Here is a 57671-nt window from a genome sequence, read left to right as displayed (position 1 = left end):
GGATATCACGACAACGCTTGCCCCGCATTATGATACCGTGTTTACGCTTGATCGAAATTGTGTAGCGCTTTATCAGGAACGCGGATGTGCCAATGTGCATTATTTGCCGTTCTGCGTCATGCCTGCCCAGTTCAGGCCGATGAACCCGCAGCGCAGCAAACGCAAGGAGATCAGCTTCATCGGCTCGGGCTATTTGAACAGAGTTCAATATTTTAACGAGGCAGCTTCCTATCTGGCTACCAAAGATACTCTCATATCGGGGATATGGTGGGATCGGCTGGAACATTTCGATAGGCTGCGATCTAAAATCAATCTAGGAGAATGGATGACTCCGCAGGATACGGCGCTTGCTTATAATGCGTCCAAAATCGTCATCAATATGCACCGGGCTCATGATGATGCTTTATTTAACAGCAACAGTCTAGGAATAACGGCGGCTTCGCCAAATCCGCGCACATTTGAAATTTCGGCTTGTGCTGTACTCCAGCTAACGGATGTGCGGGAAGATCTCGTTTCTTTCTACACACCGGGTGTGGAAATTGTGACGTATGAATCTCCGCAGGATATGGTGGAAAAGCTGGACTATTATTTGAATCATGAAAATGAGCGCAAGGAAATTGCCATTCGCGGCATGCATCGCACGCTGAGCGAGCATACTTATGCCCATAGGCTGCATGCGATGCTGTCCATTTTATTTTCATAATGAGGCTTGGGGCACGCTGTTCTAGCTGCGGCAGCTTAAATGGACCACCGCATAATAACGCCAGATTGCGTAAGTCCGCCTCCAAAACCATATAACAGCAGCAGATGACCCGGCTTCACTCTGCCGTCTTTGACGGCTGCATCCAGCGCAAGCGGAATGGAAGCGGCAGAGGTGTTGCCATAATGCTCAATGCTGGACAGCGCCTGCTGCTCTTCAAAACCGATACGCTCGCATAAAGCATCTATAATACGCTGATTGGCATTGTGCGGAACGAACCAGTCAATCGTCTGAGCGGTGTGGCCGCTGCCGTCCAGCAGCTCTTGAACGCCTGCTGCTACGCGGCTTAACGCCCAGCGATACACTTCCCGTCCATTTTGGACGAGCATGTTATTTTGTGAAAGCTCGAAGCTGCCGATGTGTGGCGCCAGGCTGCTGCGGTATACGTGATGCCCCTGCTCACCATCGGTGCTCGCATTTGAAGCGAGTATGTCGCCAGCAGGCAGTGTAGAACCAGCGGTAGACGCACTGCTTAAATCGGCTCCCATCTCCAGCGTTTCAACGAGCATGGCACCGGCACCATCGCCGAATAAAATGCAGGTCGTCCGGTCTGTATAGTCGGTAGCGCGCGAAAGGGTTTCGGTGCCAATAATTAAAATTTTGCGGCAAAGCTTGGAGAGCAATAGGCCATTGGCCATTTGCAGGGCGGACGTGAAGCCGGCGCAAGCGGCTTGCAAATCAGCATTTCCGCAGCCCTTCATGCCGAAAGAAGCCTGCACTCGTGAAGCTACACTTGGGACGAAAGCATCCGGTGTGGAAGTTGCAACGATGATGTAGTCGACATCATGAACGGTTTTGTTATATCTGTGGATTAAATCGCGAACGGCTTCAATGGCCAAATCGCTGGCATATTGCTGTTCTTGGGCTATTCGGCGCTCGCGGATGCCTGTACGTTGAAAAATCCATTCATCCGAAGTATCTACAAGCTTTTCTAAATCTGAATTGCTTAAAATGCGATCAGGTACATAAGTGCCGATAGCCGTTACTGCTGCATGGGATTGTACGAGAGTGGAAATGGTCATGAAAAACAACTCCTTCATAATTTAGTACCAGATGCTAATACCTGATAATAAATTACTCCTCTCCATACATTTTGTCAAGTCCAATTGGTGCATAGTCTGAATCCCGATCGCCCATCCTAATAGCGGGTCATGAGGCCTGTAAACAACAACAAGGGAGGAATACGGCACATGCGTAAAACGAATTTTTTTGCTGTCTTGTCCGCAGGCGCCCTGCTTAGCGCCATGTTGACAGGCTGTGCAGCCAATCAAGGGGATTTGGGAAATAAGAACATTCGCACCAAAATGGTAAGGGAAGATGCAAATGGGAACAGAATGTTAAACGATCGTTTCGCTAACGATCATATGAATGAGAAAAATTACGTAAATGGAAAAAGCATCCGAGGCAATAATATTGTAGGTAGTCATAAAAATTATAAAATGGAAATGAGCGAAGAAATTGCGAAACGTATTGCCAATAAGCATAACGTAAAATCCGCAAACGTTTTGCTGACCGATAACAATGCCTATGTGGCGGTATCCTTTGAGGACAATCTCAAAAATGGCGATAAAAAGCTGATGAGCCGCACCAACTCCAGCTATATGGGCCGTGACGGCTCGAATTACCAACGCCGCATGAACACGATGAGCACAGGCGAAAATGCGCTGACTCAGCAAATTAAAGCCGAAATTGCCAAGGAAGTCAAAAAGGTGAAGCCAGGTGTAGACAATGTCTACGTATCGGCTAATCCCGATTTTGTCGGCCGTATGACGAGCTACATGACTGATGTTCGCAACGGTCATCCGATCCAAGGCTTCCTAGTCGAATTTAATGCAATGGCTGAGCGCTTGTTCCCGGCCAACGCTAACAAAATTGAAACGCGTGGTTACGATGGCAACATGAACTATCGCAGCATGACCGACCGTACAGACCGCGATAATTATACAAATGCCCACAGAAGCAGCCCGATGATTTACGACTAACGTTTAGTGAAAAATAAGGCATGACGCATTCAGCGTGACGCACGTAAAAGCATCTATGATAAAGCAGCCGGCGAATCAGAGCCGGCTGCTTTCGTTTGCGTTCAGCTTAATTTGTCTTTTCTGCCTCACTATTATTTGCTATAATAATGTTAATTTTTAGGAGGTGTCTACTTTGGCCCATTTCATGCGTTTACGTTAATTTGAGGTGCATATGTAATAGTCAAAATGAATGAAGGAGACTATAATCATGCAGCTTAAATGGCAAAAAACGTTCGCGATTATTTTCAGTGGACAAATCTTTTCCATACTAACGAGTTCGATGGTGCAGTTTTCGGTGATTTGGCATTTGACGCAAACGTCGGGGTCCGCTTCGGTTTTAATGATAGCGGGTTTGGCAGGATTTTTGCCACAGGCTGTTTTAGGCTCCTTTATTGGGGTGTGGCTGGACCGCTGGAACCGTAAACTGACGATGATTATAGCTGATAGTGCGATCGCCTTTTTTAGTTTGGTTTTAGGTGTTTATTTCTTTTTTGGAGAACCGAGTTTAGCGTTTGTCTATGTTATTTTAATGGTTCGTTCTGCCGCTTCTGCATTCCATGGGCCATCCTTTCAAGCGGCCATTCCATTATTGGCGCCTGTTGATCAGTTGACGCGTGTAGCGGGCTGGCAGCAGATGGTTTATTCTTTTTCGAGTATAATCGGGCCGGCGCTTGGCATTGCTGTTTATTCAGCGACCTCGCTTGGAACGGTGCTATTGCTTGATGTGGCTGGTGCGCTTATTGCAAATGTCATGTTATTGTTTGTTAAAATTCATCAGCCAAAGCCGGAGGCGACACAAGCTCCCTCTTTTATCAAAGAGTTTAAGCTAGGCTGGGATGCTTTCATTAAAGTAAAGCCCGTAATCGTGATTACGTTGGCTACCGCTATTTTCTCCACTGTGTTTATGCCTTTGGCGACCTTGTTTCCTTATATGACGTTGACTCATTTTGGGCGTGGGGGTTACAGTGCAAGCATCGTTGAAGCGATTTTTGGTATTGGCATGATTGCGGGTGGCGTGCTGCTGTCGGTAGTCGCTTCAAAATGGAAGGACATCACATATATGAGCCTGAGCTTGGCTGTGATTGGTCTGACCTGTTTGCTTAGCGGCGTGGTCAGCAAGGAGGCGTTCATACTGTTCGTCATTGTGTCGTTTTTTATGGGAGCGGCAGCGCCCTTCTTCAATGGGCCATATATGGCGATGATCCAAAGGGCATTTGACCCTTCGATGCTGGGACGTGTGATTTCTCTCGTTACAAGCGTGATGATGTTCTCTTCGCCAATCGGGCTGGCATTAGCAGGACCTGTTGTCGATAAGTATGGCGTACAGGCATGGTTTTTCTGGTCGGGGATTGTCATTATTTTGACCAGTGCTGTCCTATTTGCCTTGTTCCAGCGCATGCGGGTGGAGCAGCCTGCGGTTTTGGAGGGGTAGTAAAATGGAGTAGAGGTTGCCTTAAATGTATGGTGATCTCTACTCTATTTTTATTCTTCTTACTGTTGCTTTAACTGATTAACCGATCTAACGTTTAATTTTTGCACCACTAATGTGATACAATTTCAAGCACACAAACAAGAAATGTAAAGCAAAACTTAAACTTGCAGAAAAGGGGCTATTGATGTGAGAGGCGATTCTAGCGGTTACGGGGTCGAAAGATACTTGAAAAGCTCTAGCTTGTCCATATCCACAATAAATCCGTATTCCTTCAAAATATCTAAACCAAGCAAACCTTTATGTGAATGAGGAAGCATTCCTACATCAATCTCAATATGCTCGATTTGAAGAGCATCAATCTGAATATAATCCAGCACTTTAGTATAGAAAGGCATCGTTCCGCCGATTCCATAAGCTTCGTAAACAGTGTCTCCATTTTCATAAGTAACCCCGATTTCTTCCAGTACGTCAGGGCTAAATATAGTATGTGAGGATCCAGTATCAATAATGATATCTGTCAGTTGCAGTGTTTTTCCAAGATAACTAATGGTTAGTGTCGCTGTTAATAGTTGTCCATCATAAGCCATCTTCATGATTAGCGTCTCACTCTTATCAGAGGATCTTTACGCAAATGAATGATGCATTCCTCATTGAAGGTGTGATAAACAAGGTTGCCTGGCTCAACATTGAAAAATTCTCTGTTGGCATCCTTCTCAGGAACCATGCGAATAGGAGCTACTTCTGTAATTATTTTTTTATCTTCCTCTTCTCGATAGTTAAGAATGGTGAGTAATACAAATTGATCGGGAAACAATTCTCTGACTTCTTGCCATTTCATTGCAAATCCCTCCAGTAATAATCTTAAATATGACTCTATTTTATCATAATATAAATTCAATTAAGAGAGAGCAGATTTCTCTTATACCTAGTAAAGCCAATGAAATGGGAAGAAACTGCTGATTCATTTCAGAAATGTTGCTCCATGCTTAGCTCTTGTTCGAGGAAAATTTCATTTAACAACTCAAGGCTGGGGAATAGCAACATACGATTGTTGCTGAAATCACTGTAGCTGTGTGTGACCACAGAGCTCGGGATGATCCCTCCTTTTTTGAGGACTGAGGTTCCGCTATTGTGGCTTTTGTTAAGATTTCAGATAGTAAGCGGATAGGAAATCCGCTATTGCCCTCATTATCCTATCAAAAAGGCTTCTGTCAGCGTATTAGCGGCTCCTTGTACCTCTGTCAATAGAGTGGACACAGTAAATTGGTCAATTCGCAAGATTTGTATGGCTGTAATACAGCGACTCGAAGCGATCTGGCGAAAGATAGCCCAGAGTCCGGTGAATGCGTTTGCGGTTGTAGAAGAACTCAATGTACCGAAATAGATGGCTTTCTGCTTCTTTTTGAGTCTGAAATTTCTTGCGGTAAACGAGTTCTCGCTTGAGGATACTGTGAAACGATTCTATGCAAGCATTATCATAACAGTTTCCTCGGCGGCTCATGCTGCGAATCATATGGTACGCCTTGAGCTTCTTTCGGTACTCTGCGGAGGCGTATTGACTCCCACGATCGGAATGGTGAATAAGCCCTTTATCCGGCTGCTGTGCCTCATAGGCCTTGTCCAGAGCGGCAGAAACCAATTCGACTTTCATTCGGTTTCCGAGCTGCCAGCCCACAATTTTACGCGTAAACAAATCTAATACGCTCGCCAAATAGACCGTGCCTTGGCCTGTTCGGATGTAAGTAATGTCTGTGACCCATACCTGGTTTGGTTTTGTACACACATCGAAATGCTGGTTTAGCCAATTGGGTGCAATCGGGAAATCGTGGTTCGAATCGGTCGTTTGCACCTTGAATTTTCCCATCGCTTGCGAGCGAAGATGATGCTCTCGCATAAGTCGGCCCACGGTTTTCTCACCGATGGTAAACCCTTCTTCGTGCAGTTTTCGGGTGATTTTGGGGCTGCCGTAAATTTCATCGTTGTCATGAAAATGGTAGTCAATACGTTGTAGCAGATGTTCACGGCGTTTCTTACGGTCACTGGGAGGGGTGGTCCGCCATTTGTAATACCCGCTTCGGGACACACCAAGTACGCTGCACATCTTCTCAATCCGGAATACGGAGCGATGCTCCTCAATAAACAGAAACCTTAACTCCGGTCTTTGCTGAAGATGTGCATCGCTTTTTTTAGGATGGCGATCTCCTCTTCCAAATCCTTATTCTTTTGTTCCAGATCCACAATTTGTTGTTCTTGGGTGCGGAGTTTACCACTCCCTACAAACGGCTCATCGGGGAACTGGCGAAACGTCATCATCCAATTCTTCAGCGTCCCCTTTGGAATGTTTAGTTCCATGGCAATCTCGTCCATGGACTTCCGTTGTTCTTGGATGTACTTGACCACTTCTTCTTTAAATGTTTTGTTGTATCGTTTCCGTTCTACCACGGCGACCACCTCTTCTGGCATTTTTTTTATTATCCATGGGTTGGGTTCACCGTGTCCACTTTTTAGTCTAGTTCACCTGAGTCCGCAACATGTGCCATACCCGTGGTTTTGTTGAAATAGCGGCTGCTGTGTCCACCAAGTCTATCTTTGTGCAGGAAGCAAGCACTTGGAACGATGCAAATTGATTATTGCTAAAGTAGGCAACGATGAAGGAGAAAGCGCAAGTATCGACGCTGGAGCGGCCTCGGTATTTGCGCTTTTTTTTGCATTATAAAAATTTCACAAGACCTATCCTAAAGCTTATTGCAGGTAGTTTGCGAATTCAGGGTAATGAACGTATTTCAAGCTTGAGGCGCTGCTTACGGCACCTGCAAACTGGGTTGTGAAGGTTTTTACGTCGTTTCCTGACGCTGTATACGCTTTCAATATTGGATAGCTGTATTTGGTGGCGGGATTGAAGGTCGTCACCGTGCCGGCTGGAGTTGGCAGGGCATAAGGCGTCGCTACCGGCGCATTTTCACCTTTATTGGTATAGGAGCCAACATCTTTGATGGTAGCATTTGAATCAATCGTAATTTCCGTATCCCAATAACCGCTGGATTCTTTCTTGAAATTATGGAAGATGTTGGCATCCGAATATACGTGTGCGCCCGAGCCGCCGATAATGGCTGCATAGCCGGCGTCATCCGTGCTTGGCAGCGTCCGCTGAATCAAATTGTTTAATACATGCAGTCGGCCATTGCCCGATTGCGGCGTTCTGCGAACGGTCGAATTAAAATTGTTGAGCATAACTGTCGCATTATTTTTGTTCAGTGCGGTTACTGTGCCGAAAGCGACTGTCCAATAACGGTTAGAAAGCTTGTTGTAGGATATGGTGACATAATCCGGATCAGTGTTGGAATAAACGCTCGTATTGATCCAAATAAATTTTCCGACCTCGCCAACATCAATGCCCAGAGAGGAGGTAAAGGTGTTATGGTCAATCCATACGTTGCGGGACCCGTAGATGGCGACGGTCACAACATCTCTCCTGTTTTTGATTTCAAAGTTGATGTTTTTAATGATGACATTGTTGCTGACGCCCTCTGCCTTAAAATAGTCATCGGTGCGCAGACGCGCATCTGTCAGCCTGTTTGCCGCAAAGGATCCGATAATCGTCTTATTGGAGGCGATCCGTAAATCGTAAACCTCCGAGTTGGCATTGTCGATATTGCTGGAAATGACGATCGTCAGCGGCTTTATATCGAGCAAGGCGGTTTTCAGCTCGGCAAGCGTATGGACGAAAACCGTTTTTCCCAGCAAGCCGCCGATCGTTCCGGTTTTATTGTACCCGTTCAAATCTTTGGCGAATCCGGCAAAGCCGACAAGTCCGTCTGAGACGAGCTTCCACTTGTGGGTAGTGCTGCCTGCATAGGTGCCTATCATCGTTTTATTTGTCGATAAATTAAGGATAAGTGCCTTCGTGCTGTCAGCTTTGTTTAAGACATGATAGGAAATATAGTCGCCATTAACATCGGTATCGTTGCCAACTATTTTCCACAATTGCTCGTTTCTGTTCGAGTCTGCATAAAGCACGGCCGCTGTTCCATCTGCCAAGGACCAATTAAGCGGAGAGAGCAGCAGGCCTGTTTTTTCATTAATGAGCTTGAAGTACTCTCCATCTGTCGTTTCAAATCGCCATCTTTCGTTGCTTTCTCCATTCGTAGGCCATACGTTCACTTCAGAATTGCTGCTGTAGCCGAGAATGTTCAAGTTCCAGCCTTTGTTGACATTTTCCAGTCTCATCGCTTGATAAGGGTAGGAGCTGGCATCTGCAGCCTCGGCCTTTGGAATAGAAGCAGTGAATGGCCATACACTCAAAATTAGAGCGAAGCAAAGGGTGATGCTGGCGAATCGTAAGGATTTGGACATTTTCAACCGTTACGCCTCCTCGTTCTGGGTTTATGGAAAACGATCTAGTCTGTAAACTAGCTGTTGTCGGTTGCCTCGCTGCAGGCTCTGTTGATTCAGAGCTTGTACCACCTCCTTATAATGAAAAGAGACTCAAAGGGGCTTGGGGAAAAATGGATTTGCTGTGGTATCAGCTTTGCTTCAGAACCAAAAATAAAGACAGCATAGCGCACTATGCTGCCTCGCGAAATACCATAAATGGTAACAACCTATTAGCAAATGGCTTTTGCCAAAGCAATAAAGAAGGGAGAGCCGTGAATTAAATCTGCAGCTCCCCGAGCTTGATTAGCTCGACAACCGCTTGCGAACGACCTTTAACGTTTAATTTTTGCATCACATTAGAGATATGGTTGCGGACGGTCTTCTCGCTAATGAACAGCTGTTGCGCAATATCTCGTGTTGTTTTGTCTTGGACTAGAAGCTCGAATACCTCGCGCTCACGATGTGTCAGTAAAAACTTGCTCTTATGGTCGCTACCTTTCACCTTTTCAGTCACCCCTCCTTGCTTGGGTTTTTATGGTTTAACAAGGTTAAGGGATACAGTCAAAATATAGTATGAATGACGGGTACTAATGGTGCTGTTGGCGGAGAAAATGGGCGCAAGCGGAGAATTTTATGGTATGATAGATGAAAATTTAACCAATCGACGCCGGAGCCCCTGCTGTATATGCTCGCGGTGTTATTCAGGCATGGGAGGAACGAATGAGTAAAATCTTTTTATTTTTCTTCTTGACTTGGCTCACGGGAAATCCGTTTATTGCGATTATCGTGCTGCTGCTTATTTTGTATGCGCTGGATCGCCGATTTGTCGGCTTGACGCCTAGCTTTGTGCGTCCTTTGCGAAGATCGAGCCAGCTCAGAAAGCTGAGACGCCATGTCGATATGGCTCCCAATGATGTGTCCTCCAAACAGGAAATCGCGAGAATTTTAATCGAGAAGAAAAAATATAACGAAGCGTTAGCCTGGCTTTCTCCTATGGAGCATACGCTGGAGGATTCCGCCGAATATTGGGATGACCTTGGCCTTTGCCTGCTGCAAACGGGACAGACGGAGCGCGGCGAAGCGGCCATTAAACGGGCGCTAACTTTAAACGAGCGGGTGAAATACGGCGCGCCGTATTTGCGTTTGGCTGCGTTGTATGCAGGCAAAGATGCATCTCAGGCTATTTCCTATATTGAAGCGTTTCAAAGCATTCAATCGTCCTCCTGCGAGGCTTACGAGCGCCTTGCGGGCATATACAAGACGATGGGCAAGGAGCAGGATGCGAAAAACGCAATTGAGGAAGGCTTGCGCATTTACCGAACGCTGCCCAAATATAAAAAACGCGGCGAGCGAAAATGGGCTCTTCGCTTGTGGTTCAGAAGATGGAGCAAGTAATGGCAAAGATTGCAATGCGGCGTTTAAAAAACGTTTATTGTCGTTTGCCTAAAAATCGTACATAATCTAATTAATAGCGTACACGATAGAGGAGCAATACATGCAGCGAAATATATGGTTTATGGCGATTTCAGTTATTGTGGTCATTATTTTATTGAATAACACAGCTTATTATTTTTTAACGAAAGAATCATTGGAAGATGCGTTAAATCGGGAAGTTGCCGCCGTGGCCAGGCAGATTGAGTTTTCAGTGGAGCAATCGCGGCTAGGGGCGGAGCGTTATCAGGATTTAATCGGCGACGAGCTTCGGGTCGTATCGATTGCTGCCCAATATGCCCTTGATCCCGACGTCGATAAAGTAACGAATGAGCAATTGGTGGAGCTGAGCGCGAAGCTTGGCGTCAACCACATTACGCTGCTTAAACGCGTGAAGGACGATATTTTATTATATAAATCGTCCGATAAAACGCAGCTAGGCAAAAGCACAAAATCTTGGGACCCTTGGTTTATCGTGTTTAACCAGCTGTTTGATCAGCGAAATGTGGAAATCGACTGGCTTGGCAAATCGCTGCCCAACTTTTGGAGCGGTCCATTCGAGGTGGCTTCTACCGATCCAGGCAGCATTTATAAATGGGGCTATTATTTTGACGGGACGACGAATTACATAACCGATCCTTATGTCAGCTACACGAAGCTGGCGGAATACGAGGAGCTGACAGGTGTAGATTCGTTGATTAAGAAGACGATTGCAAGCAATAAAGCGCTTCTGGAAGTTACAGTGCTTAATCCGGAGACGTTTGCGAAAGGCCCTTTTGAGACGGTTCACCCGAATGGCGATGTGCAGGAGCATATTTTGCAGCAGCCGATCTTGTACGGGAGCTATAATTATGTTGCGGACAGCGACGTAGCTAATGTGTCGAAGGCCTTCAACACGAAGCAAAATGTAACCGTCGATGAGGTAGTGGGCGGCAAGCATGTTTTCAAAATGTTCATTCCCGTCTTTACCGAGGACAAAGGACTGAATATTGTGGATGAGAACGGCGTGCCAATGGACAGCTATGTGCTGACGCTGGTGTCCGATTATCAGGTTATTCGTGACCAAATGTCTACGCAGCTGCTGAATATTGCCATCATTATTGTCCTTGTAACGGCGCTTAGCCTAGTGACGGCAGGTGTCGTGATGAACTATTACCGCCGTTCGCGTGATAATGCCGTGCAGGTCACTCAGCAAACGTACGTCGATGAAATCAATCAGATGTTTCAATCGATTCGGGCGCAGCGCCATGATTTTCTCAACCATGTGCAGACGATCCATTCGCTTGCAGAATTGAACAAGCATGAGGAGCTCATTGCGTATACGAAGGAGCTGACGGGCGAAATTCGGCAAATGAACGATATTATTAATATTGGCAATCCGGCGATTGCCGCGCTCATTCGCTCAAAAACTTCGCAGGCGGAAAGCTACCGAATTATGTTTGAGTGTACTTTTACAAGCTTCGACAAGCTGGAAATGGGCGTCAAAACGCTTGATTTGAACCGTATTCTCGGCAATCTCATTGACAATGCCTTCGATGAGACGATGAGATATCCGGAGAGCATGCGAGTGGTTGAGCTGCAAGGCTTGCAGCGAAACGGCTTTCTAGAATTTACGATTACGAATACATGCGAGGATGCTGAGAAGGTGGCGTCCATGCCGCTTTTCCAAGCGGGCTATTCCACGAAGGGTGATCAGGATCACCAAGGGCTGGGCTTGTCCATCGTGAAATCTATTGTAGACAAGTATAAAGGAACAATTGACATTTATGCCGATGGACCTGACCGTCTGACCTTTTTTATAACGATTCCTCATAAAATTTAATCGTTTTGCCCTACAGCAGCTCCTGCTTTTCTCATGAAAGCCAGGAGCTGCTTTTTTTATGGCTAAGCCGTTCTTGTGATTATTTTGAGCATAGCGAGGGAAATACTAGCATTGAAATAATAAGTGCTTGAAAATACATAGACATCTATGTATAATCGCAATATGATAAAACACAACGCATTGTCATTAGTTGCTAAAATTCGAGACAAAGCCAATAAGCTGATTGTAAGCGAGCTGGAAGCGAAGCAAATTACGGGAATAGTACCTTCGCACGGCGATATTCTCATGTTTTTATATCGGGAGAAGCAGCCGCTGTCTGTCAAGGCATTATCGGAGAAAATCCATCGCACACAGCCGACGACGACCGTACTCATCAACAAGCTGGAGCAGCTTGGGTATGTAGAGCGGACAAAGGACGAGAGGGATAGCCGTGTTTCACTGATCATTTTAACCGAGAGAGGCCTAGGGCTGGAGCCGATTTTTCTAGCTATTTCCCAGCAGGTCAATGACGTGATTTACGGCGGCTTAAGTGAGGAGCAGAGCTTGCAGCTGGAGCAGCTGCTGGAGCAAGTACACAGCCGGTTTTAAAAAATTCAACGATTATTTAGGAGGCATTTTTCTATGAAACATCTTATCGTATTTGCCCATCCGAACGAAGATAGCTACAACCGTGCCATTTTGGACACAGCGGTACAAAGCTTGAAAGCTGAAGGTCATGAAGTAACGGTGCGTGACTTGTATGCGCTGAAATTTCAGCCGGTGCTTACCCTGGAAGACACAGCAGCCATGCGTGCTGGCCAGACGCCTGAAGATATTTTGACAGAGCAGAAGTATGTGACTGAAGCAGATGCGATTACCTTTATTTCTCCGATTTGGTGGACGGGTCTTCCTGCTATTTTGAAAGGCTATGTTGATCGCGTATTTGCTTACGGTTACGCTTATGCGTATGGAGAAACCGGCATTGACAAGCTGCTTACCGGCAAAAAAGGCTTTATTATTAATACGCACGGCACGCCAAGTGAAATTTACGATCAAAACGGCATGACTGCCGGCATGAAAATGACTTCCGATACGGGCATTTTTGATTTTGTCGGCATAAAGTCCGTTGGACATCTGTTCTTCGGCAGCATTGGCCAAATCGGCGAAGCGGAGCTGAAAGCGAACTTGCAGCAGGTAGAGCAGACGGTTAAGACGGTATTTCAGGCTTAATGAATGATAGCGAGTATGATCTATTCGCCTCTGGCACGACTGCTAATTAAGCAGCTCGGCTAGAGGCTTTTTTATAAGAAATTTCTTGAAATTCGTTCACAAAATCGAAATAATTATGAAATTATAATTGATGATATATTTTATTTAATATGGTAAAATTTAATTGTTATTAAAGGTAAAATTATGAATACAAAAGGAGATGTTTTTTTGAAAAGTTTGTTTAGAAATATTGCCCTTTCATTGTCATTGGTAATAATGGTTAATTTACTATTGACAGCTGGAGTGTCTGCGCAAAGCGTAGAGGATCGAACTGTTAAACTAAATAATTCTGCTTTACATGATGAGTTCGAACGGGAAATGCTGCGTGCGCTTCAAGCCAATGCTCTGGAAAATCAAATGAATGCTGAAACTTCCTTTTATCAAAAATCTAATGCAGAGCCTATGGTTGTCGGTGTTATTCTTCATCTGCTTAAACTGGTATTTAAAGATGCAATTAAGACAACAGCATCTGTTACGGTCAAAACAACTGCTAAAAATATTACGACCAAATTAACCTATCATTCCATGGTAAGAGCTGTCGAACGCAACGTTACTAGTGTCGCACTGGATAATTTACTAAGTGAAATTTCCTCAGGCATTAAATTAGTACAGAAATATGACGATCTTGATTTTGACTCTCGTGTCATGTACGATCCTAACAACAAACTGGTTGTTATTTTAGAGAAAAATAGTAATACAGTAATTTCGACTTACACTGAAACAGGTAATGCTATCGAAACAAGAATCTCCAACGGTAGATTGAAAAAGGCAACATGGATTTTCAAGTAATGGAGGTAACCCGTTGATGAATGATGTACTTAGGGATGAACAAGAACAAGGGACATGGATTGAGCTTCGATTTTTGAGTCATGATGCCGAGCCTGACGAGGGAAGCTGGCTATTTGTTGCGTTTGGTCGTCATGGCAAAACGGAGCGAGAAAGTCGTTTTGGCTGGACGAATAGAGTCGTACATGCATTTATACATTTGCTAAAGCATTTTCCAGAAGAAAAATATAACAGTTATTTTCTGCATATTGAGGAGGATTTTTTTCTGCGATGGGTGCATGAACGGGCTACAGACCGCTATTTGTTGATTTTTGAATATCAGGGTCAGCTTTTTCCTATTAAAACGTCAAAGAGTGCATTGTTAAATTGGGTGGGAGGGCTAGAGCTGAGCTTACTTCAAGCCTCATCAAAATAGGGTTTGGTAAAAATTAGTTAAATGAAACAGTTGCATAAATAAAAACAAGGCAATTCTCCAGCGTTGAATGCGGGGGATTTCCTTGTTTTTTTGTGTTCACCATATGCCTGATTTCGGCATCCTCAAGTGGTTTCGCTCAATGTCTAGTTAGTTTAAAGTTCTGACAAAAGACATGAGGGCTTTCAGCTTTTCATAAGTGTTGGTTGTCTCTTCATGTCAGGGCTACAGACTTCTCGGAAAGTCGTCTTCTCATGTGTTATAATGGAAAGAATGTTACTTGAGCGGAAGGAAGCGGGTGAACAAAGCTTTGACTAGAAATTACGGTCAGCTATTGAAGCTGTTAGAAGGCAATATCAGGGAGCATATGCAGCAGGTTATTGTCGAGCGCGGCTGGGAATATTTTCGTAAAGGCTATGTTCGAAAAGTGGAGGTGCATGATCAGCATTTGCTGACAGGCGTCGTTGCAGGGTCGGAGCTGTATGCGGTAAGCATTGATGTGATGGATTTTGCATATAGCAGATGTACGTGTCCGTATGGCGGGTTCTGCAAGCATATGTCCGCCGTATTTTTTGCTTTTTGCGATCAAAATCAGGCGCTTCATGGCACTCCGGAGTCTGCGTATCGGCGCCTGACCGGGCTTCAGCCGGAGCCTGCACCGCGGGCGGCTGTCGTTGTGGAGCAGCGGGGGAGAGCAGCCTCTACCCCGGGCATGGATGCGTCTCCTGCAGATTGGCAGGAGTGGATGGAGCAGGAGTATGGCGATTCATGGCGCGTATGCCGCCACTCGCTGCACTCCTTGCAGCCCGTGCTGTCTGCACTCAAAGGCACGTCCAAAGACTGGGATAAAAAAAAGCAGCGCCTGCACTGGATGAATGTCATTTTATTCGTGCTGGATCAGGCGGAGCTGGCGATTAAAGCGGTAGATTCATTCAGCCGCTATTATCACGAAATGTCGTTCGTCCGTATGGCTGAGCCATGGCTGGAGCATTATTATACGCTCGTACTGGAGCTGTCTCCTGCCGAAATGCTGGAGGATGAGCGTGAATGGGCCGATGCGGTTGTTGGATATGCCTATAACCGAGCTCTGCGCAAGGAGCAGCAGCTGTTCGACTGGCCTTATATTTATTTGGCGCTGTGCGGGAAAATGTCGGAAAACCGGGACTGGCAGCAGCGTGAGCTGGCTTCGATGCTCGCATCGGCAGGTGAGCAGACGGAGAACGCTGACGAGCAAGTAAACGACACGTTTATTCATACGGCGATTGCGATGATGTATTTTTTCGATGGGCAGGATGAGGAAGCTTTGGCCCATTTCGGGAAAACGGATTTTAGAGGCTCGCAAAAAATGGTATATACATGCGCAGCTCAGCGGCTGGAAGCAGGCGACTGGGAGCCGTTTGAGGCGTGGATGACCTATCTTTACAAGCAAATTTATGCGATTCGGAGCGGAAGGACAGTGGGACCGTTTCTAACTTTATGCCGCCGCGCGGATACGGATCAACCGGATAATTTGAAATGGACGTCCTACATGACGTCGCTGCTGCCGCATTCTTATTCGGAGCTTACGGAGCATTGGTTTGCGCAGAAAAAATATGAGGAATGGGCTGAGCTGCAAATGCTGATTGGCGCCCAGCCCGATGATTTGCCGATTCAGGATGTGCGCGAGGTGTCGAAGGTGAACCCGCGAGTCATGATGCCGCTCTATCATCAGGCCATCGACAATTGGATCAGCTCGCGCAATCGCCAAGGCTATCGAATGGCGGTGAAGCAGCTCAAAAAGCTGGAGCGTATATATAAAGCCGAGAAGGAAATGGACAGATGGCAGGTTTATATTACGGGCGTCAGCCGTAAATACCAGCGGCTGCGCGCGTTCCAAGAGGAGCTGTGGAAAGGAAAAATTGTGACATGAGAGCATCTATTGGCACTGGAATTTTAACGATGGACGCCTGCTGGATGAAAGCGGAGAGCGGCGAATACCGGATAGCTCTGTTTGCTAGCGACCAGCAGGAGTCGGCGATACGTCTGCGTTCCGTGCTATTCGCTTGGCACAAAGCATCCTGGTACGGCACGGAAGTGGAGGATACCCAGCATGGCGATCGCAAGGCTTTGCTGCTGTCGCCGCTGCTGGCGGTCGATTATTTGTCGCAGCCCAAGCATGCACGGCTGCTGCAGGTAGAGTGGACGGAGCGAGCCCAGCGGCTGAGAGAGCTGGCTTCCCTGATTCGGGAGGCACTGCTGCAAGGCTGGTTTATGCCGGATTGGAGCGGCTGGTCGGAGGAGCAGCGGGCTTGGAAGCTGAATGTGCCGGAAACGAAGACAGGCGGCGAGGCAAGTGCGCTGTGGGAACGGCTTATTCAGGAAGCTGGGCATGCGGGAGATGTTGAGGTGCAGCGCTGGCTAAGCCTGGCGGTAGAAGAGGTTTTGCAGCAGCCGGATAGCTTGGCTGCGGAAGCGTGGCAGAAGGTCGGCACAGCTGCTGGCGGCGAAATCGTCGTTTTGCGCAAAGCGGCCGAGGAGGAAGATTGGCTGATTGCGCTTGGGCTGCGTAAAGATTCGCTGCCGTTTAAGGTGGCTTTGCAGCTCGTGGAGTCGGGCGAGCAGCCGGAATGGACGCTGCGGCCGGCTTTGCAAAGCCGCAGCGGCGGTGCTTGGCTGCCGCTAGTACGCGGCGCTGCCGGAGCATGGGAGCTGGCTGCGGACAGCGAGCCTGAATCTCCGCTTTCGTGGAAGGCGGGGACGGAAGGTTTAGGGCCTGCTGAGGCTGAGGCGAGTCTGCCCGAAGAGTGGCTGCCCCTGCTGCCCGCAAAGCTTGCGAAAGAGGAAGCGAAGTGGGTTAGCGCATTGCCGGGTTGGCAGGATCCGGCAGCAGCCGGACAAATCAAGCTGCGGCTGTCAGACAATGAAGCATGGAGCTTCATGGAATCGGCAAGCTTGACGCTGCTTGACGCGGGCTGTCCCGTGCTGCTGCCAAGCTGGTGGGAAGCCGTTAGATCACGCAAGCTGCGGCTAAAGGCGAAGGTCAAATCATCGGTTGGCTCGGATGCGCAGCCGATGTTCGGACTCGACCAAATCGTGCAATTCGATTGGAAAATGGCGCTCGGCAATGTCGATCTGTCGGAAGCCGAGTTTATGCGCCTCGCAGAGGAAAACCGGCGCTTGATGAAAATTGGCGGCGAATGGGTGCATTTAGATCCGCAGGATGTGGCGCAAATCCGCAGCTGGGTTTCGAAAATGGGCAAGAAAAGCGGTCTGTCCTTCCGCGATGTCATGGAAATGCACTTGATGGGCGGAGCTGTACTGGAGGAAGAGGAGGAGCAGGTCCATGACCTGCGGGCCGAAGTAGAGCTCAATGAACATCTGTCCAGATGGCTGGAACAGCTTCAGCATACGTCGGAAATTCCGCTTATCGACAAGCCGGAAGGTTTCCTTGGCGAGCTTCGTCCTTACCAGCTGCAAGGGGTTTCTTGGCTGTTGTTTTTGCGGAGATTCGGCTTTGGCGGCTGCCTTGCAGACGATATGGGTCTCGGAAAGACGATTCAGTTCATGGCTTATCTCGTTTATGTGAAGGAGCAGCGCGAGCAGCAGCTTAAGCTCGGAGCTTCCTTGGCATTAGCTCACGCGCCTTCGCTGCTTGTATGCCCAACTTCGGTAATCGGCAACTGGGAGAAGGAGCTGGAGAAATTTGCTCCGCAGCTTAAGGTTCATCTTCACTATGGCCCGAAGCGGGAGAAGGGCGAAGCGTTCGAGGAGGCTGTACGTGACATGGATCTGGTCATTACCTCGTATTCGCTGGCCCAATTGGATGAAGAGGATTTAGGCGCCGTATCTTGGGATGCATTATGTCTGGATGAGGCGCAAAATATAAAAAACATTTACACGAAGCAGTCGGCAGCCATTCGCAAGCTGCCTGCAAGGCACCGGGTAGCGCTGACGGGCACACCGATGGAAAATCGGTTGACCGAGCTGTGGTCCATCTATGATTTTATTAATCCAGGTTATTTGGGCGGGATTAATGAGTTCCGCAAGGAAGTTGTCGCTCCAATCGAACGGACGCGGGATGAGAAGATGATCGCAGGCTTGCAGCGCTGGGTGAAGCCGTTCATGCTTCGCCGCATTAAGAAGGACCCGGCTATCCAGCTGTCGTTGCCGGAGAAGTTCGAAGGCAAGACATATATTTCGCTCACGGCAGAGCAAGGCGCGATGTATGAAAATATTGTTTCAGATCTGCTGGAGAAGCTTGATACGCTAGGAGCGATGCAGCGGCGCGGTCTTATTCTGGCTTCCTTGACCAGGCTTAAGCAGCTTTGCAATCATCCCGGCCTGATGGAAGGGGATAACGGCGGAGCGAAGCAGTGGGAGGAAGATCGTTCGAACAAGGTCGCCCGCCTGATGGATATGGTGGAGGAGGTCGCTGCCGAAGGGGAGCGCTGCCTGATTTTTACCCAGTTCGTAGAGATGGGTCATCAGCTCAAGAAGCTGCTGGAAGAGCGGCTGGGTACGAGCGTTCCTTATTTGCATGGCGGAGTGCCAAAAATAAAGCGAGATGAGATGATTCAAGGCTTTCAAAATCCCGAGCAGCCTTGCAGCGCTTTCGTCCTTTCGCTTAAGGCTGGCGGTACGGGACTCAATCTTACAGCGGCCAATCATGTATTTCACTTTGACCGCTGGTGGAATCCGGCGGTGGAAAATCAAGCAACTGACCGCGCCTTCCGGATTGGGCAGACGCGCGAGGTGCAGGTTCATAAATTTATTACGCTAGGCACGCTTGAGGAGAAAATCGATGAAATGATTGAACGCAAGCAGTCGCTGAATGACCAAGTGGTCGGCCAGTCTGAGCAGTGGATAACCGAGCTGTCTACAGATGAGCTGAAGGAATTGTTTGAGCTGCGGAAAAACTGGCTGAAAGGATGAGTGCCAGATGGCGGAAGAGAAGCTGAGAGACCAGCTAACGAAAGTAATGGCCGAGCGCCGCAAGCGCAGCGGCGAAGGAACAGCCGAGGCCGAAGTAGGTCAGTTGCAGGCCCAAGCGCTGGGAGTGGCTTCTAGCGAAGCATGGAGCACAGCTTCAAATGCATCAGGAGACGTGCCTAACGATGCACGAAACGAAGCATCAAGGGCTGAGGAGCTTGGGGCGATTAACCCTTTGCAGCCTTCGGATGATCAGCTGAAGGTGCTTCCTGAGACTAGTTCAGCTGAACAATCGAATGAGGAATGGAAGGCTTTCTATGACGCTGTCAGCCATTATGTTGCGAAGATGCGCGACTGAGCTCAGGGTTGCTTAGCGAAAAAAATGGAAGAAAGGACGGGGTTTATTCCGTCCTTTCTTCCATTTCGTGTATGGAACAGCCTAGATGAATACGCTAGGGCAACAATATCCAGTTGCGGACCCGACTTGGCTTGGCTTAGTTTGTATCGCTAAGCTTAGATTGGAGTTAGCTTAGTTTCAGTCAGAAAGCTCATCAAGCGTCATGCCAAGGCTTGGCGCCATATGCGCGAGAAACCATTCGACCTCGGGCATGCTTAGCGCAGCCAGCGCTTGTTCGGTTTGTCCCCGAGCCACGAGAAATTCGCGATTGCCTGCTGATAATTCATAGAGGCATTTCAAGTAAGCGTCGAGCAAATCAGCGGCTTTCACCATCGCTTGAAGCGTTTGCTCCTCGGGAGAAAGGCTGCCGTGGTGCTTGCCGAGCAGCGGGCCGTAGGTTTTCTGCATAGGCTCAGGAACCATCGCGAGCAGCCGCTCAGCGGCGAGCGCTTCAAGCTCGCGAAAGCTGGCGAGCATGCTAGGATTATGATGCTTGACGGGGGTAGGGATATCGCCAGTGAACACCTCCGTCGCATCGTGAAACAAAGCGAGCGTCACCGCGCGATCGGCATTAAATTGTTTGGCAAAAAACGAATTGCCGATTTCGCATAGCATATGCACGAGCAGGGCAACGCGGAAGGAGTGCTCGGCGACGTTTTCCTTTGTCGTATTGCGCATGAGACTCCAGCGCTCAATATAGTTCAGGCGGTACATATAAGCAAAAAAATGACTGTCCATGAGATGCTGACTCCTTTGTGCGATAAAATAGATATGAAAGCAAAAGACGTTTGCTGTTCTATGCTATTATAAAGGCTGAACGCAAGGGCAGCTAGGCTGCGCCTGCATCTTGATTTTATTTTTATTGAAAATATGGCTTATATAGACTTCTAGAACCTAGCAAAAGAGGGATGGCTTACGAAAGCGTTTGGACTAGCTTTTAACCGTTATTTTGAGCAATGGATGTTCGTTATTATTCCCGTATCGCTAATTGTTGGATTTATATTTGCCGATAGGCTTAGCAGCATGGTGGCGGCCGTGCCTTATTTGTTCGCTTATGTGACATTGACGATGGCGCTTGGCTGCGGGGTGAAGGAGCTTGGTGCGGTCATGAAGAAGCCGGGCGTGCTTGCCTGGACGTTTCTGCTCGCCCATGTGCTCTGTCCGATTATCGCCTATGGCCTTGGGACGCTGCTGTTCGGTGCATCATCGCCTTATGTGGTGGGGCTCGTGCTGTTTACTATTATTCCGCTTGGCGTGTCTACGGTTCTATGGGTCGGCATGTCAGGCGGCAGCGTACCGCTCATGCTCGCAATGGTCGTTATCGATTCGGCATTATGCCCATTTGTCGTGCCGGCAGGGCTCCATTTATTTTTCCAAACGGCAGTAGAGGTAGAGAGTGCGCCGCTGATGCTGGACCTGCTGCTCATCATTGTGCTGCCAACGCTGCTTGGCGTGCTGCTCCATCAATTGAGCCGCGGGCGGCTGCTGGAGCAGGTTAAGCCTGTCGCAGCACCCCTTTCAAAGCTGTGCTTTGTGGCGGTAGTCGCGCTGAATGCAGCGGCAATTGCCCCGTATACCGAGCAGCTTAAGGGCGACCTGTTCAAGCTGCTGCCGCTCGTTGTGCTGCTCGTCTCGCTATGCTACGCTGTCGGCTTTATCGGAACGATGCGTGCAGTAAGCAAAGAGGTGCAAATTACGGTATCGTTTGCGACAGGCATGCGCAACATTTCCTTAGGCATGGTGCTGGCGCTCGGCTATTTCAGCCCGCTGGCTGCTGTGCCGGTTGTTCTGTCTATTATGGTGCAGCAGCCGCTGGCGACGCTCCATCATTTTATTTTGCAAAAGATGCAAAAAAGGAGAGAACACTTAGAGAAATCAATGATTATACGTTAGGGAGGTTTATCATAAGTATGTGACTAGCGAAAATGATACAAGAACGAGACTGTCGGTTTGGTAAAACAGTTAATAACTCATTTCATGTAATACTCATAGGAAGAAGGAGTTTCCAAGCCTAAGGTGATTTTGAGACCTTGGCTTTTTTTAAAATTCATGGCCTAATAAAAAAGCGCTTGCATAAAAATGAATTCATGTGTTATAACCAATTTAGAACAAAATCTAATCGTTTAACATAAAGGAGTGACGGTTTGTCGACTATTAGCATTAAAGACATCGCTGCCAAAGCCCAAGTTTCAACCGCCACAGTCTCTTATGTCATAAATGGCACGCGAAATGTCAGCCGAAAGACGCGCGAAAGGGTCGAGCAGGTCATTGAGGAGATGAACTACAAGCCTAACAATGCGGCTCAGAGCTTGAAGCGCAAGCGGACGAATACGATTGGAGTCATTGCAGAGGATGTGACGGTGTTTAATGTGCCGGAGATTATCGACGGCATCAACGACTGCGCAGATCGCCTCGACATGCATATATTGCTGACCAACCTGCGGCTGGATAAGCGGATAGGCCGCCAGTTCGACCAGGTGGACGCTTACCGCAAATATGCGGAAGATGCCGTGTCCGAGCTGCTTGGCAAGCAAGTGGACGGCATGATTTATATCGGCGCGCATCCCCGTGATTTGACGGGATTGTTCGATACGGAAGGCAAGCCCATCGTCTATACGTATTGCTATACGCAAAACGATGTGTCCATTCAGTACGACGACGAGCAAGCTTCTTTTGAAGCCATCAGCTATTTGACCAGTAAGGGCCACTCCCGAATTGCAATCATCAGCGGGGCGGTGGATTCCATGCCCTCGCGGCTGAGATTGGGCGGTTTCTATAAAGCGATTACGGCATTCGAGCTGCCATTCAATCCACAGTGGATTAAAATGGGCGACTGGGAGGCAGAATCCGGCTACCGGCTGGCGAAAGAGCTGCTGGAGACACCCGAGCCGCCTACGGCTATTGTGGCCATGAATGATGTTATGGCTGTCGGCGTCATGCGGGCCGCGAAGGAGCTGGGCATCCAAATTCCTGAGCAGCTGTCGATTATCGGCTTCGACAACCGCGAATTTAGCGAATATGTAAGTCCAAGTATTACAACGATGGATCTTCCGCTTCATGAAATGGGATTTAAGGCCATGGAGGCGCTGTCGCATATCCTGCAAGGAGAAAAAGTCGAAACGGGCGAGAAGCCTGTCTGCAAGCTGATTGAACGGGATTCAGTAGCTGAGCTTGCCACATGAATAGGTACCCTGATTATTAAAAATGAGTATGACAATAACGGATGGTTGCCCACTACCTGCTGCAATACGGAAGTATATGGTGAAAAACGGTACCATCCGTTACTTTTCAATATAAATCTAAACGTTTAACTTTTGACTGTAAGCGCTTACTAATGTGCAGCTATAATCCGCAAGGATTAAGCATAAAAAACGTTCACGGGGGATGATGGAATGCAAAAAGGGAGATTGGGTATAACCGCAAGCATTTTAGCAGTCACAATGCTGATGGCGGCTTGCAGCAGCGGAAATGGGAATGGAGGGGCCGCACCAGCGAACAGCGGAACGACTGAGCCGTCAGCAGCAGCTTCCGCAGAGACGGTGGCGCCTGCAGCAGACCCGGTCAAGCTGACGCTGTGGACGTTCGTCCAGCAGCATGCAGACTTCTACACGTTTATGGCGGATGAGTGGAACAAAAACAATCCAGAACAGCAAATCGCGCTGGACGCTCAAACGATCCCTTATGATGACATGCATACACGTCTGCTGCTTGCTCTGCAATCGAATGAAGGGGCACCGGATTTGGTCGATATCGAGCAAAGCAAATTCCCGAATTTTATGAAGGGAGAGGTTCAGCTTGCGGAGCTCAATGATATCGTTGATCCAGAAATTCCGAATATCGTTAAATCCCGCGTCGATATTTACAGCAAGGACGGCAAGTATTATGGCGTAGATATGCACGTTGGCGCAACGGTCATGTATTACAACAAGGAGCTGATGGATAAGGCAGGCGTCAACCCGGATGATATTAAGCTGTGGTCCGATGTTGAGAAATACGGGAAAACGGTAGTGGAAAAAACAGGCGTGCCGTTCATCACATTTGAAGGCGCGGGCAACTGGTCATGGTGGCCGGCCATCAATCAGCTGAAATCCGATCAGGTGGGCCCGAACGGCGAAATTACCGTTGATGATCCGCGCAATATCGAAGCGATGACTTTCTTTAAAAAGCTGGTAGATGAAAAAATCGCAGCTGTCTCACCAGGTGTTGGTCATGATACGCCAGAGTACAAAGCCTTTATGAATGGCGGCGGAGCAGCATCGGTATTTATGCCATTTTGGTTTATGAACCGTTTCACGGATGAAATGCCTGATTTGAAAGGCAAAATGATCATTCGTCCAATGCCGGCATGGGAAGAAGGCGGCAATCGTTCAGCAGGCATGGGTGGAACCGGCTTGTCGATTACTGTTCAGACGAAAAATTTGGAGCTGTCCAAAAAATTCCTTGCTTATGCGAAGCTGTCCAAAGACGGCAACATTCAAGTATGGAAGCAGCTTGGCATGGACCCAATCCGTACCGAAGTATGGAGCGATCCAGCAATGGCGGAGCCGAATAAATTTACCGACTACTTCGGCACAGATATTTTCAAAACATTGACTGAAATCAAGGATGAAATTTATCCGGTTAACATTCGCGAGACGTCGCCAGTTGTGTTCGACGCGGTACGTAATGAAATTGTTCCTAAAATATTCCAATTCAATGAAGATCCAGCAACCGTAATTGCAGAAGTCGCAGCTAAGCTTCGCAAGGATACAGGGAAATAATCAATTAATCAATTAACCACAGAGCTAAAGAGCAATTCGAGAGGGACACAGGTTTTTAGCAAGACGCCTGCGCTCGCATGGCTGCCAGTGCTCTAGCCGAGAGGCTGCAACTTAAGCCCGGCTTGCTCAGGCAGCCAGCGCAAGCGCTGCGACTATACAGAAAACGTTAACTATAAGAGACTGCGACGAAATAAAGTACCGCTAATTTCCTCGCAGCTCCTAAGTATGCGCAAGTCGGAGGTGAAATCAGCATGAATGCCAACACGGGCAGGCTCGCCCTTAAGAAGCAAAAAACAGCGCCCAGGCGCATGAATTCGCAGAAGCTTGCTCCCTATTTGTTTATTTTGCCGTTTATCGTCTCGTTTCTGCTGTTTTTCTCATATCCGCTCATTCATGCGGTCATTATGAGCTTTCAGCAGGTGCTGCCAGGCGATGTGAAATTTATTGGCTTAGCCAACTACCGCAAATTATGGAACAGCGACTTTTATCAGGCTTTATGGAACAATTCGCGTTATGTGTTTTGGACGCTGCTTGTGCTCATTCCGCTGCCGCTCACGCTTGCGGCACTGCTGAACTCCAGCATTATGCGGGCGAAAAACTTTTTCAGAGCCAGCTTGTTTATACCGGCTTTGACCTCCATTGTGGTCGCGGGCATTATTTTCAGGCTTATTTTTAGCGAGCTGGATGGGGCCATTATGAATTCCTTCATTTCGCTGTTTGGCCTTTCCAGTCAAAAATGGCTGCTTAGCCCCTCGCTTAGCATGTTCGCGCTAGTCGTGCTCGCCACCTGGCGTTGGGCAGGCATTAATATGCTGTACTTTCTGTCGGCGCTGCAGGGCATTCCGCGTGAGCTGTATGAATCGGCGGACATGGACGGTGCGGGCACGCTGAGCAAGTTTTTCAAAATTACCATTCCGCTCCTAAAGCCGATCACCATTTATGTTTTCACGATTACCATTTATGGCGGTTATGCGATGTTTACCGAAAGCTTTATGCTGTGGGGGAGCCGGGGGTCACCGCAAAATATTGGCCTGACGATGGTCGGCTACATTTATCAACAAGGCTTTCAGTACTTTGATCTAGGCTTTGGTTCAACGATTGGGATTACGCTGCTGGGTATCACCTTGGTCGTTAGCGTCATCCAGCTGAATTTGCTCGGATTTTTCAAAAAGGAGGATTAGGGAGATGGCTGAAAAAACGGGGAATAAAGGGTTCTCCCTCCTGCTGATGCTGTTGTTCGGGGCGTTTGCAGTGCTCGCGCTGTTCCCGCTGTTTGCACTGCTGCTAGCTTCGTTTAAACCAGCGTCAGAGCTGTTTCGTTACGGACTGAATGTGAGGCTGGACTTTGATGTGATGACGCTGGCCAACTACAAAATGATTTTTTCGGGAAAAGGGGGCTCGCAAAATTATTTCGACTGGTATCGCAACAGCCTTGTCATTACGCTCTTGTTTACCTTCCTGTGCCTGCTGCTTTCCTCGATGGTTGGTTACGGGCTAGCGATGTACCGCTTCAAAGGAAGGGCGCTCGTATTTACACTCGTGCTTGCCGTCATGATGATTCCGGTGGAAATTATTATTCTTCCGCTGTATAAGCTGTCGATTGACCTGCTGATCATCAACTCGATTTGGGGCGTTATATTGCCATTTGTCGTAGCGCCGCTGCCGATTTTCTTTTTTCGCCAATTTGCGATTGGGCTGCCGAAGGACTTTATGGATGCGGGCCGCATAGATGGCTGTACGGAATTCGGCATTTTCTTCCGGATTATGGTTCCGCTGATGCTGCCTGCTTTTGGCGCGATGACGATTTTGCAAGCCTTGTTCAGCTGGAACAACTTTTTGTGGCCGGTCATCGTACTGCGCTCAACTGAGAAATTCACCTTGCCGATTGGCTTATCTGGCTTGCTGTCGCCTACGAGCAACAATTATGAGGTGCTGCTTGCAGGCTCGATTATGACGATTATTCCGATTTTGGTGCTGTTCTTATTTTTTCAACGCTTTTTCATAGCAGGACTTACAGTAGGCGGCGTTAAAGGCTGACCATAGATAGAAGAGGAGAGGAAGAGAATGAATAACCAAATGAATGAGCAGCTACAGGAAGGAATCAAGCTAGCGGATCGCTCAAAACCGCTAACCTTGGACAAGGTGAGAATTAGCGACCCGTTCTGGTCCGACTATATTCGGCTTGTGCGCGAGGTGGTTGTGCCTTATCAATGGGAGGCGCTGAACGACCGGGTGCCGGAAGCTGAGCCAAGCCATGCGATTCAAAATTTCAAAATCGCCGCTGGCGAAGCGGAAGGCGCTTTCCACGGCATGGTATTCCAAGACAGCGATGTAGCGAAATGGCTGGAAGCCGTCAGCTATTTGCTGGAAACAGAGCCCGATCCCGCGCTGCAGCAAGTAGCAGACAGCGTCGTGGAGTTGATTGCGAAAGCCCAGCAGCCTGACGGCTATGTAAATACGTATTTTACGGTGAAGGAGCCTGAAAACCGGTGGACGAATTTGGCGGAATGCCATGAGCTTTATTGCGCGGGCCACTTGATAGAAGCGGCAGTCGCCTATAACAAGGCAACGGGCAATGAGACGATTTTGCAGGTAGCCTGCCGTTTTGCAGATTATATTGATCGTGTATTTGGACGGGAACCCGGCAAGCTGAACGGCTATGACGGTCATCAGGAAATTGAACTGGCACTTGTGAAGCTTTACCATGCGACGGGAAAAGACCATTATTTGGCGCTAAGCCGTTATTTTATAGAGCAAAGGGGCGCTAAGCCGTCCTTCTATGAGCAAGAGTGGGAGAAGCGCGGGCGGAAGGTTCATTTTCCACAACTGGACATCGCCCATGATCTGCCCTACAGCCAGGCTCATCTTCCGGTACAGGAGCAGGAGCAAGCGGTTGGCCATGCGGTACGTGTCGTCTATATGTGCACGGCGATGGCCGATTTGGCCGCTGAAACGGGAGATGAAGCCTTGCTGCAAGCGTGCAAAAAGCTATGGGACAACATAGTAGCAAAGCGCATGTACATTACAGGCGGCATTGGCTCGATGGCGGAGGGAGAAGCTTTTACATCAGATTATGATCTGCCGAACGATACGGCTTATGCCGAAACATGTGCCTCGATCGGCCTGATTTTCTTCGCCCACCGCATGCTGCAAATCGAGCCGGACAGCCGCTATGCGGATGTGATGGAGCGGGCGCTTTACAATACGGTCGTCAGCGGGATGGCGCGGGATGGCAAAACCTTTTTCTACGTCAATCCGCTGGAGGTGAATCCTTCACAGCTGGCCGGGAATAAAAATACGCATCATGTATGCGGGCAAAGGCAGGGCTGGTTCGGCTGCGCCTGCTGTCCGCCGAATATCGCGCGTTTGCTGGCTTCGCTTGGGCAATATGTGTACACCGTACAGAAATCAGCCATTTATGTGCACTTGTATGTAGGGGGCGCGGCAACGCTTGAAGTAGCGGATACGGAAGTGCAGCTTGAACAGAAGTCGGCCTATACTTGGGACGGTGAAGTCAGCTTTACGATCAGCACCGCGCGTCCGATTGCGTTTGCGCTCAAGCTGCGTGTTCCGGATTGGTGCGGTGCAGCATCATGGGTCGTTAATGGTGGCGAGCCGCAGCAAATTAACAGCAGTGACATCGACAATGGCTACGCGAAAATCGATCGTGTATGGCAAAGCGGCGATACGGTAGAGCTCGTATTTACGATGCCGATTCACCGGATGAAAAGCCATCCGCTAGTGCGCGAGAATGCCGGCAAAGTGGCTTTGCAGCGCGGCCCCTTCGTTTATTGCTTGGAGGAAACGGACAATGGCGAGCAGCTTTACCAATTGGCGCTGCCTGCGGGAAGCGAGCTTAGTACCGCTTTTGAGCCTGCTTTGCTAGGAGGCATGCAGACGATTTCGGGGCTTGGACAGCGGCAGGTTTCGGACGGCTGGCAAGGACAGCTGTACCGTCATAATGCCGATTGGCAGCAGGAAGCTGCCGAGCTGAAGTTTATTCCGTATTTTGCTTGGGCAAATCGCGGTGCAGGGGAAATGGCCGTTTGGGTGAGAGAAACGATATAGAAGTAAATGGAAGTATAGTTGATAGAAGTATAGTTGATAGAGACCTAGTTGATCCATCCTATAGCGTTCACAGCATGAAATGGTTTGCCGGATGAGGGAGTAATGGTTACTCCCTCATCTTCCCTATTGCCAGCAGCAGGCTAACGGAGTCGCAGCTCTGAGTAATAGGGTCTTTTTTGATGGAAAAAAGCGCTGAGAGGAGGTGGTGTGGGGATTACAAAGCGGCAAGGCGGCACAGCGGCATACCGGCGTACCATACCGGAAGTGCAAGACGCTGCCCCAAGGTGAAACGGCTGTCGCCGTCCTGTGGCGGCGCGGTTCAGTCCGAGAAATATAGAGAAAGTATGGCGAAATCATATACTTTCCTATATTTCAAGAAAATGATGGCTTTTTACATCCTGGGGAGGACAGATGCATTATAAAAATAGGTTCAGGGAGGCTAAACCGCATGACCATGCAATGGCTACCTCGTTCAAGGCAAATGCTTAAGCTGGCAACATCTGTTTTTGTAACCGCTTTAATGGTAATATTGATTCCTCACATCGCTTCAGCTTACACGCTTTCCGACAGCAATTTCAACATTTCCACCGGAACAAACGGAGAAATCAATTCGCTTCGCCTGACGGGAGACACCTTCAACACGCAATATGTGATGAACCCGACAGTAACGCCGAATCAGAACACCGCCGATCACCAGTGGCTGGGCGAGCTCATGTTCAAGTACCGCTTCGGCACAGGAGCTTGGCAGACGGCACTGACACAAAGCTCCACCGATGGCAGAACGCAAAGCCAGACGGGCAACAATGTCACGATTACTTACCAGAATTCGACGAATGCAAATGGCGTCAAAAACTTCAAGCTGGTTAATACGTATTCGCTCGTAAACGATTATTTTTTATGGAAAATCGAACTGACGAATACGAGTACGCAAACGATTGAATTTGGCGACGTCGGTTTGCCATTGCCGTTCAATGAATTTTGGACGGGCGGCAGCAACGAGCAAATTTATGAAACACGTGTGCTTACCCACTCCTTTGTCGGCAACAACAGCTCCTATATTACAGCAGCACGGCCAAGCGGAATTGGCCCTTATTTGCTGATGGTTCCTGATGCGAGCACAGGAGCAGGCTTTGAATACCAGGACCGCTGGAGAGTCGAGGAGCATCCGGGCAGCAAATGGGCGATGGATCAAGGCGGCTGGATTGAAGGCCTTAACGTTTTCTACATCCACTCCAATGTGATCAAAAGCACGAATCGCGGCTATTTGCCGAATACGAGCCTGACGCTCGCACCAGGCGCAAGCAAAACGTATGCATTTAAATTTTTCAAAGTAGCCAACGAAAATGATGTGAAGGATCGTCTTTACAACGAGGGCCATATCGATGTAACGGTCGTTCCGGGCATGATCGTGCCAACGAACCAAACGGCTAAATTCGATCTGCATACGACGAAAACGATCAATTCGATTACAGCGCAATACCCGTCCGATACGACGATTACGTCACTCGGTACAACGGGCACGAATCATAAGCTGTATTCGATTACGATGAACAAGCTGGGACAGAATCTGATAACGGTCAACTATGGAAGCGGGGAAAAGACGGTTCTGCAGTTTTATGCGATTGAACCCGTTGATGCAGCGCTCCAGCGGCATTCCACCTTCATGGTGAACAGCACGCAGTGGAACGTTCCGGGCGATATTCGCGACAAGGTGTTTGACGACTGGATGATGGATACAAACTCCAAACGCAATATTTTCAACGGCTATTGGGGCTGGGGCGATGATTGGGGTTACACCCATGCACAGTTCTTAGCGGAGAAAAATGTTCAAACCCCCGTTGCCTCCGAGGTTACGGCGCTTGACGATTATTTGACGGTCGCTATTTGGGGCAGGCTGATGGCGCAGCATCAGACGGATTATTTGATCCACGACTTCCTGATGCCGGAGCCAAATGACACGCCAACCTACCGCGGCTACGCTTATCCGCATATTTACAACACATATTTCAGCATGTACAAAATCGCTAAGCTGTATCCGAATTTGATTACGTATGATAACCCGAAAAACACCTATCTGCTGCGGGCTTATAACATTTTCAACGCCCTGTACGGATCAGGTGTCGCATACAACTGGAACACGGGCCTAATGGGCGAAATGACGACGCCGGACATTATTAAGGCGCTTCAGGACGAGGGCTACACGGCGGAAGCGAATAATTTGATCGCTAAAATGGCGACCAAATACAATAATTTCGCGAACACGACGTATCCTTACGGCTCAGAGTACAACTACGACAATACGGGCGAAGAAGCGGTTTACACGCTTGCCAAAATGAACAACAACAATACGATGAAAAGCAAAATTAATATGAAAACGCGGGCAGCACGCGGTCATATGCCGGTCTGGTATTATTATGCCGATCCGGTGACGATTACCGGCGAGAACTGGTGGAATTTCCAGTACACGGTATCGCTCGCAGGTTATGCGATGGACGATTGGGTTCGCAATAACTCGACCAACGCAGAAGTTGAGCAGCGTTTGTCCTATGCAGCTAAAATCGCAAACGTCGGCGCGATCAACTCCGGTCAGATCAGCGCCGACGCAGCAGATCTTGGTGCTGTAGCCTGGACGTATCAAGCGGAAAAAGGCAACTATGCAGCACTAGGAGTAGGCGGCGGCGCTTTGCAGAACGGCTGGCGCGGCATGGCGGGAGAAGCAGATCTGGGCTTGTTCGGCGCCATTAAAATTTTGAGCTCCGACGTAGCCGTTGATCCTATTTTCGGCGTCTACTGTTATGGCTGCGATGCAACCGACAATAGCACCAGCTACACGGTTGTGCCGAAGGACGGCGTATTCCAACGCCTCAACCTTATTACTGAGAAATTTGGCATGGAGCTGGAGCGCGACAAAATTGCAACAGCAACGATTACGAAGGCCAAAAACAATGTAAAATTCAATTTGAAAAGCTCGACTTCTGGAACGGCGCATACAACGAAAGTAACGTTCAAAGGCTTGGCAGCTGGCTATTATAATATTTTGGTTAACAATGCTGTAGCTGGCGGAGTAAACGTTTCAAGCAGCGGAGCAGCTGTAATTACCCTCAACATTGGCACGGCTGCAACGTATGACATTGAGCTTGCGCAAGGAACAGCGCCAACGAATACAGCACCGGTTGTAAGTGCGGGCACAGCAGGCACGTTCACGCTGCCATCGCCAGTTGCTCTGGCTGGAACAGCAACGGATGATGGTTTGCCTTCTGGCACTTTGACGAGCGTCTGGACGCTTGTTAGCGGTCCAGGAACGGCTGTATTCGCAAACGCAGCAGCTGTAAATACGACGGCGACGGTGTCGACGGCGGGAACTTATGTATTCAGGCTTACGGCAAGTGACGGCAGCTTGACCGCGAATGCAACGGTTACGCATACGGTTAACCCTGCGGCTCCTTTGCCAGAGGTCATTGTGAACTACTTGTTTAATCAGACAAGCGGAACGACAGCGACAGATTCCTCAGGCAATGGGAAAAATGCAACGTTATCCGGCACGACGGCATGGGTAGCGGGGCATTCCGGCAATGCGCTCGACCTTAACGGCACGAGCGGCTATGCGTCCTTGCCGACGGGCATCGTCAGCGCTGTAAATGATTTTACGATTTCGACATGGGTCAAATTAGATACCATTAGCGACTGGTCGCGCATTTTCGATTTTGGCACAGGAACGAATGCCAATATGTTCTTGACGCCGCGTGCTGGCGGCAGCGGGCTGCGCTTTGCCATTACGTCAAGCGGCAATGGCGCGGAACAGCAGCTTAATGCAACAGCATTGCCAACGGGCGTCTGGAAGCATGTTGCAGTGACGCTTTCGGGCACGACGGGCAGAATGTACGTCGATGGGGTGCAGGTTGCAATTAATACATCGATGACCTTAAAGCCATCAAGCCTTGGCAATACGAATTTGAATTACCTCGGCAAATCTCAATATGGCGATCCGTATTTGGATGGAGCTTTGGATGATTTCAAAATTTACAGCCGTGCGTTAAGCGCTACGGAAATCGGTTCCATATTCAGCGGTTCCTCGCTGGCTGCGGATATTTCAGAGCAAGGCACACTGACGACTTCGCAGGATGAAGCGCAAGGTGTGGACGCAGGAACGGAGTCCAGCGGTGAACAGACAGAGAGCCAGCCTGGTACTGGTACTGGTACTGGTGCGGTGACACCAGCAGCGGCAGTTGGGCTGCATCTGCTTCGGCTTGTCGCACTAAGTGCGGAGGCTCCTTCAGCAACCGAGGCACCGAGTGTTCCTGCTCTTGGTTCAGAGGCTGTTGAAGCGCCTGTTCAATGGGCGCAATACGAGTTTGCCCAAGACTACACGATTAGCAGCATTCGTGTTCATTGGAACGATGGCGAAGGTACGATTAAGCTGCCTGAGCAATATTCCGTTCAATATTGGGACGGCGAGCAATGGCTTGACGTAGGGGAAGCATCGGGTCTTGGCTTGAAGGCGAATGAAGACAATGAAACGAGCTTTACGCCGGTGAAGACGAATAAAATTCGCATTCTTATTCCTGGCGATGAGTCGGTGCTAACTGGTCTCCAATCTTGGAAGGTATTTGGTTATTAAAAGTATGAAATGGCGTTTAGAAGCGAATTTACAATAATAATATATTTGCTTTAGAATAGCCATTGCCCACGTTGAAAAGCGGGGCATAATCCCTATAGGGCTTGCAGTAGGAGAGCTTATCTGTCAAGATAAGCTCCTCGCCGCAGCCATATAGGGATTTTTTTATGAAAAATGCGGGTGCCATTTTTCTATATCTGTATGATAAGATGTTCAGGATGGACGAGGTTTTTTTAGAAAACGGGTGGATGGAGCGAGTGGAGTGAAGGGTTGGTCTGGAGAAACGGAGTGTTCGCTTTTGGTGTGGATTATCTTCCGATGAAGTTTTTATAATTCAGGAAAATCAACACCAACGGCGATCGGAAGACCAACCTTTCGCGGAGCGAAGCACCAGTCCCCCGGTATTATAATAAACGAGTGGCAAAGAACACGAGGAGTGGTTGGCGTGAACAGCTTTCGAAATCGGCTGACGATTATTATGATTTTAATGATTGCTTTATCCGTTACGGCGGCCGGACTTATTATGGCAAATACGTTTAAGCAAAATCATATTAGTGCGTTGGAAGACAATATGGTACGGGAAATGCACATCATTTTGGCGAAAATGGAATGGAAGCAGGGCACGCTGAGCGAGGTGGAGCCTTATTTTACCGAGGAAGCAAAAAGTCTTAAAGGCTTCACCGGCGCCCGAGTCACATTTATTTCCGGTGATGGCGTCGTGCTGGGCGACTCGGATCATGAAGTGTCCACGATGGACAATCACAACAGCCGCTCGGAGGTTGCCGAAGCGCGCGAGGACGGCGTTGGCCGAACGATCAGGAAAAGCGATACGCTGCATCAGAATCTGCTTTATGTGGCGATATTGACGGATAGCAGCAATCCGAACTCCAATGTTATCCGATTGGCCATGAGCCTAAGTGAAGTCGAGCAAAGCATCCGCAACGTATGGACGGTTATTGGCGGCGGGCTGCTGCTGCTGTTTTTGGCTGCTGCCTTTGTCAGCTACCGCATTGCGCTCAGCCTGACGCGGCCGCTTGAGCAAATTACAAGCGTCGCGAAGCGGATTAAAAATATGGATTATCAGGCGCGCGTGGTAGTAGCCAAGCAGGATGAGATTGGCGAGCTTGGCAATGCGATTAACGCCATGGCGGACAGCCTGCAGGTGCAAATGACGCAAATCCGCCAAAATGAAAGCCAGCTGGAAAGCGTGCTGGACAATATGATCAACGGCGTCGTCATGATCGACCGTACCGGACGTTTCGTCCTGATGAACAGACATGCAGAGGAATTGCTCGGCTTCTCGGCACGCGAGCTCGTAGGGCGCCATTACGCCGAAGGCAAGCAGCAATTTGAGCTAGCCCAAATGATTCAGGAGGGGCTGGAGACGCACGAGCATATCCGCGAGGAGGTTACGTTCTATTTTCCCGAGGAGCGGCTGCTGGAGCTGAATCTGGTGCCGATTGAGCAAGAGGGGGAAGAATATGAGGGCATGCTGCTCGTGCTGCAGGATGTGACCGCCATTCGCCGCCTGGAGCGGATGCGCAGCGAGTTCGTAGCGAATGTATCGCATGAGCTGAAAACGCCAATTACGGCGATTAAAGGCTTCGCAGAGACGCTGATCGCAGGAGCTGTCGATGATGCGGAAACGTCACGTTCGTTTCTGCAAATTATTTTTGACGAGAGCGATCGGTTGAACCGGTTGATCGGAGATATACTGGAGCTGTCGAAAATCGAGTCGCGGCGGGTTCCGCTTTATTTTTCACCGGTCAATATGGATGCTTTTATGGATAAAACGCTCAAGCTGCTGGAGGCGGAGGCATCGCGCAAGGTGATTGAGCTGAAAATGGATCTGGAAGCAGGCCTATATATGGAAGCGGATGAAGACCGGCTGCGGCAAATAGTGATGAATTTGCTTTCGAACGGCATCAACTATACGCCAGAGGGCGGGCGGGTGACCGTGAAAATGGAAGGCATAAACGAGGACCATATCCGCATACGTATCAGCGACACGGGAATCGGCATTCCGAAGAAGGATTTGCCGCGCATCTTTGAGCGCTTCTACCGGGTAGACAAGGCGCGTTCGCGCAGTTCAGGCGGCACGGGGCTTGGCTTGTCGATCGTTAAGCATTTGATCGAGCTGCACAAAGGAACGATTTCCGTAACGAGCGAAGTGGGCCGTGGAACGACATTTATTATTGAGCTGCCCGTGCTTCAGCAGTAGCGGTTTCACACTTAGCGCAAAAGGTTTACCACTTCTATATAATTTCATGTTAGAATAAGGTTGAATAAATGCAATAATGCTGGAGGTTACCATGTCGCATAAAGTGCTTGTCATTGAAGACGAACCGACACTCGCTAGGCTTCTGTCATACAATTTGACGCAGGAAGGCTACGAAATTACGGTCGCCGATCATGGTGGAGAAGGTTTGCAAACGGCGCTGCAGCGCAGCTTCGATCTTATTATTTTGGATATTATGCTGCCGGGAATGAACGGCTTCGACATTTTAAATCGCCTGCGTCAAAATGGCCTGCGGACGCCGGTCATTATTTTGACAGCCCGCAATGCCGAGGAAGAAGTCGTGCAAGGCTTGAAGCATGGTGCGGATGACTATATTACTAAGCCGTTCGGCGTTGCCGAGCTGCTGGCGCGCGTATCTGCGGTGCTGCGCCGGACTCAGCTTCAGGACGATAACATGATGCCTGAAACGACAGAGAAGATCATTACAGCGGGCGAGCTGTCGATCTATCCGGATAAGTATGAGGTTGTGCTGGATGGGGAATCGATCCCGCTGCGTCCGAAGGAATTTGAAGTGCTGCTGTATCTTGTCCAGCGGCCAGGCATGGTTATTACGCGCGATGATCTGATGAATGTTGTGTGGGGCTTCGACTACATTGGCGGTCAGCGTACCGTAGATGTGCACGTCAGCTCGCTTCGCAAAAAGCTGGAGCTTGGACAGCAGTCGGTGCAAATCGAATCGATTCGCGGCGTCGGCTATAAGCTCGTTATGCACAAAAAGCTTGTCACACCTAAAAGTTAAGGTGGACAAGCTTTTTTTATCGTTCGTTAGGGACGCGTGCGGCGGCTCGGTGAGGAAGGGCTGTGCTGCGCTGCGTGAAAGGTTTGGCTTACGATCGCCATTGCTGCCCAATTTCTCTAAACAATGCTCCGCATCGTTGAAATTGGGCAGCAAAAGCGAACGCTTCGCTTCTCCAGCTCAAACCTTTCACTCCCCTCCACACCAGCCCCACCTCTCCTCGCGCTCCCTAAAAATCAATAAAAAAAGCAAAGTCTGTAAAGCAGGAAGAGCGAAAGTGCAAAAGACAAAGAGCAAAGAGCAAAGACTAAGAACAAAGAGCAAAAGACTAAGAGCTTAACAACCGAAGACGAAAATGGTAACCCAAAATCAGAGAAGCTATTAGCTTTAGCTGCGGTCCCATTCCAGCATTTTTCGCTGGAACTGCTTGGGGGAGCAGTCGTTGTATTTTTTGAAGGTTTTATAAAAATGGGCCATATTCGGCATGCCAATCCGCTCGCCTACGTCGGCAATGCTTAAATCCTTCGTTAGCAAAATACGCTCCGCCCACTTGATTTTGCGGTAATTGACGTATTCGGTGAAGGAAAGGCCAATCGTTTTTTTGAAAAACTTAACGAAATAATAGTAGCTCATATTCACAATTCGGCACATGTCCTCGACCTGAATGCGCTCGCCCAAATTGTTTTCGACATAGTCAAGGACAGGCTTGAGCCGGATATGGTCAAAATCATCCCGCCTGGCCAGGATGCGCTGGCTATCGCCGCGCAGCATCAGCAGCAGCAGCTGCTTGATCTGGATGCTGACGGCGATTTCATAGCCGGTTTCCTTGTGGGTTGCTTCATGCAGCAGCTTAGTAATTGCTTCGCTTGCCTGCTGCCGGATGGCTTTATTTTCACGAAAAATATAATTGGCGCGGCTCAGTGGATTTTGCGTCTCGGAAAAATAGCGGATATAAGGTATGGTGCTGTTGTCGAAAAAATCCTCGAGATTAAATTGCAGCACTATATAGTCCAGCTTGCCTTTATTGCGGTCGCGATGCAGCTGGCTTGAGCCAAGCACAACAATGTCTCCGCTTTCAAGATCAAAGCTGTCGTCCTCAATATCGATCTTGAGACTGCCATTAATAATATAAATGAGCTCCAGCTGTTTGTGATAATGCCATTTGATCAATTCGCTGGTTGAGCGCTGTGTTCGAAAAATTCGGATAGAAAGCAACGGGTTCTCGTAAGGAACCTGCTCGTTAAAAGCTTCCAAGGGTGCTCCTCCTTCAGGGAACGAAATCGATTGTTGGTACCGGGAGGCAATATGATTTATTGTAGAGGGGATAGGACTGAAAGGCAAGAGCAGGAAAGCAGGAACATCATGAATTCTGGAAAATGGAGGATTATAACATGAAACCAAAAGTATTTATTTCGAGCAAAATACCCCCAGAGGTGAAAAACTACCTCGATGAGCATTGCGAATGCCGGATGTGGGAGGGCGAGCAGGGGATTACCGGCGCGCAGCTGGCGGAAGAAATTAGCGAAGTGGAAGGTCTGCTTGCTGCGGGCAACGCAATCAGCGAGCGTCTGCTATCGGCGGCGCCGAAGCTGAAAGTCGTCAGCAACATTTCCGTCGGCTACAACCATAATGATCTGGATGCGATGAAAAAACGCGGCATTATCGGTACACATACTCCCTACGTGCTAGACGATACGGTGGCAGATTTAACGATGGCGCTCATGCTGGCTGCGGCCCGCCGGGTGGCGGAGCTTGATAAGCTCGTTCGCGCAGGCGAGTGGAAGCGCGGCATCGGTACGTCCTTGTTCGGCATTGATGTTCATCACGCCAAGCTTGGCATTATTGGCATGGGCCGCATTGGGGAAACGATTGCCAGACGCGCAAAATACGGCTTCGATATGGAAGTCAGCTATTATAATCGTTCGCGCAAGCCAGACTTCGAACAGCAGCTTGGCGTTCAGTACAGCCCGCTTGATCAACTGCTTCAAGAGTCGGATTTTATCGTGCTGATGACGCCGCTAACGCCGGAGACAAAGCATATGATCGGCAAGGAGCAGTTTGCTATGATGAAGCGCAGTGCCATCTTTATTAACTGCTCGCGTGGGGAGGCGGTTGATGAAGCGGCGCTCATTGAGGCGCTGAGAAGCGGAACGATACGCGGCGCAGGGCTGGATGTTTTTGAAAAAGAGCCGGTTACGCAAGACAATCCGCTGCTCCAGCTCGACAATGCAGTGCTGCTGCCGCATATTGGCTCGGCTACCCAACAGACGAGATACAATATGGCAATGCTTGCAGCGCGCAATCTTGTGGATGGCCTTTATGGACGTGAGCCGCAATATGTGATTCCAGAACTGAAGTAGCGTTTTGTTCATTGACTCAATGAATCGCAACTTTACTATGCATTATTAAAAAAGGCCGGTATGCTCGTTCTTATGAGCAGCTACCGGCCTTTTTGCCATGCGATAAAACAACAAGTCGAACATCTACTAGGGCATACGGCAAGCCCCAGATTGATGAAGCCGAATACGAGATAGAGTGTCCGCGTGCCTGAATCGACCAGAAAAACGGCGGTGAGTTGAACGTAGCAGCTTATTAAATGTTGCTGCTGAAGTTACTCTATACAATCGTTAATCTTTATTTTAGTTGGTCTGCTGCTCAAACTCTGCTCTAATGCGTGCCAGCAAAGCTGGATCGTTATACACATCCGCAGCGGTGGCAGCGAGCATTTTCGCCCCGAAGATCATGCGCTCCAGGGCGCGCTCTGTAATGGCTGCGTCACGAAACCCTTCCGTATGCAGCAGCAAGCGCTCCTCGACGATTTTCACATAAGGATGAATAGCTGGGCAGTGCGTGGAAACATTGCCGAGGTCAACCGAGCCATGGTCCTTGCCGATTTGAATTTCGCCAACCTGAATGCCTGCCGCAATCAGGTTGGCGGAAAATTGCTCCGATAGCGCTTCATTCGTGCGCAGCTCATCATAAGACAGCTCATAATTGTTCGTGCGCAGCTCGCAGCCGGTTTGCAGGGCGGCTCCTTCGGCGCAGCGAAGCACCTTCGCGGTCAACTCGTTCGTATACATGCGCGAAGCCGAGCGAATATAAAATTTCGCCGAGGCATAGTCGGGGATAATGTTGGGCGCCTTGCCCCCATTGTCGATAATGCCGTGAATGCGCGTATCACTGCGGGTTTGCTGGCGCAAGGCATTGACGCTGTTGAACAGCTGAATGACCGCATCGAGCGCATTAATACCCTCATAAGGGCTGGCTGCCGCATGAGCAGCCGCTCCTGTAAATTCGAACTGCACGGCATCCATCGCCAGCGATTCGCCGGATTTTTCAAACGTATGGTAAGGATGCGCCATCAAGGCGAAATCGCAATCATCGAACAAGCCAGCTTCTGCCATCGGCACTTTAGCGCCCTTCGTTTCTTCCGCAGGCGTCCCATAGACGCGAATGCTTCCCGCTTCTAAAACCGATTTCAAGCCGACTGCGGCGCCGATGCTCATCATGCAGATGAGGTGATGACCGCAGGCATGACCGATTTCCGGCAATGCGTCATATTCGCAGAGGAAAGCGGCGATCGGGCCAGGCTTGCCTGTATCATAGGTAGCGATGAAAGCAGTAGCCAGCCCAAGCGTGCCCCGCTCAACGCTAAAGCCTTGACGCTCAAGCTCCGCGCACAGCGCAGCCGAGGCTTCAAATTCCTCATGTCCAAGCTCTGGATTCGCAAAAATCGAACGGGAAATCGCCTTAAAGCCCTCGCTATGACGCTCGATTTCCTCAAAAATCGCAGGTTTATTCAACATCCTCTTCATTCCTTTCTAAGCAACCACTTGTAACCACATCATAAATAAAGCAGATGCTGGCATTATAACATGCCGCGCAGTCTGCTAGATAGCCAGCGGCACCCATCGGCATACGCGGGGGGCAAGCTGAACAAGCTAATCAACCACAGTAGAACCACAGTAGAACCACAGTAGAACCACAGTAGAACCACAGTAGAACCACAGTAGAACCACAGTAGAACCACAGTAGAACCACAGTAGAACCACAGTACAAGCGTCTGTTCCCAGAGTTGTGCGAATAGCTGGCTTAACGCATGCCGTGCATTTTTTTAAACTGCTCGGGCCCAACACCTTCCAGCCGCTTGAAGACGGAGCTGAAATAGCTTGCGCTGTCGAAGCCGGACAGCTTGGCGATTTCCTGCATTTTCAGCGTGCTCTCACGGAACATCAGCTGCTTGCTGCGGCTAATTCGCTCGCGGTTCACGTATTCCATCGGCCGCATGCGCATCGCTTTTTTAAACAATAGGCATAAATATTGCGGCGTCACATTAATCGCCCCTGCTAAATCCTCAATCGTAATGAGGCTGCCGGCATGCGCTTCAATATATTGAATGACGGGATGGAGCCGCGATAGGCTTTGATGCGCCGAATGGGAGCTGACACGAACAACCTTCAAGAGATCAAGCAGCATCGCATAGAGCAGTTTGGAGCATTCCAGGCCGAGAAAAGGACGGTCCGACTGCGACATCGCATATATGCTGCGCATATGTGAAATTAATACTTCTCCGTCTGCTGTTGCATAGACGCCGGATTCAGTAATGCCGGCCTGCTCGAACAACGTTTCGCACAGGCTGCCGCCAAAGCTGACAAAATGCACATCCCACGGCTCGCGGGTCGCATAATAACGATGCGGCACTCCGGGGAACAGGCAGAAGCCTTGGCCATTTTTCACCGAATAGCTTTTTTCTCCGATAATAAGCTCGCCTTCCCCAGAAGCAACCTGCAGCCATTGATAGTGGGGAAAGCCGTTCATGCGATCGATCGTCTCCTGATTGCCCCAATGTCCGATTATGTCGACGTAAAGCGGCAGCGCAAGCTCGGTATCCGTTACAAGCGGGAATGCGATTGTATCCATATGCTGCACATCCTGTTTCATATTTTTATAGAGATAAGAATATTGTGAGATTTAGTTTCAATAAAACGAAATATATAATATGAATATAGTAAAAGAATGAGCGTTCGTCAAACGAATGCCGCTATTACAGGAGGTTACACAGATGAGCAGCAAATTTCCACCAATCAGCTCGAAAATTCCCCAAATGCTTCATGGCGCGGATTATAATCCGGACCAGTGGCTTAAATATCCTCATATTTTAGAGGAAGATATTCGTTTAATGAAATTGTCGCACAGCAATGTCATGTCGGTTGGCATTTTTGGCTGGGTTGCGCTGGAGCCAGAGGAAGGCGTCTTCACTTTTGAGTGGATGGATCAATTGCTCGACCGCTTTGCGGCCAACGGCATTTATGCACTGCTTGCAACGCCGAGCGGAGCGAGACCGGCATGGATGTCGTCCAAATACCCGGAAGTGCTCCGTGTAGATGAGAATGGCATTCGCAATCTGCATGGCGCACGTCATAATCACTGCTTCTCCTCTCCGGTCTACCGCGAGAAAGTGCAAATTATGAATACGAAGCTTGCTGAGCGTTATTCGAGCCATCCGGCTGTTATTGGCTGGCATATTTCCAATGAGTTCGGCGGCGAATGCCATTGCGACCTGTGCGCAGAGGCGTTCCGCGGCTGGCTGCAGCAGCGTTATGGCACACTTGAGGCATTGAATGATGCTTGGTGGACGACGTTCTGGAGTCATACGTATACCGATTGGAGCCAAGTCGATACGCCAACGCGGCGCGGAGAACGGGCGGTTCACGGCATGAATGTGGACTGGATGCGTTTTGTTACGGACCAGACGGTGGACTTCTGCCGCAAGGAAATGGAGCCGCTTCGCGCAATCAACCCGGAGCTGCCAATTACAACTAATTTTATGCTCGACTTTGAAGGGCTTAATTATTGGAAATTTGCAGATATGCTCGATATGATTTCGTGGGATGCTTATCCGACTTGGCACAGCCTGGAGAGCGATAGCGAGCTGGCGGCTTGGATCGGCTTCAACCATGACATTTTCCGCTCGCTCAAAGGCGGCAAGCCATTTATGCTGATGGAAAGCACGCCAAGCATGACGAACTGGCAGCCGGTCAGCAAGCTGAAGAAGCCGGGCATGCATTTGCTTTCTTCCATGCAGGCCGTTGCCCATGGCTCGGATACGGTGCAATATTTCCAATGGCGCAAAAGCCGCGGCTCCAGCGAGAAGCTGCATGGCTCGGTCGTTGACCATGTCGGACATGAGCATACCCGCGTATTTAAAGATGTAACGGATGTAGGCCATGCGCTTACACAGCTTGGGGGAGTCGTAGGAACATCGGTTAAGCCGGAAGTCGCGATCATTTACGATTGGGAAAACCGCTGGGCGGTCAAAGACTCCCAAGGCCCGCGCAACTGCGGCATTCATTACGAGGAGACGGCGCGCAAGCATTACCGTCCGTTCTGGGAGCTAGGTATTCCGGTCGATATTATCGATTCCGAATGCGCATTGGACTCTTATAAAATCGTGATCGCTCCTATGCTGTACATGGTACGTCCAGGTGTGGGCGAGGCTATTGAGAAGTTTGTTGAAAATGGCGGCACGTTTATTGCGACTTACTGGACCGGCATCGTGAACGAAAGCGATCTATGCTTCCTGACGGGCTTCCCAGGGCCGCTTCGCAAAACGCTCGGCATCTGGTCGGAGGAAATTGATTCCCTTCATGACGGCGAGACGAATCGCGTAGTCATGACGGAAGGTAATGCACTGGGCTTGTCCGGCGAGTACGAAGCGCATGAGCTGTGCGACCTTATTCACCTTGAAGGAGCAGAGGCACTAGCCGTATACGGAGAAGATTTCTATGCTGGCCGTCCGGCATTGACGGTGAACCGCTTGGGCAAGGGGAAAGCGTATTATGTAGCTTCCCGCAACAAAGAACCATTTTTCACAGATTTCTTCAAGACGCTTGTGGAGCAGGAGGGCATTCGCAAAGTGCTCGATACCGAGCTGCCTGAAGGCGTGACTGCGCAGCTGCGTGGCGATGGGGAGTCGGACTATGTATTCGTATCCAACTTCACGCCGCAAGAGCAGCAGGTAGTGCTCGATAGCCATTCCTATGAGGATGTTTTGAATGGTGGTCAAGCGGAGTCTGCACTCACACTTGCTGCGTATGATGTTCGGATTTTAAAACGTAAATCTCGTTAATCGTTTCAAAATGATGAGAGAGCCGCGAACCTCGTTCGCGGTTCTTTTGTGCTGGAATACGCTTTATTGAATTTTAAAATATGAGAAACGTTGAATATGGTTCTAAATACCTATAATCAAATATAGGCATATTGTCGATTAACGATTCATGTTGTTTTGTATGGAGGAGTGGGTAGCATGAGAAGGAAGCAGCTGCATTTATCTTTGACGGTTAAATTGGTATCCTGTGTAGTCATTTGCTTGCTTGTCATTTTTACTGTAATGAATGTGCTGAATATTAATCAACTGGAGTCGCTTGCTGTGACGAAAGGCGAGCAGGAAGCGCAGTTGGCCGGAACTGATTTTGTGATGTCGGTACAGCGTGAGCTTACGGCAACCGAATCCAAATTGGAAAATCTGATGCTTGTCCTAAAGGAAACGCGAAGTGAAAAGCAGCTATCGCGTCAAAAGGTCGTTGAAATGCTGCAAACCATGGTCGAAAATGATCCACGTGTGCTGGCGTATTATACGTTGTGGGAGCCGGATGCTTTTGACCAAGAAGACGAGGCCAATAGTAATTACTCGACATACGATGATAAAACAGGCCGTTTTATTCCTTATGTTTTCCGTAACGGCAGTGGGACGGCAATCAATCCGCTTTCGGATTATACGGTGGAAGGGGCGGGAGACTATTATTTGCTGCCCAAGCAATCAAAAAAAGTAACTTACGTTGATCCTTATTTTTATAATGTAGCCGGTCAGCAGACGCTTATTACATCAATTGTTGTTCCCATATTGGATCAAAGTGGCAGCTTCCTCGGGATAGTCGGAGCAGACTTATCCATTGAGAGCTTCCAGAAGGCAGCAGCCGAATATTCGCCAATGGGCGGTTATGTATCCCTGATTAGTGAAAAAGGCAATTATTTGGCTAATCCGAATGATTCGGCAGCACTGAATGAGGCTTTCGGGGATAATGAAGGGAAGCAGGCGCTTCTGGATGATGTGATGAGCGGTACGCGTTATTCGGGCTACACGGCGGATTCGAATGGCGACGAAGTCATGCGGCTGTTTGAGCCGATAGCGCTGCCGGGAAGCAATCAATTCTGGTATAGCCAGAGCGTTGTTCCTAAAGCAGCGATATTTGAAGATTTTAATGCCAGTCGCACGACATCGCTGGTAATTGCCTGTTCTTCGATGATTTTATTGGGTGTTATTATTTCTCTCCTGATCCGCTTTATGGTTATTCGCAAGCTGAACTTGTTTAATATAGGACTTGAAAAAATGGCCGAGGGCGATCTTACCCAGACGATTGCCATTAAACAGCAGGATGAGCTAGGCCAGATGGCTGCTTCCTTTAATAGGATGACGGAGAAGCTGCGGGGCATGTTCCAGCTCGTAACGAATCTCGGGTTAGCCGTAAGTGAAACGTCGGAGCAGTTGACAGCTAGCGCCGATCAGACGAGCAAAGCGTCAGAGACGATAGCCGAATCGATTCAGACAGTAGCGATGGATGCCGAGACGCAAAATCAGCATGCCGGCGGCACCGCAGAAGCGATGTATGCGATGTCCAGCCATGTTCAGCGCATAGCTGAATCGAGCGATCAAGTAGCCTCCTCAGCGAATGGGGTCGCGCTGCAGACAGCGGATGGTTATCAATTGATGCAGGAAGCCGTCCGTCAAATGGGCCAAATCCAGCATTCGGTGTCGGAGACGGAAGCAGCGATTGAACGGCTTAATGAACGCTCGACCCAAATCGGACAAATGACGGGCCTGATTACAGCAATCAGCGTACAAACGAATCTGCTTGCGCTGAATGCCGGCATTGAGGCTGCGCGGGTAGGCGAGCATGGCCGGGGCTTTGCCATAGTAGCGCAAGAGGTGCGCAAGCTGGCGGAGCAGACGAAGCAGGCAGCGGATCAAGTATCACAGCTTGTGGATGGCATCCGCAGCGATACGGATCATGTGGCGCAAACGATGCAAAGAGGCTCCAAAGAAGTGGCGAGCGGCGCGCAAACGGTAGAGGGAAGCGGCGAGCTGTTCAATGCGATTATGAATGAAATGAGCGCAGTAAGCAGCCAAATTCAAGAGGTTTCAGCGGTGGCTGGCCAAATGAATGCAAGCTCGCAGCAAATGACCGCAAGCGTTGAACAAATGGCGGTTATAGCGGGCGACACGGCATCCAATTCCCATAATGTCGCAGCGGCCTCCGAAGAGCAGCTGGCATCGATGCAGCAAATATCGGCGGCGGCCGAGTCACTGGACCATATGGTTCAGGAGCTGCTGGAAAAATTGTCGCAGTTTAAAATTTAATTTTCTCTAAAAACCGCTATTCGCCTGCTCATTCAGCAGCGTGAATAGCGGTTTTTTTGTTCCTTTTCCTTAAAGTGGAATTTCCGAGAAGCGGGCTTGGTCTAATTTGACATTGCGTTAACATAGCAAAGTATTTCCGTTGATGCTAAAGACCTATAGTGAAGGAAGAAGGAATTACGGAAGGATGATGACCAATGACGACTGCTGAGCTAGCGTATCCGATGGATATGAAGCTGGAAATGGACGAATTAGAAGCCTGGCATCCAGAGCAGCAAGCAGAAAACGTCTTAACTGCGGAGGCTGCCGGTTGGGGAGAGCAGACAGACGCTCCGTCGCATCAGGCTGCTCGGCTTGCCGATTTTATTCGTCAGGCGCCGATTGTGCGGGAGGAGCGGACCTGCAAAGAGACGATAGCGGTCTTCAAGCAGCATCCCGAATCGGAATGTGTGGTCGTTTGCGACGCTGCCGATCGAGTGAAGGGACTCATGATGCGGAATCGTTTTTTTCTAAAGCTGGGCCATCGTTTTAGTGCCGATTTATATTATGAAAAGCCGATAACCGTCATGATGGATGCAACTCCGCTTATTATTGACTACGAAAGTGCCCCGGACCATCTCATTGAGCGGGCGCTTAATCGTCAGGAGAAAGTACTCTATGATTGCGTGCTTGTAACGGATGCAGACAAGTTCACCGGCGTCTTGACGGTTGCCGATTTGCTGAAGCTTTCCAAAAGGCTGCAGGAAGAAGCGGAGCTGGCCCAGCGTCGGACGATTCGATCTGCGGAAGAGCGAGTAAAGGAGATCGAATCAGCGATTCAAAGCGTGCGCGGCTCCACGGAGGAAGGCGAGGAGCTTTCGGTCGTGATGGTCGATTTGACGCTGAAGGGGAAAAACGAGCTGGATAACGTAACGAAGGCATTCGCTTCCATCGCGGCCAACTCCCAGCTTCAGGAGGAGCGAATGCGTGCCTTGCAGGCGGAAGCTGGCTCGATTAGCAAGGTGTCAGGGCTGATTAAGGAGCTGGCAGAACAAAGCAATTTGCTGGCGATCAATGCTTCGATTGAAGCAGCGCGGGCTGGCGAGCATGGGCGAGGCTTTGCAATCGTGGCTGGCGAAGTGATGAAGCTGGCGAACCAGACGAAAACATCAGCGGGTACGATTACATCGCTTATTCAAACGATTATCCAGGAAATTGAACAAACGGCGCAGCTGGCGAAAAACGGCAGATTGGAGACGGCGTCTAGCGAAGCGCATGTGCATGAGGTAGAAGGCGCATTCAATAGCCTGTTTCATGCGGCGGCTGAAAATCGCGGCAATGCCGGGCAAATCGGGGCATTGTCCGAGCAGGCTTATTTGCAAGTGCAGCACGTCGCACAGGAAATGAGCAGCCTGCAAAAGAGCACTCTTTCATAAAACGTCTACTTTTAACACTACGTTAACATAAATGCAATATAAGATTTACAAACAGTCTGTAACATATAGAACGGAACAGACTAGTTGCGGCATGAATCACATACAAACCATAAATAAGGGGAAAACGGGCAATGGAAAGCAATAAGGAGGAGAACGTTTGGAAGCGCTAATTAACATAGACAAGCTGAATCTTTATTACGGGGCGTTCCACGCACTGAAGAACGTATCGCTTACGATTCCGGCTAAGGCGATTACCGCCTTTATCGGGCCTTCCGGCTGTGGCAAATCGACCTTGCTGCGGACGCTTAACCGGATGAATGACATGATTCAAGGAACGAGGATCGAAGGCAGCATTATCATTGACCAGCAAAATATTTATTCTAGCGAGGTAGAGGTAGAAGCGCTGCGCCGTAAAATCGGCATGGTGTTCCAGCAGCCGAATCCTTTTCCGAAGTCGATTTATGATAATGTGGCTTATGGTCCGCGTCTGCACGGCATTACAAACAAAAAAGAGCTTGATGAAATTGTAGAAACGAGCTTGAAATCTGCGGTGCTGTGGGGCGAAGTGAAGGATTCCCTGAAGCGCTCGGCACTGGGCTTATCGGGCGGTCAGCAGCAAAGGCTTTGTATCGCCAGAGCGATTGCGGTAAATCCGGATATTTTGCTGATGGATGAAGCGACTTCGGCGCTAGATCCGATTTCCACCTTAAAAATCGAAGAGCTGACCCAGGAGCTGAAGGATAAATATACGATTGTAATGGTCACTCACAATATGCATCAGGCGGCTAGGGTGTCCAACCAAACGGTATTTTTCCTGAACGGCGAAGTCGTTGAATATGCGGATACGGAAAAGCTGTTTTCTAATCCGTCCGACCAGCGCACGGAAGATTATATTTCCGGACGCTTCGGCTAAATTTGGCTAATGCCAAATAAGCGGGCTCATGCGTTTTCCATGTAAAGATTGATCATTTGGGAGGAAATTTAAAATGATGACAACACGCAAGGAGTTCGACCTCGGCCTCGAGCAGCTGCATAATTTTGTAATTGAGATGGGGAATTTTGTTGAAAATGCTTTGGTCGAATCCATCGAAGCTCTAAAAGCCGTTGATGTGGCGCGCGCGCAGCAGGTTATTGCTGCTGATCCTTCGCTCAATCAACTGGAGGAGAAAGTAACAGAGCTTGGGGCAAAGCTCATTGCGACGCAGCAGCCGGTAGCGAAGGACTTGCGCCGGATTTTATCTTCCTTCCGCATTGCCAGCGATTTGGAGCGGATGGGCGATCTGGCGGTTGATATTGCCAAGGTCGTATTGCGCATGGAAGGGCAGGAGCTGATCAAGCCGCTCATCGATCTTCCGCGCATGGCCGAAATTGTACAAATGATGACAACGGAATCCATCCAATCCTTCATTCAAGAAAATGTCGACCTCGCTTACAAAATGGCCAAGGATGACGATCAGGTCGATGCGCTGTACGGGCAAATTACCCGTGAGCTTTACTCGCTAATGATGGAAAATCCCCGTAACATTACGCAATCCTCGCTGCTTAGCTTTGTTGGCCGTTACCTGGAGCGCTTCGGCGACCACGCCACCAACATCGGGGAGAGCGTCGTCTACATTGTGACAGGCACAAGACCAGATTTGAACGTTTAGCCTCATAACCTAGTGAAAAAAGGTTCCGTCTCCACGCTGCTGTGGAAATGGAGCCTTTTCTTAATTTATAAGCTGATTCTATCCAGCACCTGCTGCATAAAAGCTTGATCCCAGTGCTGGCTGCGCCAGCTGGCGATCATCGGCCACCGGGCTGCCTCACTGTCAAGGGCGGCAAGCTGTAATCCAAGCTCATCTAGCTTAGCCGCTTGCGGCAGTAAGCATTCGGGCAATATAGCAAGGTCACCGCAGGCTGCGGCGGCATTTATAAGCAGCTCCACCGATCCGAAGGACGCATGCGAGGTTAAGGAATACTGGTGCTTGCGGCTCCATTCATGAATACGCTGTGCGACGGAGCTGTCAGCAAGTTCGGCAAACTCATATTTCTCGAGCTGGGAGTCCAATGAAACTTCTCCTGACCAAGCATATAAAGGATGCTGCTGAGGAATCATAACCCAGAGCGGCGAGGCGCCAAGCGTCTGATAGCGGAATTCGCCGCCATCTGCCTGCTGCTTTCCTTCCCCATACATAATAAAGTCGACCGTTCCCAGATGCAGCTTCTGATAAAGCTCCTCCTCATCATGAACGGCGATGGACATAACCGCGGCATGACTTTCGGTAAGTGTCCGCAGCTTTCCCATTGCGGCACTGTTTGTGAGGTAAGCGGCGGTACTGGTCGTACAGCCGATTACAAAACGATTTTTCTCTGCCGCATGAATGGCGCCAAGTCTCGACTCCGCCTCGCTATATAATTGGTCGATTTGCGCCGCATAATGAAGCAGCAGCTTTCCATTGCGAGTGAGCAGCACTTTCCCCGTTCGCATCTCGAACAGCTTGACGCCCCATTCCTCCTCCATTTTCTTCATATGAAAGCTGACGGTAGGCTGCTTGATTTGCAGGGCATTGGCCACCGCCGTGATCTGTTTATAGCGATCGATGAGGACCATTAACTTCATTTTTAACAAACTCATGAGCTGCCTCCTGAAATCTTTCATTTTATCTATATCATATCCACATTCATAGAAAAAATCTATGAGATTTAATTGATAATTTTACAAACAGAAAACATTAGGTTAATGCCCCCGATCTACAATAGGTCTTGTGAAGCAAACAAGGTATTGAGAGGGGAAAATAAGAAATGAAGAAGTCTTTGATGTTGATTATGGCAATGGTACTGACATTTACACTGGCTGCATGCGGCCAAGCAAACAATGGAGGTACAACAGCTGGCAACACAACAAGCTCAAGCAGCCCATCCACAGAGCCCTCCGCTGAACCGTCAGCAGAAGCATCTGGTTTAACAGGCTCGCTTCTTGCAACTGGATCCTCTGCCCTGCAACCATTGGTTGACCAAGCATCGAAAATGTTTATGGAGAAAAACAGCGGCGTTACGATTCAAGTACAAGGCGGCGGCAGCGGTACAGGCCTGACGCAAGTATCCGAAGGACAAGCAAATATCGGCAACTCCGACGTTTATGCAGAAGAGAAGCTGGATGCAGATAAAGCAAAAGAATTGGTTGACCACCAAGTGGCAGTAGTCGCTATGGCAGCAGTTGTAAACAAGGATGTAAAAGTAGACAACCTGACGAAACAACAGCTGATTGATATTTTCACAGGCAAAGTAACGAACTGGAAAGACCTTGGCGGAGATGATGCAGCAATCGTAATCGTAAACCGTCCAGCAAGCTCCGGTACTCGCGCTACTTTTGAGAAATATGCACTTGGCCAGAAATCCGAAGATCTTCAAGGCTCGATCCAAGAGGATTCGTCCGGTACCGTTAAGAAAATTATCGGTGAAACACCAGGCGCTATCGGTTACCTTGCTCTTTCTTACCTTGATGATTCCATCAAAACAGTAAGCTATGACGGCGTAGCAGCTAACGTAGAAAACGTAGCCAACGGCACGTATCCAGTATGGGCTTACGAGCACATGTATACAAAAGGCGAGCCTGATGCAGCAGCAAAAGCTTTCCTGGAATACATGATGAGCGAAGAAATCCAAAACGAAAAAGGCTTGGTTGTTGAGCTGGGTTACATCCCAACTAGCCAAATGCAAGTCGTTCGCGATCTTGACGGCAACATCACTAAGAAGTAATAGCTAATCATTCATAGGCCAGCACAAGAGGCGGATTCGCAATCTGCCTCTTTCTGGCTGTATAGAGGAGATTATTATGGCGCAGACGATACCGAAAAAAACGGCGGGCAATGGCCGTACCGCGGGCAATAACCATTTTGTTGAAGAATGGGTCGGTAAAGTATATACAACCTTATGTGTTCTGTTTTTGGTTGCGACGATTATTGCCATGGTGTATTTTGTCGCTTCCCGCGGACTAAGCACCTTTTTTAAAGATCATGTAAACGTATTTGAGCTGTTAGGCGGTTTAAAATGGAGTCCGGAAGGATCTCCCCCATCCTTCGGCGCATTCCCGTTCATCTTCGGCTCCTTCAGCACGTCGCTGCTTGCCGCGCTGCTTGCTGCGCCACTTAGCATTTGCGCATCGATCTTTATGATTGAAATTACGCCGAAATTCGGACGTAAATTTTTGCAGCCGGTTATTGAGCTGCTGGCGGGCATTCCATCCGTTGTATACGGTTTTATCGGTCTTAGCGTCATCGTGCCTTTATTCCGTGATATTTTTCCTGGACAAGGTTTAGGTGTAGCTGCGGGCGCCCTTGTATTGTCCATAATGATTTTGCCAACGATGACGACGGTTGCGACAGATGCTTTAGCATCCTTGCCTGCTGGGCTTAAGGAAGGCTCGTACGCACTCGGTGCCACACGCTGGCAAACGATTTATCGCGTCGTTATTCCGACTACGCTTCCCGCGCTCATGACGGGTGTCGTGCTCGGTATTGCCCGGGCATTCGGCGAGGCGCTGGCTGTACAGATGGTTATCGGCAACGCGCCCTTTGTGCCGCGCTCCCTGTTTGAGTCGGCTTCGACGCTGACAAGCGCTATAACGCTCAGCATGGGCAACACAGCTGCTGGCTCAACGCATAACAATGCTTTGTGGTCGCTTGCGATGATTTTGATGCTCATGACATTCGTGTTCGTATTTATCGTACGCTGGCTGGAAGGCAGGTCTAAACTATGAAACCAAAAACAGTAGATAAAATTGCCACAGCCGTCATTATTTGCGTAGCTGCATTCATCGTGCTGCTGCTGATCGGCTTGCTCGGCTTCATTCTTGTGCGCGGGCTAGGCCATATTAGCTTCAGCTTCCTGACCTCGGCTCCTGAATCGTTCAGAGAGGGCGGAGGCATTGGGCCGCAGTTGTTCAACTCCTTGTTCCTGCTCGTGCTTACGATGATCATCACCGTTCCGATTGGGATTGGCGCAGGCATCTATATGAGTGAATATGCGAAGCCGAGCAAGCTGACTGATTTTATCCGGCTTGTCGTTGAGGTACTATCTTCGTTTCCTTCCATTATTGTAGGTTTGTTCGGCTTACTTATGCTTGTCAATTATTTCGGTCTTGGTTTTTCCTTGCTTGCGGGTGCGCTTGCGCTGACCGTATTCAACCTGCCACTCATGGTGCGGATTACGGAGCAGGGCCTCAAAAGCGTGCCAAGAGAGCAGAAGGAAGCGAGTCTGGCGCTGGGCTTGACGAAGTGGAAGACGATTACGTCAACGATGCTGCCCATCGCTTTGCCGATTATTGTATCGGGAACGATTTTGGCTGCAGGCCGCGTATTTGGCGAAGCGGCGGCGCTGCTCTTTACGGCAGGCATGAGCTCGCCTAGACTCGATTTTTCGGATTGGAACCCATTTAGTCCGGTATCTCCGCTTAACCCTTTGCGTCCGGCTGAAACGCTTGCGGTTCATATTTGGAAAATCAATTCTGAGGGGCTAGCTCCCGATGCTGCGGAAATTGCTGCTGGAGCTTCGGCTGTACTGGTCATCACGGTGCTGCTGTTTAATTTGCTCGCACGCTGGCTCGGCCGCTTCATGTACCGCAAGTTTACCGCTACGAAATAGGAGGATGGCAGCATATGGCTGAAAATGGCATATCCGTACGCGATTTAAGCGTTTATTATGGCAGCAATAAGGCTGTTAAAAATGTATCGATCGATTTTGAAAATAAACAGGTTACAGCGCTCATCGGGCCGTCCGGCTGCGGGAAATCGACGTTTTTGCGGACGCTGAACCGGATGAACGATTTGATTCCGAATGCCAAAATGACCGGTGAGATTTGGATTGGCGATGAGGATATCAACAATCCGAAAACCGATGTGGTGCTGCTGCGCAGACGCATCGGCATGGTATGGCAGCGGCCGAACCCTTTTCACAAGTCGATTTATGAAAATATTGCTTTTGGCCCGCGTTACCATGGCATCAAAAATAAAAGTGAGCTCGATGAGCTGGTGGAGGAATCGCTCCGCAAAGCGGCGCTTTGGGAAGAGACGAAGGACCGCTTGCATACGTCGGCGCTTAGGTTGTCTGGCGGACAGCAGCAGCGGCTGTGTATTGCCCGCTCCATTGCGGTTAAGCCGGACATTATTTTGATGGATGAGCCTGCTTCGGCGCTCGATCCTATTTCGACCTCGAAGGTAGAGGAACTGATCACGGAGCTGAAGCAGGACTACTGCATCGTAATTGTCACGCACAATATGCATCAAGCGGCGCGGATTTCAGCCAAAACGGCGTTTTTCCTGTCCGGCGAGCTCGTGGAATTCGAAAATACAGAGAAAATGTTTACGAATCCCAGCAAAAAAGAAACGAGCGACTATATTTCAGGTCGTTTCGGGTGATCCCCTTGCGCGCATGCTTCCAGCATAGCCATAAGGGAACCCTGTATGCCCCAGCAACAACTTCTGCCTGCTAAGCAAGCCGGTATGGAGTTGTTTTTTTATATGCTAAAAAGTAGGTATAGCACTCAAGCCTGCTTGCGGCAGCTAGGGCAAAAGTCTTGTGCTTTACAGATAGTTTACATGAATATGTTACTCTGCTCACATTTGGCTGGTAATGTAGAAGCAGAACAACCAAGACTAAAGGGAGACCTGGCATGGACGAGATGGCAATTGGTCTGATCCATATAGAACTGCTCCAAGTGATGAGAGAAAGCTGGCGGCTTGGGGGGATTGGCGTCATATATATACGGCTTACGGAGGAACGAGCCTTGCCCGAATCATGGCTGCGGACATGGGAGCGGAGGCTGAAGCCGTTCAACCTGATCTGGAAGCGCAGCTTTGGACATGAGTATTATTTAATGCTCGGCTGCAACGGCTCGAAGCTTGGAGCTGAGCAGGCGATGAATGACAGCGCAGCAGAGCTGTATACACTCGCAAGCCGGGAGCAGTCAGTTATTATAGGTCATGTAATCGCATATCCGCCTGCGGGGCAGAGCCATGAAGCGGCTGAGCAAGCCGCATGGAAAGCGCTTAGGGAAGCTTGGCGGCGAGCGGAAATGAGCAGCATGCGGGTTTCAAGCAAGCAGGCAGTGGAAGCGGCCAAGAGCCCGGGTCCAGATAGGCAGCTGGAAACAACGGCGGCATTGGCGCTTGAAGAAAGGCAAAGTCGGCAGGAGATAGCGGTTGCGCTTGAACCGGAAGAAGCGGCGATCGCTTATTATGCGGCCCCAGGCATGAGCATTGGCGAGCAGGCAGCGCCGTTTCCCGTCTTTTCAGCGCAGGCGCGCGTGACGGAAGTTGCCGATTTTTTCAATATGAACGGCAAGGAGCAATGCGTGATTCTGCAGGAGGAGGGACGCCCCGTCGGCCTGCTGATGAAGCAAAAGCTGCATGAGCTGTTAGCTGGGAAATATGGGCTGCCGCTTTATTCCACTCGTCCTGTTGAGAAAATTATGAATGCATCGCCATTAATCGTGGATGCGGACATGCCGATTGAGCATGTATCTCAGCTGGCGATGGCGCGGGATATTTCCCATTTGTATGATGTCGTTATTATTACGGCGCGAGGCCAGCTGCTTGGCGCAACGACGGTTCGCGATATTTTGGAGCGCATTACGACGCTGCGGATGGAGGCGGCAAGATCGGCCAACCCGCTGACGGGTCTGCCCGGCAATGAGGGCATCCAGCTGGAGCTGGCTCGCAGAAGCAGTGGCGACAAGCCGTTCGCCGTTATTTATGCGGACTTGGATTATTTCAAATGGTTTAATGATTGCTTTGGGTTTAGCCAAGGCGATGCGCTCATTCGTTTTTTGGCGGATACGCTAGTTGGCATCAAGGAAGAATATGGGCTGGCAAGCGACTTTATCGGGCATATTGGCGGTGATGATTTCATTATGGTGACGGAAGCCTCTTATGCTGAAAAAATTTGCAGCAGGTTGATTGAACGTTTTGACGGCGGGGTAAAAAGGTATTACGGTGGAGTGGAGGTCAGCATGGTGGAGGATCGTCACGGCAACACGGTGGAGCAGGAGGGGGTTACTTTGTCCCTATCTTTAATGCTTGCTTCCGGCGGGACGGCGCCAAGTCACATATCCACTTTAACAGCGAAGCTCAAGAAGCGTGCCAAGATGCAGAAAGGCAGTGTGTATGTCATGGAAGATATGACCTCCTGCACACAAGAACGCAATGCTACAGAGGGGATCGAAGTGAGACGTGGGACATCATCAAGCGATAGTGCAGCGAAGCAACCTTATAGTGGATGAAAAGCCGGAAAATATTGGCGTTATCTATTTATCCTGGCACAGTAAACAGTCGGCAGGAACCTTTGAGCAGCTGCCCCCCTCATTTATGAAGAGATGGAAGCTATACATAGAGTTAATGATTTATGCGAACCCGGAGACAGCTGTCCATGTACGGGACAAGTTTTGGATGGGCGAAGATTTGTATATTGTAATGGCTTTGCCGGATTTGCAGCAGCAGGAGCTGCAGGGAAATTTGCTGCAAGCCGCAGGCAAATGGCAGGAGGAAGCCGAGCGGGGGTTCAGTGGCGCCGAGCTTGGAGCCATGCCGGATATGCGTCTGCATGCAGGCGTAGGTTTGGTAGAGCGCGGCGATACCGGAAGCCCAGTCTCCCGCCTGTATGAAGCTTCTAAGCGAGCGCTATTATATGGGCAGCAGAAGGAAGCTTTAACACGCGCCATGCGGCTTCAATATTTGAACGGCCTAATTCGCGGCAAGCTGCTCATTCCGGTCTATCAGCCGATTATGTCGCTACAGGAAATCGGCAGCGAGCGGGCAGCATTCGGATATGAGGCACTCACCCGATTTCCTAAAAATAAATGGTTTTCCAGTCCGCTCGACTTGTTTGCCTTCGCAGAAGAGTCGGGAGAGGTTGCACGGCTGGATCAGACGGCGCGCGAGCAGGCAGTGGAGGGCATCACCGGCCTTCAGCCGCATCAGAAGCTGTTTCTAAATATGACGGCGCAATTGCTAAATGAAGGAAGCTTTTACCCCGACAGGCTCGCCAAAATGATGGAGCAGCGAGGCTTGTCGCCCCATCATATCGTCTTTGAAATTACGGAGCGTTCGGCTATTCAGGATTATGGCTCCGTGCTTGCTACACTTGCGCAGTATCGCCGTCAAGGCTTTCAAATCGCAATCGACGATGTAGGCGCAGGATATTCGTCGCTGCAGGCTATTATTGAGCTGAAGCCGGATTATATAAAAGTAGACCGCTCCCTCATTATGGGCATTCATGAGCACGAGATGAAGGAGCATATTGTGCATACGCTTGTCCAGCTGGCCGACAAAATGGCGATTGGCATTATCGCCGAAGGCATTGAGCATCAAGAGGAGCTGGACAAAGTAAAGGCAATGGGCGTGCATTATGCCCAAGGCTATTTGCTAGGGCGCCCGGGCGAGATTGCCGGTCTGGTCCAGCGGCGATAGCCGGGATGAGAAAAGCTGTTTCTGAGCGATCCATATGGAGCTTGGAGAGAGCTTTTTTTCGCGAAATGGGCCATGTATGAAGTGGACGGCAGCCTTGCTAATGCTAGCTGCGGAAGCGGGTTTTCAGGAATGTTGGCTGCCCAGCGCGAGAAGGAAGCAAAGGCATTTGCAGTTATGGTATGATAACCATTAGAACCGATAAATGAGGTGTCAATAATGGATAAATGGATGTTGTTAGATGGCAATAGTATTGCGTACCGGGCATTTTTTGCAATGCCTCCGCTTACGAATTCGGCTGGTTTACATACGAATGCGATATATGGCTTTACAACGATGCTGCTTAAGCTGCTGGAAGACGAGAAGCCGACGCATGTGCTCGTTGCATTTGATGCAGGGAAGGCAACCTTTCGCCATGAAGGATATGCAGAATATAAAGGCGGACGGGAAAAAACGCCACCGGAGCTGTCGGAACAGTTTCCGGTGCTCAAGGAGCTGCTGCAGGCTTTTCAAATTGCGCAGTTTGAGCTGAACGGGTTTGAAGCGGACGATATTATTGGCACGCTCACCCGGCTTGCGGACGAGCAGAAGGTCGAGACGCTTGTCGTCACGGGCGACAAGGATATGCTCCAGCTCGTATCGGAGCATGTGACCGTAGCGCTGACGCGCAAAGGGGTGAGCGAGCAGGAGCGATATTCTCCGGCTGAAATTAAGGAGAAATACGGACTGACGCCGAATCAAATCATTGATTTAAAAGGGCTGATGGGCGATGCCTCCGACAATATTCCGGGCATTCCGGGTGTTGGCGAGAAAACAGCGCTCAAGATGCTGCATGAATTCGGCACGGTTGAAGAAGTGCTGGCGAATACAGCAAGCCTGAAGGGCAAGATGAAGGAAAAGGTCGAGCAGCATAAAGAGGATGCGGTGATGAGCAAGAAGCTCGCGACGATTCACCGCGAGGTGCCGCTTGCGCCGGAGCAGGAGCCGGAGGCGATTCGCTACAGCGGCTTTAATGGGCCCGCGCTTGCGGATGTGCTGCGCCGGCTGGAATTCCGATCCGTTCAGGAACGGCTCGGACTGAGCGGCGAAGGAAGCGGTTCAGCAGGCGAAGCGGCCGAGCTGAACCTGATTGCGATAGAGTCGGCTGCGGATGCGCCGAAGCTCGATGAGCTGATGAAGGCGCTTGAAGCAGATGACAGCGGCTTCGGTCTATATGTGGAAGCGATAGGCGAAAATCCGCATCAGGCTGAGCTGGTCGGGCTGGCGCTGGCAAACGCCGAAGCGGCATATGCGCTGCCTTTCGCCGCGCTGAAGGAAGCTTTCGCAGAG

General features: G+C 49.5%; 46 protein-coding genes and 1 pseudogene (2 of these 47 only partly in view). 36 read left to right on the top strand and 11 right to left on the bottom strand.

The window, feature by feature from the left end:
* Positions 1–703, top strand: partial view of a CgeB family protein gene (locus AC50X8_RS02555; RefSeq protein ID WP_056030283.1) — the 3' portion only. It extends 419 nt beyond the left edge of the window; 703 of the gene's 1122 nt are visible here — the last part of the coding sequence; its start codon lies beyond the left edge, outside the window; the stop codon is at positions 701–703.
* A gap of 35 nt (positions 704–738) precedes the next feature.
* Here the strand turns inward: AC50X8_RS02555 and AC50X8_RS02550 are convergent, their stop codons facing one another.
* Positions 739–1782 carry a ketoacyl-ACP synthase III gene (locus AC50X8_RS02550; protein WP_494857923.1) on the bottom strand — a complete coding sequence of 348 codons (1044 nt, stop codon included), beginning with the start codon at positions 1780–1782 and terminating at the stop codon, positions 739–741.
* 168 nt (positions 1783–1950) lie between these two features.
* Between AC50X8_RS02550 and AC50X8_RS02545 the strand changes: the two genes are divergently transcribed.
* On the top strand, positions 1951–2742 hold the full coding sequence (locus AC50X8_RS02545) for a YhcN/YlaJ family sporulation lipoprotein (RefSeq protein ID WP_056030278.1): 792 nt from the start codon (positions 1951–1953) through the stop codon (positions 2740–2742).
* A 247-nt stretch (positions 2743–2989) separates the two neighbouring features.
* Complete coding sequence (locus AC50X8_RS02540) at positions 2990–4213, top strand: MFS transporter (protein WP_494878447.1); 1224 nt, start codon at positions 2990–2992, stop codon at positions 4211–4213.
* 206 nt (positions 4214–4419) lie between these two features.
* Here AC50X8_RS02540 and AC50X8_RS02535 read toward each other — a convergent pair whose 3' ends face one another.
* From AC50X8_RS02535 to AC50X8_RS02520, 4 genes and pseudogenes are all read right to left on the bottom strand, one after another.
* Entirely contained in the window at positions 4420–4806 is a 387-nt protein-coding gene (locus AC50X8_RS02535) for an aspartyl protease family protein (RefSeq protein WP_494878445.1), read from the bottom strand.
* 2 nt (positions 4807–4808) lie between these two features.
* A complete protein-coding gene (locus AC50X8_RS02530) occupies positions 4809–5051 on the bottom strand; it encodes a hypothetical protein (protein WP_494878443.1) in 243 nt (80 codons plus the stop codon).
* 429 nt (positions 5052–5480) lie between these two features.
* A pseudogene (locus tag AC50X8_RS02525) lies at positions 5481–6655 on the bottom strand (IS3 family transposase).
* 300 nt (positions 6656–6955) lie between these two features.
* On the bottom strand, positions 6956–8566 hold the full coding sequence (locus AC50X8_RS02520) for an RICIN domain-containing protein (protein WP_494878441.1): 1611 nt from the start codon (positions 8564–8566) through the stop codon (positions 6956–6958).
* A gap of 32 nt (positions 8567–8598) precedes the next feature.
* On the opposite strand from AC50X8_RS02520, the gene AC50X8_RS02515 reads away from it, so the two are divergent.
* Complete coding sequence (locus tag AC50X8_RS02515) at positions 8599–8868, top strand: hypothetical protein (protein WP_494878439.1); 270 nt, start codon at positions 8599–8601, stop codon at positions 8866–8868.
* On the opposite strand, the gene AC50X8_RS02510 is transcribed toward AC50X8_RS02515, so the two are convergent.
* Entirely contained in the window at positions 8865–9089 is a 225-nt protein-coding gene (locus AC50X8_RS02510; RefSeq protein WP_006040330.1) for a helix-turn-helix domain-containing protein, read from the bottom strand. The two genes, AC50X8_RS02515 and AC50X8_RS02510, sit on opposite strands and share 4 nt — an antisense overlap.
* Positions 9090–9307: 218 nt before the next feature.
* On the opposite strand from AC50X8_RS02510, the gene AC50X8_RS02505 reads away from it, so the two are divergent.
* The 9 genes from AC50X8_RS02505 (at position 9308) to AC50X8_RS02465 (ending at position 19552) form a co-directional block, all read left to right on the top strand.
* Positions 9308–9982, top strand: a complete 675-nt coding sequence (locus AC50X8_RS02505; RefSeq protein WP_056030272.1) for a tetratricopeptide repeat protein — start codon at positions 9308–9310, stop codon at positions 9980–9982.
* 100 nt (positions 9983–10082) lie between these two features.
* Positions 10083–11840, top strand: coding sequence for a sensor histidine kinase (locus AC50X8_RS02500; RefSeq protein ID WP_494857928.1), 1758 nt, complete (start codon positions 10083–10085; stop codon positions 11838–11840).
* A gap of 162 nt (positions 11841–12002) precedes the next feature.
* Positions 12003–12428, top strand: a complete 426-nt coding sequence (locus AC50X8_RS02495; protein ID WP_494878436.1) for a MarR family winged helix-turn-helix transcriptional regulator — start codon at positions 12003–12005, stop codon at positions 12426–12428.
* Between the two features lie 33 nt (positions 12429–12461).
* Positions 12462–13049 (top strand): NAD(P)H-dependent oxidoreductase, encoded by a 588-nt coding sequence (locus tag AC50X8_RS02490; RefSeq protein ID WP_494878434.1) that lies wholly within the window; start codon positions 12462–12464, stop codon positions 13047–13049.
* Between the two features lie 207 nt (positions 13050–13256).
* Positions 13257–13877 (top strand): hypothetical protein, encoded by a 621-nt coding sequence (locus AC50X8_RS02485; protein ID WP_494878432.1) that lies wholly within the window; start codon positions 13257–13259, stop codon positions 13875–13877.
* Between the two features lie 16 nt (positions 13878–13893).
* Complete coding sequence (locus tag AC50X8_RS02480; RefSeq protein WP_494878430.1) at positions 13894–14289, top strand: hypothetical protein; 396 nt, start codon at positions 13894–13896, stop codon at positions 14287–14289.
* A 295-nt stretch (positions 14290–14584) separates the two neighbouring features.
* Positions 14585–16195, top strand: coding sequence for an SWIM zinc finger family protein (locus AC50X8_RS02475; protein ID WP_494878428.1), 1611 nt, complete (start codon positions 14585–14587; stop codon positions 16193–16195).
* Positions 16192–19197, top strand: a complete 3006-nt coding sequence (locus tag AC50X8_RS02470) for a DEAD/DEAH box helicase (RefSeq protein ID WP_494878426.1) — start codon at positions 16192–16194, stop codon at positions 19195–19197. The genes AC50X8_RS02475 and AC50X8_RS02470 overlap by 4 nt, the downstream gene beginning before the upstream one ends.
* A 7-nt stretch (positions 19198–19204) precedes the next feature.
* Positions 19205–19552 carry a hypothetical protein gene (locus AC50X8_RS02465; protein WP_494857941.1) on the top strand — a complete coding sequence of 116 codons (348 nt, stop codon included), beginning with the start codon at positions 19205–19207 and terminating at the stop codon, positions 19550–19552.
* A gap of 177 nt (positions 19553–19729) precedes the next feature.
* Here the strand turns inward: AC50X8_RS02465 and yfbR are convergent, their stop codons facing one another.
* Positions 19730–20329 (bottom strand): 5'-deoxynucleotidase, encoded by a 600-nt coding sequence (yfbR, locus tag AC50X8_RS02460; protein ID WP_494878424.1) that lies wholly within the window; start codon positions 20327–20329, stop codon positions 19730–19732.
* Positions 20330–20551: 222 nt separating this feature from the next.
* On the opposite strand from yfbR, the gene AC50X8_RS02455 reads away from it, so the two are divergent.
* The 10 genes from AC50X8_RS02455 (at position 20552) to AC50X8_RS02410 (ending at position 36072) form a co-directional block, all read left to right on the top strand.
* Entirely contained in the window at positions 20552–21484 is a 933-nt protein-coding gene (locus tag AC50X8_RS02455; RefSeq protein WP_494878422.1) for a bile acid:sodium symporter family protein, read from the top strand.
* A 251-nt stretch (positions 21485–21735) separates the two neighbouring features.
* Positions 21736–22773, top strand: a complete 1038-nt coding sequence (locus tag AC50X8_RS02450; RefSeq protein WP_494878420.1) for a LacI family DNA-binding transcriptional regulator — start codon at positions 21736–21738, stop codon at positions 22771–22773.
* Positions 22774–22983: 210 nt separating this feature from the next.
* Positions 22984–24351: an ABC transporter substrate-binding protein gene (locus AC50X8_RS02445; protein ID WP_056030245.1), complete on the top strand. Its 1368-nt coding sequence runs from the start codon at positions 22984–22986 to the stop codon at positions 24349–24351.
* Positions 24352–24602: 251 nt separating this feature from the next.
* Positions 24603–25532, top strand: coding sequence for a carbohydrate ABC transporter permease (locus tag AC50X8_RS02440; RefSeq protein ID WP_056030242.1), 930 nt, complete (start codon positions 24603–24605; stop codon positions 25530–25532).
* Between the two features lie 4 nt (positions 25533–25536).
* On the top strand, positions 25537–26388 hold the full coding sequence (locus tag AC50X8_RS02435) for a carbohydrate ABC transporter permease (protein WP_494878418.1): 852 nt from the start codon (positions 25537–25539) through the stop codon (positions 26386–26388).
* 27 nt (positions 26389–26415) lie between these two features.
* A complete protein-coding gene (locus AC50X8_RS02430) occupies positions 26416–28419 on the top strand; it encodes a glycoside hydrolase family 127 protein (RefSeq protein WP_235533042.1) in 2004 nt (667 codons plus the stop codon).
* 205 nt (positions 28420–28624) lie between these two features.
* Positions 28625–28756 carry a hypothetical protein gene (locus AC50X8_RS02425; protein WP_268795402.1) on the top strand — a complete coding sequence of 44 codons (132 nt, stop codon included), beginning with the start codon at positions 28625–28627 and terminating at the stop codon, positions 28754–28756.
* A gap of 111 nt (positions 28757–28867) precedes the next feature.
* Positions 28868–33037 carry a DUF5695 domain-containing protein gene (locus AC50X8_RS02420; protein WP_494878415.1) on the top strand — a complete coding sequence of 1390 codons (4170 nt, stop codon included), beginning with the start codon at positions 28868–28870 and terminating at the stop codon, positions 33035–33037.
* Positions 33038–33479: 442 nt separating this feature from the next.
* Positions 33480–35255 (top strand): two-component system histidine kinase PnpS, encoded by a 1776-nt coding sequence (gene pnpS, locus AC50X8_RS02415; RefSeq protein WP_155972778.1) that lies wholly within the window; start codon positions 33480–33482, stop codon positions 35253–35255.
* A 91-nt stretch (positions 35256–35346) separates the two neighbouring features.
* Positions 35347–36072, top strand: a complete 726-nt coding sequence (locus tag AC50X8_RS02410) for a response regulator transcription factor (RefSeq protein WP_056030237.1) — start codon at positions 35347–35349, stop codon at positions 36070–36072.
* A 384-nt stretch (positions 36073–36456) separates the two neighbouring features.
* On the opposite strand, the gene AC50X8_RS02405 is transcribed toward AC50X8_RS02410, so the two are convergent.
* Positions 36457–37323 carry an AraC family transcriptional regulator gene (locus tag AC50X8_RS02405; protein ID WP_494857958.1) on the bottom strand — a complete coding sequence of 289 codons (867 nt, stop codon included), beginning with the start codon at positions 37321–37323 and terminating at the stop codon, positions 36457–36459.
* A 137-nt stretch (positions 37324–37460) separates the two neighbouring features.
* Between AC50X8_RS02405 and AC50X8_RS02400 the strand changes: the two genes are divergently transcribed.
* Entirely contained in the window at positions 37461–38429 is a 969-nt protein-coding gene (locus tag AC50X8_RS02400; RefSeq protein ID WP_494878413.1) for a 2-hydroxyacid dehydrogenase, read from the top strand.
* Positions 38430–38708: 279 nt separating this feature from the next.
* Here the strand turns inward: AC50X8_RS02400 and AC50X8_RS02395 are convergent, their stop codons facing one another.
* Both AC50X8_RS02395 and AC50X8_RS02390 read right to left on the bottom strand, forming a co-directional pair.
* Positions 38709–39875, bottom strand: a complete 1167-nt coding sequence (locus tag AC50X8_RS02395; protein WP_056030228.1) for a M20 family metallopeptidase — start codon at positions 39873–39875, stop codon at positions 38709–38711.
* A 286-nt stretch (positions 39876–40161) separates the two neighbouring features.
* A complete protein-coding gene (locus AC50X8_RS02390; protein ID WP_056030225.1) occupies positions 40162–40989 on the bottom strand; it encodes an AraC family transcriptional regulator in 828 nt (275 codons plus the stop codon).
* Between the two features lie 142 nt (positions 40990–41131).
* On the opposite strand from AC50X8_RS02390, the gene AC50X8_RS02385 reads away from it, so the two are divergent.
* The 5 genes from AC50X8_RS02385 (at position 41132) to phoU (ending at position 48548) form a co-directional block, all read left to right on the top strand.
* Positions 41132–43198: a beta-galactosidase gene (locus AC50X8_RS02385; protein ID WP_056030222.1), complete on the top strand. Its 2067-nt coding sequence runs from the start codon at positions 41132–41134 to the stop codon at positions 43196–43198.
* Between the two features lie 177 nt (positions 43199–43375).
* On the top strand, positions 43376–45487 hold the full coding sequence (locus tag AC50X8_RS02380) for a methyl-accepting chemotaxis protein (protein WP_056030219.1): 2112 nt from the start codon (positions 43376–43378) through the stop codon (positions 45485–45487).
* A 194-nt stretch (positions 45488–45681) separates the two neighbouring features.
* Positions 45682–46899: a methyl-accepting chemotaxis protein gene (locus tag AC50X8_RS02375; RefSeq protein ID WP_056030216.1), complete on the top strand. Its 1218-nt coding sequence runs from the start codon at positions 45682–45684 to the stop codon at positions 46897–46899.
* Between the two features lie 157 nt (positions 46900–47056).
* On the top strand, positions 47057–47812 hold the full coding sequence (gene pstB, locus AC50X8_RS02370; protein ID WP_056030213.1) for a phosphate ABC transporter ATP-binding protein PstB: 756 nt from the start codon (positions 47057–47059) through the stop codon (positions 47810–47812).
* A gap of 76 nt (positions 47813–47888) precedes the next feature.
* Positions 47889–48548, top strand: coding sequence for a phosphate signaling complex protein PhoU (phoU, locus tag AC50X8_RS02365; protein WP_056032815.1), 660 nt, complete (start codon positions 47889–47891; stop codon positions 48546–48548).
* A gap of 65 nt (positions 48549–48613) precedes the next feature.
* Here the strand turns inward: phoU and AC50X8_RS02360 are convergent, their stop codons facing one another.
* The gene (locus tag AC50X8_RS02360; RefSeq protein WP_494878409.1) at positions 48614–49516 is read right to left on the bottom strand and encodes a LysR family transcriptional regulator; all 903 of its coding nucleotides are present in this window, start codon (positions 49514–49516) and stop codon (positions 48614–48616) included.
* A gap of 167 nt (positions 49517–49683) precedes the next feature.
* On the opposite strand from AC50X8_RS02360, the gene AC50X8_RS02355 reads away from it, so the two are divergent.
* The 7 genes from AC50X8_RS02355 to polA form a co-directional block, all read left to right on the top strand.
* Positions 49684–50640, top strand: coding sequence for a phosphate ABC transporter substrate-binding protein (locus AC50X8_RS02355; protein WP_056030206.1), 957 nt, complete (start codon positions 49684–49686; stop codon positions 50638–50640).
* Between the two features lie 76 nt (positions 50641–50716).
* Entirely contained in the window at positions 50717–51640 is a 924-nt protein-coding gene (gene pstC / locus AC50X8_RS02350) for a phosphate ABC transporter permease subunit PstC (protein ID WP_056030203.1), read from the top strand.
* A complete protein-coding gene (gene pstA / locus AC50X8_RS02345; RefSeq protein WP_056030200.1) occupies positions 51637–52524 on the top strand; it encodes a phosphate ABC transporter permease PstA in 888 nt (295 codons plus the stop codon). Before pstC ends, pstA begins: the two co-directional genes overlap by 4 nt.
* A 14-nt stretch (positions 52525–52538) precedes the next feature.
* Positions 52539–53297 carry a phosphate ABC transporter ATP-binding protein PstB gene (pstB, locus tag AC50X8_RS02340; RefSeq protein ID WP_056030197.1) on the top strand — a complete coding sequence of 253 codons (759 nt, stop codon included), beginning with the start codon at positions 52539–52541 and terminating at the stop codon, positions 53295–53297.
* A gap of 254 nt (positions 53298–53551) precedes the next feature.
* The gene (locus AC50X8_RS02335) at positions 53552–55159 is read left to right on the top strand and encodes a GGDEF domain-containing protein (protein ID WP_494878407.1); all 1608 of its coding nucleotides are present in this window, start codon (positions 53552–53554) and stop codon (positions 55157–55159) included.
* An 85-nt stretch (positions 55160–55244) separates the two neighbouring features.
* Positions 55245–56345, top strand: coding sequence for an EAL domain-containing protein (locus AC50X8_RS02330; RefSeq protein ID WP_494878405.1), 1101 nt, complete (start codon positions 55245–55247; stop codon positions 56343–56345).
* A gap of 216 nt (positions 56346–56561) precedes the next feature.
* On the top strand, positions 56562–57671 hold the beginning of the coding sequence (gene polA / locus AC50X8_RS02325; RefSeq protein WP_056030185.1) for a DNA polymerase I. Its footprint extends 1566 nt past the window's final position; the window shows 1110 of its 2676 coding nt (coding positions 1–1110); its start codon is at positions 56562–56564; the stop codon falls past the right edge of the window.

It is taken from the genome of Paenibacillus sp. JT22N15, assembly GCF_059383755.1.
Note: the sequence above shows the minus strand (reverse complement) of the source record. Positions and strands in the feature narration are given on the sequence as shown.

Excerpts from the sequence above, each read along its gene's own strand:
- AC50X8_RS02550 (WP_494857923.1), bottom strand. The coding sequence starts at position 1,782 with ATGACCATTTCCACTCTCGTACAATCCCATGCAGCAGTAACGGCTATC.
- AC50X8_RS02545 (WP_056030278.1), top strand. The coding sequence starts at position 1,951 with ATGCGTAAAACGAATTTTTTTGCTGTCTTGTCCGCAGGCGCCCTGCTT.
- AC50X8_RS02540 (WP_494878447.1), top strand. The coding sequence starts at position 2,990 with ATGCAGCTTAAATGGCAAAAAACGTTCGCGATTATTTTCAGTGGACAA.
- AC50X8_RS02535 (WP_494878445.1), bottom strand. The coding sequence starts at position 4,806 with ATGAAGATGGCTTATGATGGACAACTATTAACAGCGACACTAACCATT.
- AC50X8_RS02530 (WP_494878443.1), bottom strand. The coding sequence starts at position 5,051 with ATGAAATGGCAAGAAGTCAGAGAATTGTTTCCCGATCAATTTGTATTA.
- AC50X8_RS02520 (WP_494878441.1), bottom strand. The coding sequence starts at position 8,566 with ATGTCCAAATCCTTACGATTCGCCAGCATCACCCTTTGCTTCGCTCTA.
- AC50X8_RS02515 (WP_494878439.1), top strand. The coding sequence starts at position 8,599 with ATGGAAAACGATCTAGTCTGTAAACTAGCTGTTGTCGGTTGCCTCGCT.
- AC50X8_RS02505 (WP_056030272.1), top strand. The coding sequence starts at position 9,308 with ATGAGTAAAATCTTTTTATTTTTCTTCTTGACTTGGCTCACGGGAAAT.
- AC50X8_RS02500 (WP_494857928.1), top strand. The coding sequence starts at position 10,083 with ATGCAGCGAAATATATGGTTTATGGCGATTTCAGTTATTGTGGTCATT.
- AC50X8_RS02495 (WP_494878436.1), top strand. The coding sequence starts at position 12,003 with ATGATAAAACACAACGCATTGTCATTAGTTGCTAAAATTCGAGACAAA.
- AC50X8_RS02490 (WP_494878434.1), top strand. The coding sequence starts at position 12,462 with ATGAAACATCTTATCGTATTTGCCCATCCGAACGAAGATAGCTACAAC.
- AC50X8_RS02480 (WP_494878430.1), top strand. The coding sequence starts at position 13,894 with ATGAATGATGTACTTAGGGATGAACAAGAACAAGGGACATGGATTGAG.
- AC50X8_RS02470 (WP_494878426.1), top strand. The coding sequence starts at position 16,192 with ATGAGAGCATCTATTGGCACTGGAATTTTAACGATGGACGCCTGCTGG.
- AC50X8_RS02465 (WP_494857941.1), top strand. The coding sequence starts at position 19,205 with ATGGCGGAAGAGAAGCTGAGAGACCAGCTAACGAAAGTAATGGCCGAG.
- yfbR (WP_494878424.1), bottom strand. The coding sequence starts at position 20,329 with ATGGACAGTCATTTTTTTGCTTATATGTACCGCCTGAACTATATTGAG.
- AC50X8_RS02455 (WP_494878422.1), top strand. The coding sequence starts at position 20,552 with ATGTTCGTTATTATTCCCGTATCGCTAATTGTTGGATTTATATTTGCC.
- AC50X8_RS02445 (WP_056030245.1), top strand. The coding sequence starts at position 22,984 with ATGCAAAAAGGGAGATTGGGTATAACCGCAAGCATTTTAGCAGTCACA.
- AC50X8_RS02440 (WP_056030242.1), top strand. The coding sequence starts at position 24,603 with ATGAATGCCAACACGGGCAGGCTCGCCCTTAAGAAGCAAAAAACAGCG.
- AC50X8_RS02435 (WP_494878418.1), top strand. The coding sequence starts at position 25,537 with ATGGCTGAAAAAACGGGGAATAAAGGGTTCTCCCTCCTGCTGATGCTG.
- AC50X8_RS02430 (WP_235533042.1), top strand. The coding sequence starts at position 26,416 with ATGAATAACCAAATGAATGAGCAGCTACAGGAAGGAATCAAGCTAGCG.
- AC50X8_RS02420 (WP_494878415.1), top strand. The coding sequence starts at position 28,868 with ATGACCATGCAATGGCTACCTCGTTCAAGGCAAATGCTTAAGCTGGCA.
- AC50X8_RS02410 (WP_056030237.1), top strand. The coding sequence starts at position 35,347 with ATGTCGCATAAAGTGCTTGTCATTGAAGACGAACCGACACTCGCTAGG.
- AC50X8_RS02400 (WP_494878413.1), top strand. The coding sequence starts at position 37,461 with ATGAAACCAAAAGTATTTATTTCGAGCAAAATACCCCCAGAGGTGAAA.
- AC50X8_RS02395 (WP_056030228.1), bottom strand. The coding sequence starts at position 39,875 with ATGTTGAATAAACCTGCGATTTTTGAGGAAATCGAGCGTCATAGCGAG.
- AC50X8_RS02390 (WP_056030225.1), bottom strand. The coding sequence starts at position 40,989 with ATGGATACAATCGCATTCCCGCTTGTAACGGATACCGAGCTTGCGCTG.
- AC50X8_RS02385 (WP_056030222.1), top strand. The coding sequence starts at position 41,132 with ATGAGCAGCAAATTTCCACCAATCAGCTCGAAAATTCCCCAAATGCTT.
- AC50X8_RS02380 (WP_056030219.1), top strand. The coding sequence starts at position 43,376 with ATGAGAAGGAAGCAGCTGCATTTATCTTTGACGGTTAAATTGGTATCC.
- AC50X8_RS02375 (WP_056030216.1), top strand. The coding sequence starts at position 45,682 with ATGACGACTGCTGAGCTAGCGTATCCGATGGATATGAAGCTGGAAATG.
- phoU (WP_056032815.1), top strand. The coding sequence starts at position 47,889 with ATGACAACACGCAAGGAGTTCGACCTCGGCCTCGAGCAGCTGCATAAT.
- AC50X8_RS02360 (WP_494878409.1), bottom strand. The coding sequence starts at position 49,516 with ATGAGTTTGTTAAAAATGAAGTTAATGGTCCTCATCGATCGCTATAAA.
- AC50X8_RS02355 (WP_056030206.1), top strand. The coding sequence starts at position 49,684 with ATGAAGAAGTCTTTGATGTTGATTATGGCAATGGTACTGACATTTACA.
- pstC (WP_056030203.1), top strand. The coding sequence starts at position 50,717 with ATGGCGCAGACGATACCGAAAAAAACGGCGGGCAATGGCCGTACCGCG.
- pstA (WP_056030200.1), top strand. The coding sequence starts at position 51,637 with ATGAAACCAAAAACAGTAGATAAAATTGCCACAGCCGTCATTATTTGC.
- pstB (WP_056030197.1), top strand. The coding sequence starts at position 52,539 with ATGGCTGAAAATGGCATATCCGTACGCGATTTAAGCGTTTATTATGGC.
- AC50X8_RS02335 (WP_494878407.1), top strand. The coding sequence starts at position 53,552 with ATGGACGAGATGGCAATTGGTCTGATCCATATAGAACTGCTCCAAGTG.
- AC50X8_RS02330 (WP_494878405.1), top strand. The coding sequence starts at position 55,245 with ATGAAGAGATGGAAGCTATACATAGAGTTAATGATTTATGCGAACCCG.